Annotated in this window: 58 protein-coding genes (1 of these 58 running past the window's edge); 27 read left to right on the top strand and 31 right to left on the bottom strand. The window is 60.8% G+C overall.

The window, feature by feature from the left end; translation table 11 throughout:
- Window positions 1-7: 7 nt before the first annotated feature.
- The 3 genes from OOZ52_RS10745 (at window position 8) to OOZ52_RS10735 (ending at window position 2713) form a co-directional block, all read left to right on the top strand.
- Window positions 8-748 (top strand): sterol desaturase family protein, encoded by a 741-nt coding sequence (locus OOZ52_RS10745; RefSeq protein ID WP_274698517.1) that lies wholly within the window; start codon window positions 8-10, stop codon window positions 746-748.
- Entirely contained in the window at window positions 721-1176 is a 456-nt protein-coding gene (locus tag OOZ52_RS10740) for a DUF2141 domain-containing protein (RefSeq protein WP_274698516.1), read from the top strand. The genes OOZ52_RS10745 and OOZ52_RS10740 overlap by 28 nt, the downstream gene beginning before the upstream one ends.
- A gap of 112 nt (window positions 1177-1288) precedes the next feature.
- Window positions 1289-2713: a PAS domain-containing protein gene (locus OOZ52_RS10735; RefSeq protein WP_274698515.1), complete on the top strand. Its 1425-nt coding sequence runs from the start codon at window positions 1289-1291 to the stop codon at window positions 2711-2713.
- Here the strand turns inward: OOZ52_RS10735 and OOZ52_RS12850 are convergent.
- The gene (locus OOZ52_RS12850) at window positions 2706-2780 is read right to left on the bottom strand and encodes an SWIM zinc finger family protein (protein WP_446698126.1); all 75 of its coding nucleotides are present in this window, start codon (window positions 2778-2780) and stop codon (window positions 2706-2708) included. The genes OOZ52_RS10735 and OOZ52_RS12850 overlap by 8 nt on opposite strands.
- Here OOZ52_RS12850 and OOZ52_RS10730 point away from each other — a divergent pair.
- The 5 genes from OOZ52_RS10730 (at window position 2779) to OOZ52_RS10710 (ending at window position 8074) form a co-directional block, all read left to right on the top strand.
- A complete protein-coding gene (locus OOZ52_RS10730) occupies window positions 2779-3873 on the top strand; it encodes a phosphatase domain-containing protein (protein ID WP_274698514.1) in 1095 nt (364 codons plus the stop codon). The genes OOZ52_RS12850 and OOZ52_RS10730 overlap by 2 nt on opposite strands.
- 60 nt (window positions 3874-3933) lie before the next feature.
- Entirely contained in the window at window positions 3934-5307 is a 1374-nt protein-coding gene (locus OOZ52_RS10725) for a M48 family metalloprotease (protein ID WP_274698513.1), read from the top strand.
- A gap of 9 nt (window positions 5308-5316) precedes the next feature.
- Entirely contained in the window at window positions 5317-6012 is a 696-nt protein-coding gene (locus OOZ52_RS10720; protein WP_274698512.1) for a DsbA family protein, read from the top strand.
- 77 nt (window positions 6013-6089) lie between these two features.
- On the top strand, window positions 6090-7286 hold the full coding sequence (locus tag OOZ52_RS10715) for a sensor histidine kinase (RefSeq protein ID WP_274698577.1): 1197 nt from the start codon (window positions 6090-6092) through the stop codon (window positions 7284-7286).
- Window positions 7283-8074: a LytR/AlgR family response regulator transcription factor gene (locus OOZ52_RS10710; RefSeq protein WP_274698511.1), complete on the top strand. Its 792-nt coding sequence runs from the start codon at window positions 7283-7285 to the stop codon at window positions 8072-8074. The genes OOZ52_RS10715 and OOZ52_RS10710 overlap by 4 nt, the downstream gene beginning before the upstream one ends.
- A 12-nt stretch (window positions 8075-8086) precedes the next feature.
- Here the strand turns inward: OOZ52_RS10710 and OOZ52_RS10705 are convergent, their stop codons facing one another.
- Window positions 8087-9379 carry a hemolysin family protein gene (locus tag OOZ52_RS10705; RefSeq protein WP_274698510.1) on the bottom strand — a complete coding sequence of 431 codons (1293 nt, stop codon included), beginning with the start codon at window positions 9377-9379 and terminating at the stop codon, window positions 8087-8089.
- A 170-nt stretch (window positions 9380-9549) separates the two neighbouring features.
- Between OOZ52_RS10705 and OOZ52_RS10700 the strand changes: the two genes are divergently transcribed.
- On the top strand, window positions 9550-10227 hold the full coding sequence (locus OOZ52_RS10700) for an OmpA family protein (protein ID WP_274698509.1): 678 nt from the start codon (window positions 9550-9552) through the stop codon (window positions 10225-10227).
- 48 nt (window positions 10228-10275) lie between these two features.
- On the opposite strand, the gene OOZ52_RS10695 is transcribed toward OOZ52_RS10700, so the two are convergent.
- Window positions 10276-11058 (bottom strand): 3'(2'),5'-bisphosphate nucleotidase CysQ, encoded by a 783-nt coding sequence (locus OOZ52_RS10695; protein ID WP_274698508.1) that lies wholly within the window; start codon window positions 11056-11058, stop codon window positions 10276-10278.
- A 104-nt stretch (window positions 11059-11162) separates the two neighbouring features.
- Between OOZ52_RS10695 and sucC the strand changes: the two genes are divergently transcribed.
- Entirely contained in the window at window positions 11163-12362 is a 1200-nt protein-coding gene (sucC, locus tag OOZ52_RS10690) for an ADP-forming succinate--CoA ligase subunit beta (RefSeq protein WP_274698507.1), read from the top strand.
- A gap of 10 nt (window positions 12363-12372) precedes the next feature.
- Here the strand turns inward: sucC and OOZ52_RS10685 are convergent, their stop codons facing one another.
- The gene (locus OOZ52_RS10685; protein WP_274698506.1) at window positions 12373-13269 is read right to left on the bottom strand and encodes a DUF6265 family protein; all 897 of its coding nucleotides are present in this window, start codon (window positions 13267-13269) and stop codon (window positions 12373-12375) included.
- 133 nt (window positions 13270-13402) lie between these two features.
- Here OOZ52_RS10685 and OOZ52_RS10680 point away from each other — a divergent pair, with 133 nt between their 5' ends.
- Genes OOZ52_RS10680 through OOZ52_RS10670 form a run of 3 tightly spaced genes read left to right on the top strand, consistent with a single transcriptional unit; the run spans window position 13403 to window position 16058 of the window.
- Window positions 13403-14149: an electron transfer flavoprotein subunit beta/FixA family protein gene (locus OOZ52_RS10680; RefSeq protein ID WP_274698505.1), complete on the top strand. Its 747-nt coding sequence runs from the start codon at window positions 13403-13405 to the stop codon at window positions 14147-14149.
- A complete protein-coding gene (locus OOZ52_RS10675) occupies window positions 14150-15067 on the top strand; it encodes an electron transfer flavoprotein subunit alpha/FixB family protein (protein WP_274698504.1) in 918 nt (305 codons plus the stop codon). It begins immediately after the preceding gene.
- 58 nt (window positions 15068-15125) lie between these two features.
- Entirely contained in the window at window positions 15126-16058 is a 933-nt protein-coding gene (locus OOZ52_RS10670) for a hypothetical protein (protein ID WP_274698503.1), read from the top strand.
- Window positions 16059-16077: 19 nt separating this feature from the next.
- Here the strand turns inward: OOZ52_RS10670 and OOZ52_RS10665 are convergent, their stop codons facing one another.
- From OOZ52_RS10665 to OOZ52_RS10635, 7 genes are all read right to left on the bottom strand, one after another.
- On the bottom strand, window positions 16078-16620 hold the full coding sequence (locus tag OOZ52_RS10665; protein WP_274698502.1) for a GNAT family N-acetyltransferase: 543 nt from the start codon (window positions 16618-16620) through the stop codon (window positions 16078-16080).
- Window positions 16617-17825 (bottom strand): DUF445 domain-containing protein, encoded by a 1209-nt coding sequence (locus tag OOZ52_RS10660; RefSeq protein WP_274698501.1) that lies wholly within the window; start codon window positions 17823-17825, stop codon window positions 16617-16619. The genes OOZ52_RS10665 and OOZ52_RS10660 overlap by 4 nt, the downstream gene beginning before the upstream one ends.
- A gap of 54 nt (window positions 17826-17879) precedes the next feature.
- Window positions 17880-21359: an efflux RND transporter permease subunit gene (locus OOZ52_RS10655; RefSeq protein WP_274698500.1), complete on the bottom strand. Its 3480-nt coding sequence runs from the start codon at window positions 21357-21359 to the stop codon at window positions 17880-17882.
- 12 nt (window positions 21360-21371) lie between these two features.
- On the bottom strand, window positions 21372-22574 hold the full coding sequence (locus tag OOZ52_RS10650) for an efflux RND transporter periplasmic adaptor subunit (RefSeq protein ID WP_274698499.1): 1203 nt from the start codon (window positions 22572-22574) through the stop codon (window positions 21372-21374).
- Window positions 22575-22804: 230 nt separating this feature from the next.
- Complete coding sequence (locus OOZ52_RS10645; protein ID WP_274698498.1) at window positions 22805-23065, bottom strand: GlsB/YeaQ/YmgE family stress response membrane protein; 261 nt, start codon at window positions 23063-23065, stop codon at window positions 22805-22807.
- Between the two features lie 128 nt (window positions 23066-23193).
- The gene (sciP, locus tag OOZ52_RS10640) at window positions 23194-23493 is read right to left on the bottom strand and encodes a CtrA inhibitor SciP (protein WP_048884638.1); all 300 of its coding nucleotides are present in this window, start codon (window positions 23491-23493) and stop codon (window positions 23194-23196) included.
- Window positions 23490-23825 (bottom strand): hypothetical protein, encoded by a 336-nt coding sequence (locus OOZ52_RS10635; RefSeq protein ID WP_274698497.1) that lies wholly within the window; start codon window positions 23823-23825, stop codon window positions 23490-23492. The genes sciP and OOZ52_RS10635 overlap by 4 nt, the downstream gene beginning before the upstream one ends.
- Before the next feature lie 110 nt (window positions 23826-23935).
- Between OOZ52_RS10635 and mnmA the strand changes: the two genes are divergently transcribed.
- Complete coding sequence (gene mnmA, locus OOZ52_RS10630; RefSeq protein ID WP_274698496.1) at window positions 23936-25111, top strand: tRNA 2-thiouridine(34) synthase MnmA; 1176 nt, start codon at window positions 23936-23938, stop codon at window positions 25109-25111.
- Between the two features lie 3 nt (window positions 25112-25114).
- On the opposite strand, the gene OOZ52_RS10625 is transcribed toward mnmA, so the two are convergent.
- Window positions 25115-25462 carry a hypothetical protein gene (locus OOZ52_RS10625; RefSeq protein WP_274698495.1) on the bottom strand — a complete coding sequence of 116 codons (348 nt, stop codon included), beginning with the start codon at window positions 25460-25462 and terminating at the stop codon, window positions 25115-25117.
- 32 nt (window positions 25463-25494) lie between these two features.
- Between OOZ52_RS10625 and OOZ52_RS10620 the strand changes: the two genes are divergently transcribed.
- The gene (locus OOZ52_RS10620; RefSeq protein WP_274698494.1) at window positions 25495-26652 is read left to right on the top strand and encodes a serine hydrolase domain-containing protein; all 1158 of its coding nucleotides are present in this window, start codon (window positions 25495-25497) and stop codon (window positions 26650-26652) included.
- Here OOZ52_RS10620 and OOZ52_RS10615 read toward each other — a convergent pair.
- Genes OOZ52_RS10615 through pdxH form a run of 3 tightly spaced genes read right to left on the bottom strand, consistent with a single transcriptional unit; the run spans window position 26637 to window position 28974 of the window.
- Entirely contained in the window at window positions 26637-27443 is an 807-nt protein-coding gene (locus OOZ52_RS10615) for a PhzF family phenazine biosynthesis protein (RefSeq protein WP_274698493.1), read from the bottom strand. The genes OOZ52_RS10620 and OOZ52_RS10615 overlap by 16 nt on opposite strands.
- Window positions 27440-28375: a cation diffusion facilitator family transporter gene (locus tag OOZ52_RS10610; RefSeq protein ID WP_274698492.1), complete on the bottom strand. Its 936-nt coding sequence runs from the start codon at window positions 28373-28375 to the stop codon at window positions 27440-27442. Before OOZ52_RS10610 ends, OOZ52_RS10615 begins: the two co-directional genes overlap by 4 nt.
- Window positions 28372-28974: a pyridoxamine 5'-phosphate oxidase gene (gene pdxH / locus OOZ52_RS10605; RefSeq protein ID WP_274698491.1), complete on the bottom strand. Its 603-nt coding sequence runs from the start codon at window positions 28972-28974 to the stop codon at window positions 28372-28374. The genes OOZ52_RS10610 and pdxH overlap by 4 nt, the downstream gene beginning before the upstream one ends.
- Window positions 28975-29185: 211 nt before the next feature.
- On the opposite strand from pdxH, the gene OOZ52_RS10600 reads away from it, so the two are divergent.
- From OOZ52_RS10600 to fabI, 3 genes are read left to right on the top strand one after another with little or no spacing between them, the layout of a single operon-like run.
- On the top strand, window positions 29186-30145 hold the full coding sequence (locus tag OOZ52_RS10600) for a DnaJ C-terminal domain-containing protein (RefSeq protein WP_274698490.1): 960 nt from the start codon (window positions 29186-29188) through the stop codon (window positions 30143-30145).
- A gap of 44 nt (window positions 30146-30189) precedes the next feature.
- Window positions 30190-31203 carry a YihY/virulence factor BrkB family protein gene (locus OOZ52_RS10595; protein WP_274698489.1) on the top strand — a complete coding sequence of 338 codons (1014 nt, stop codon included), beginning with the start codon at window positions 30190-30192 and terminating at the stop codon, window positions 31201-31203.
- A complete protein-coding gene (gene fabI, locus OOZ52_RS10590; protein ID WP_274698488.1) occupies window positions 31200-32003 on the top strand; it encodes an enoyl-ACP reductase FabI in 804 nt (267 codons plus the stop codon). The genes OOZ52_RS10595 and fabI overlap by 4 nt, the downstream gene beginning before the upstream one ends.
- 6 nt (window positions 32004-32009) lie before the next feature.
- Here the strand turns inward: fabI and OOZ52_RS10585 are convergent, their stop codons facing one another.
- The 10 genes from OOZ52_RS10585 to OOZ52_RS10540 form a co-directional block, all read right to left on the bottom strand.
- A complete protein-coding gene (locus OOZ52_RS10585) occupies window positions 32010-32624 on the bottom strand; it encodes a hypothetical protein (RefSeq protein WP_274698487.1) in 615 nt (204 codons plus the stop codon).
- An 85-nt stretch (window positions 32625-32709) separates the two neighbouring features.
- Window positions 32710-33234: a demethoxyubiquinone hydroxylase family protein gene (locus tag OOZ52_RS10580; RefSeq protein WP_274698486.1), complete on the bottom strand. Its 525-nt coding sequence runs from the start codon at window positions 33232-33234 to the stop codon at window positions 32710-32712.
- Complete coding sequence (locus OOZ52_RS10575) at window positions 33231-33689, bottom strand: disulfide bond formation protein B (protein WP_274698485.1); 459 nt, start codon at window positions 33687-33689, stop codon at window positions 33231-33233. Before OOZ52_RS10575 ends, OOZ52_RS10580 begins: the two co-directional genes overlap by 4 nt.
- A 158-nt stretch (window positions 33690-33847) precedes the next feature.
- Window positions 33848-35182 carry a S41 family peptidase gene (locus tag OOZ52_RS10570; RefSeq protein ID WP_274698484.1) on the bottom strand — a complete coding sequence of 445 codons (1335 nt, stop codon included), beginning with the start codon at window positions 35180-35182 and terminating at the stop codon, window positions 33848-33850.
- Window positions 35183-35571: 389 nt separating this feature from the next.
- On the bottom strand, window positions 35572-36792 hold the full coding sequence (locus OOZ52_RS10565) for a murein hydrolase activator EnvC family protein (protein ID WP_274698483.1): 1221 nt from the start codon (window positions 36790-36792) through the stop codon (window positions 35572-35574).
- A gap of 5 nt (window positions 36793-36797) precedes the next feature.
- A complete protein-coding gene (locus tag OOZ52_RS10560; RefSeq protein WP_274698576.1) occupies window positions 36798-37220 on the bottom strand; it encodes a 23S rRNA (pseudouridine(1915)-N(3))-methyltransferase RlmH in 423 nt (140 codons plus the stop codon).
- The gene (locus OOZ52_RS10555; RefSeq protein WP_274698482.1) at window positions 37221-37505 is read right to left on the bottom strand and encodes a hypothetical protein; all 285 of its coding nucleotides are present in this window, start codon (window positions 37503-37505) and stop codon (window positions 37221-37223) included.
- Between the two features lie 160 nt (window positions 37506-37665).
- Window positions 37666-38049 (bottom strand): ribosome silencing factor, encoded by a 384-nt coding sequence (gene rsfS / locus OOZ52_RS10550; protein ID WP_274698481.1) that lies wholly within the window; start codon window positions 38047-38049, stop codon window positions 37666-37668.
- A gap of 138 nt (window positions 38050-38187) precedes the next feature.
- Window positions 38188-38853 carry a nicotinate-nucleotide adenylyltransferase gene (locus OOZ52_RS10545; RefSeq protein ID WP_274698480.1) on the bottom strand — a complete coding sequence of 222 codons (666 nt, stop codon included), beginning with the start codon at window positions 38851-38853 and terminating at the stop codon, window positions 38188-38190.
- A gap of 9 nt (window positions 38854-38862) precedes the next feature.
- A complete protein-coding gene (locus OOZ52_RS10540; protein WP_274698575.1) occupies window positions 38863-40149 on the bottom strand; it encodes a glutamate-5-semialdehyde dehydrogenase in 1287 nt (428 codons plus the stop codon).
- A 258-nt stretch (window positions 40150-40407) separates the two neighbouring features.
- Here OOZ52_RS10540 and OOZ52_RS10535 point away from each other — a divergent pair, with 258 nt between their 5' ends.
- Together OOZ52_RS10535 and OOZ52_RS10530 are read left to right on the top strand one after the other, a co-directional pair.
- Complete coding sequence (locus OOZ52_RS10535) at window positions 40408-41544, top strand: peptidoglycan DD-metalloendopeptidase family protein (RefSeq protein ID WP_274698479.1); 1137 nt, start codon at window positions 40408-40410, stop codon at window positions 41542-41544.
- Window position 41545: 1 nt separating this feature from the next.
- Window positions 41546-41953, top strand: coding sequence for a bactofilin family protein (locus tag OOZ52_RS10530; RefSeq protein ID WP_274698478.1), 408 nt, complete (start codon window positions 41546-41548; stop codon window positions 41951-41953).
- Between the two features lie 100 nt (window positions 41954-42053).
- Here OOZ52_RS10530 and OOZ52_RS10525 read toward each other — a convergent pair whose 3' ends face one another.
- The 4 genes from OOZ52_RS10525 to OOZ52_RS10510 form a co-directional block, all read right to left on the bottom strand.
- Window positions 42054-42773, bottom strand: coding sequence for a DUF1013 domain-containing protein (locus OOZ52_RS10525; protein ID WP_274698574.1), 720 nt, complete (start codon window positions 42771-42773; stop codon window positions 42054-42056).
- A 128-nt stretch (window positions 42774-42901) separates the two neighbouring features.
- Complete coding sequence (locus OOZ52_RS10520) at window positions 42902-43945, bottom strand: glycosyltransferase family 4 protein (RefSeq protein ID WP_274698477.1); 1044 nt, start codon at window positions 43943-43945, stop codon at window positions 42902-42904.
- Complete coding sequence (locus OOZ52_RS10515) at window positions 43942-44844, bottom strand: UDP-2,3-diacylglucosamine diphosphatase (RefSeq protein ID WP_274698476.1); 903 nt, start codon at window positions 44842-44844, stop codon at window positions 43942-43944. Before OOZ52_RS10515 ends, OOZ52_RS10520 begins: the two co-directional genes overlap by 4 nt.
- A gap of 109 nt (window positions 44845-44953) precedes the next feature.
- Window positions 44954-45976, bottom strand: a complete 1023-nt coding sequence (locus OOZ52_RS10510; RefSeq protein WP_274698475.1) for an NAD(P)H-quinone oxidoreductase — start codon at window positions 45974-45976, stop codon at window positions 44954-44956.
- 89 nt (window positions 45977-46065) lie between these two features.
- Between OOZ52_RS10510 and OOZ52_RS10505 the strand changes: the two genes are divergently transcribed.
- Window positions 46066-46269 (top strand): DUF1192 domain-containing protein, encoded by a 204-nt coding sequence (locus OOZ52_RS10505; protein WP_274698474.1) that lies wholly within the window; start codon window positions 46066-46068, stop codon window positions 46267-46269.
- 180 nt (window positions 46270-46449) lie between these two features.
- Window positions 46450-48846: an ATP-dependent Clp protease ATP-binding subunit ClpA gene (clpA, locus tag OOZ52_RS10500; protein ID WP_274698473.1), complete on the top strand. Its 2397-nt coding sequence runs from the start codon at window positions 46450-46452 to the stop codon at window positions 48844-48846.
- A 34-nt stretch (window positions 48847-48880) separates the two neighbouring features.
- Here the strand turns inward: clpA and OOZ52_RS10495 are convergent, their stop codons facing one another.
- Complete coding sequence (locus tag OOZ52_RS10495) at window positions 48881-49528, bottom strand: helix-turn-helix transcriptional regulator (RefSeq protein WP_274698472.1); 648 nt, start codon at window positions 49526-49528, stop codon at window positions 48881-48883.
- A 113-nt stretch (window positions 49529-49641) separates the two neighbouring features.
- Here OOZ52_RS10495 and OOZ52_RS10490 point away from each other — a divergent pair, with 113 nt between their 5' ends.
- The 5 genes from OOZ52_RS10490 to OOZ52_RS10470 all read left to right on the top strand — a co-directional run bounded on the left by OOZ52_RS10490 (window position 49642) and on the right by OOZ52_RS10470 (window position 54838).
- A complete protein-coding gene (locus OOZ52_RS10490) occupies window positions 49642-49995 on the top strand; it encodes a hypothetical protein (RefSeq protein ID WP_274698471.1) in 354 nt (117 codons plus the stop codon).
- Window positions 49996-50001: 6 nt separating this feature from the next.
- A complete protein-coding gene (locus tag OOZ52_RS10485) occupies window positions 50002-50418 on the top strand; it encodes a DUF2231 domain-containing protein (RefSeq protein WP_274698470.1) in 417 nt (138 codons plus the stop codon).
- Window positions 50419-50507: 89 nt separating this feature from the next.
- Window positions 50508-52187 carry a M1 family metallopeptidase gene (locus OOZ52_RS10480; protein ID WP_274698469.1) on the top strand — a complete coding sequence of 560 codons (1680 nt, stop codon included), beginning with the start codon at window positions 50508-50510 and terminating at the stop codon, window positions 52185-52187.
- Between the two features lie 51 nt (window positions 52188-52238).
- Window positions 52239-53243 carry a ligase-associated DNA damage response exonuclease gene (locus tag OOZ52_RS10475; protein ID WP_274698468.1) on the top strand — a complete coding sequence of 335 codons (1005 nt, stop codon included), beginning with the start codon at window positions 52239-52241 and terminating at the stop codon, window positions 53241-53243.
- The gene (locus OOZ52_RS10470; protein WP_274698467.1) at window positions 53243-54838 is read left to right on the top strand and encodes a cisplatin damage response ATP-dependent DNA ligase; all 1596 of its coding nucleotides are present in this window, start codon (window positions 53243-53245) and stop codon (window positions 54836-54838) included. Before OOZ52_RS10475 ends, OOZ52_RS10470 begins: the two co-directional genes overlap by 1 nt.
- Window positions 54839-54946: 108 nt before the next feature.
- Here the strand turns inward: OOZ52_RS10470 and OOZ52_RS10465 are convergent, their stop codons facing one another.
- Window positions 54947-55058 carry the 3' end of a gamma carbonic anhydrase family protein gene (locus tag OOZ52_RS10465; RefSeq protein WP_274698466.1) on the bottom strand. Its footprint extends 458 nt past the window's final position, so the window shows 112 of its 570 coding nt (coding positions 459-570); its start codon lies off the right edge, out of view; the stop codon is at window positions 54947-54949.

Genomic DNA, 55058 nt, shown 5'->3' with positions numbered 1-55058 from the left:
TCGTATCATGCTGACAGCAATTATCCTCTCCGCAATTGCGATGACTCTGATTGTCGCGCTGCGATACCTTCTGGCTAGCGGCATATTTGCCTGGGCTACACAGAAGATGCGGCCGGGGCTCTACAAAGGCATGAGGCCACAGATCCGGCAGGAAATCCGCTGGTCGCTTTTGTCTGCCGCGATTTACGGTGTGCCCGCAGGCGTCATCGCGTGGGGCTGGAACAATCACGGCTGGACGCAGATATACAGCTCGGTCAGCGACTATCCGCTGTGGTACTGGCCGCTTTCCATCTTCCTCTACCTCTTCGCGCATGACACCTGGTTCTATTGGACCCATCGCCTGATGCATCGTCCGAAGTGGTTCCGCATTGCCCACGCCGTGCATCATGCCAGCAGGCCGCCCACCGCATGGGCCGCGATGAGCTTTCACCCGGTAGAGGCGCTGACAGGCGCAATCGTTATTCCGCTGCTGGTGTTCGCCATCCCCATTCACGTCGGCGCACTGGCGTTGGTCCTCACGATAATGACTGTGATGGGCGTGACCAATCATATGGGTTGGGAAGTATTCCCGTGCTGGCTTGTTCATTCCCGCGCAGGGTATTGGCTGATAACAGCCAGCCATCATCAGCGGCATCATGACGAATATCGCTGCAACTTCGGGCTCTACTTCAGATTTTGGGATCACTTGTGCAAAACAGACAAAGGCTTGGCCGACGCATCATGGGATCAACCCGCCTCACAGCATTGAGCATGGCCGCGGGGGCTGCACTGTTCTCCGCTCCGGTCTCGGCCGGGCAAGAGGGTGTGGACGTCACCGTGCAGGTCACCAATCTGCGCAATACGGAAGGCGTTGTACGCGCTTGCATGACGCGTGATGACGAGCGGTTCCCGCGCTGTCAGGGTTCGACACAAGGGTACCGCATAGTCGTTCCGGCCGGAGAAGCAGCGACCCTGCACTTCCGCAATGTCACGCCGGGAACCTACGCCATTGCCCTGCTGCATGACGAGAACGATAACGGCCGTGCCGATCGCGCGCTGGGCATGATGCCGACCGAAGGTTTTGGCTTCTCCCGCGATGCCCGGGTACGCATGGGCCCGCCCCGTTTTGACGAAGCCGCAATCGTTATCGGCACTTCACCAAGCCGGCAAACTATTCGTATGCGGTATATGCTCTAATATTTTCAGTGCGTTAGATCGTTTGCAGTTGTAAAAATCCGGCGCAACTTCACGAAAAGTTTACCATGTCGCGCCAAAAGGGTCTCTGCCAATCAGGGAAAGGCTTTTGGGCATGGACACTTTGCGGGGCAATTTCGGACCGCTTGACGCACTTGATCTGGACGGTTTTGCCGCTCAGGTCGAGGAAGACGACGCTACCGAGGACGCGGTTGATCACACTCCACCGCCTGCCATCGGCACCGATGAGCGGCGCATGCAGGTGCGTGCCTACAACTTCTGGGCAAGCCTGCTGGAAGATCGCAACTTCCCTTCGGTCGAGGATCTCGACCCGACGCTGCTGCCCGATTTCGGCCCGAATTCCGTTCTCCTCGATTTCACCGATGGTATCGAAGACCCCAGCATCAATTTCATTGGTGAAGAGCTGGGCCGCGAATGCATCACGGCGGCCGAAGAGCTGCCGAAGCGCCTTTCCGAAGTGCCGCCGCGTTCTTTGCTGAGCCGCATTACCGACCACTATATGCAGATTCTCGCCAACCAGTCGCCGATTGGTTTTGAAGCGGAATTCGTCAACGCCTCTGGCGCTACCATCCTCTATCGCGGCATTCTGCTGCCGTTCTCCAGCGATGATGAAACCATCGATTTCATCTATGGCGTGATCAACTGGAAGGAAATGGCTGACGCGAAATCGGCTGATGAGCTGCTGCTCGAGATTGACCAGGCGCTCGATATCGCTGCCGATCACGGTGGGGAAGACGAGCTTTCGAACGATCTGACCGACTGGGCCGATGGTCCTGCCGCATCGCTCAGCGCATCTATCACCGGAGCCGGCGCGTCCTATCCTGACGAGCCTGCCGATGTCCGCCCGTCTTTCGATCTTTCAGGCCAAAGCGATCCGGTGGAAACCGTTACGGCTGCGGAAACAACCGAAAGCATGGGGCTGGCTGACTGGCTCGCCGCCGCCCGTGAAATGGCGCTGGAAGCGCGCAGCAGCGAAGAACGCACCCGCGCGGCTTTGTATGAAGCTGTTGGCCGCGCCTGGGACTTTGCTCTCGCCGCAGCTGACGCACCGGAAGATTTTGCCGAACTGTTGGAAGATGCCGGCATCGCGACGCAGGAACGCGCCCCGATGACACCGGTCGTCAAACTGGTTTTCGGCGTCGACTACGACAAGACCCGCCTGACCGAATATGCCGCAGTGCTGTCCTACGCACAACGCAACGGCATCGCCCAAGGTGCGCTTGGCGACTATCTCAAAGGCGCCGACGGCGGCTTGAAAGGCGTTGTCGCCGCAGAACGTGCGTTCCGCAAAGGTCAAGAAGCGCCTGCGGACAAGCCTGCTCGCACCGGTCCACGCAATGCTATCGCCAAGAAGCTGCGCGCGATTGAACCTCGCCAGCTGGACGAGGTCTCCGCGTCGGGCGAGGAATTCGCGCTGGTGATGATCCGTCGTACCGAAAGCGGCGACGTGGTGCTGCTGGGCGAATTGCCGGAAGACGCCTCGCTGATCGAAAAGGCTGCTCGCAAGCTCATCAGCTAAGCGGCTGATCACGCGTCACCCGGTGGCTGCATGGAACACCTTGCAGGCACGAACATTGGGTTGGCATGGTTCTTTCCCGCAGCGTAGCCACCCGTATCCAGCCCTATTTCGGCTATCGCAATACCACCAGGCTTGCCGTGAGTGCACGCGCCCTGCGGTCACCTGCGGCGAAAATGGAAAGCTCGTCGCGCCTGCGCGCCATCCGCACCATGCTGGCCAAATTTTCGAGCCGCGAAGTAGCTGGTGTGACAGTGCGACTGGTCGCCAAATTTGCCGGTGAGACCGTGATCGACACCCGCCGCGAAACCGATGCGGAAGGGTTTGTCCATTTCGATGAGGAATTCCCGTCCAAAATCGAGCGCCCGGAACACACGGCGTGGGAAAGCGTCACGCTTGAGTGGGTCAATACGAAGGGTCCGCAAAGCATTGTCGCCAGCATCCTCGCACCTGCATCTACGGCCCGCCTGGGTGTAATCTCCGATATCGACGATACCATCATCGAAAGCGGGATCACTGGCGGCCTGCGCAATATCGCGCGCAACTGGCGGCGGGTGATGGCAGAAATGCCGACCGAAAGGATCGTCGTACCGGGTGCTGCAGACTTCTACACGAGCCTTGGCGGGCAAGCGCCCAATGTACAATCCGTCGCGCAGCCTGATGCCCTTCCTGCTCCCTCGCGTCCCTTTTTCTATGTTTCCTCAAGCCCGTGGAACCTGTTTTCATACCTGGTCGCCTTCAAAAAAGCCCACGGTCTGCCGCACGGACCGATGATGCTACGCGATTGGGGGCTGAATCGTGCGACTTTCGGTTCGGGCAGCCATGGAGCGCACAAGCGCGCTGCCATCGCATCGATACTCGCGACCTACCCGGACATGCGTTTCGCCATGATCGGAGACGATACGCAGGGCGACCTTCCGGCCTTTGCGGAAGCCGCTCAAGCACATCCCGGACAAATTGCGGGCGTGTTCCTGCGCAAGGCGGCGGTAGAGGATTTTTCGCCTGAAGAACGCGCCGCTCAACTGCAACTGGAGAAGGCCGACATTCCCCTGTGGCTTGGCGAGAGCTTCCAGTCAGCCAGCGAATTTTTTGAAACTCTCGGCATCGAATCCGACCACGAAGCCGCCCAGATAGTCAAGACCATCGAAGACAAAGCGGAATAGAGCATTCTGCAATCTTCATTTCACGTTCAGCGCCCGGCGCGCTAGGCACGCAGCTATACTATGCGAATGATCCGATCCATACTCGCCCGCATTACCGCGATACTTGCTGTCGTGGCCATGACCGCGCAACCCGTGGCAGCGCAGGGCATCAGCGTGTTGCGCGATGCCGAAACCGAAGCTCTGCTGCAGGATATGATGGACCCACTGGCCGATGCGGCAGGTCTTGGCGAAGGAGCAGTCGAAGTCGTCCTGGTGAATGACAATTCAATCAACGCCTTCGTTGCAGGCGGACAGCGCGTGTATGTCCATTCGGGCCTGATAAACGCCGCCGAGTCTGCCGAAGAAGTGCAAGGCGTTCTGGCCCATGAACTGGGCCACATTACCGGCGGCCATATCAATCGTTTTTCCGAAGGCGCAGGCAACGCAACACGCATTACCCTGCTGTCTACGCTGCTTGCCGCTGCAGTCGCATTGGCAGGCGGTGGCGAGGCGGCAATGGGCGTGATAGCGGCGGGCCAGCAAGCCGCGATGGGCAACTTTCTCTCCTTCTCTCGCACGCAGGAAGCATCAGCCGATGCGGCAGGGGCACAATATCTGAGCGATGCGCAGATCAGCGGACGCGGCAGCCTGCGGTTCTTCGAGCGCCTCCAGAATTATGAATTCCGGAGAGGCATCAGCCAAGATCAGGAACGTGAATATGGGCGCACGCACCCGCTTTCCGGTAATCGCATCGCCCGCTTGCGGGAAACCTATCAGGTGGACCCGGCGTGGGAAACTCCCGATGATCCTGTCATTCAGGAGCGGTTCGAGCGTGTGAAGGCCAAACTCTACGGCTTCCTTGCTCCATCCGAGCGCACCCTGGCCCATTTTCCCGACTATCTCACCGGCGTCCCCGCGCGCTATGCAAGAGCCTACGCCCACCACAAGGATGCGCGTGTCGAGGATGCCCTGGCCGAGATCAACGGCCTTCTCGAAATGGAACCGGACAACCCGTACTTCCTTGAGCTTCAGGGTCAGGTCTTGTTAGAATCCGGTCGCGTGCAAGAGGCGCTTCCACCGCTGCGCGAAGCAACACGGATTACCGGGTCGACTCCGCTGATTGCCACCCTGCTTGGCCACGCGCTGATCGCGACAGAGAATCCGGACAATTTTGCCGAAGCCGAATCGGTACTGCGAGCTGCAATCGGGAGAGATCGGGAAAATCCCTTTGCATGGTATCAACTGAGCGTGGTCTACGGCCAGCGAGGTGACACACCCCGCGCGCGCCTTGCCAGCGCCGAACAACAGATTCTGTCAGGCAATTTCCAGGGCGCCTTGGTGAACGCGAACGCCGCCGAACAGTCACTTCCAGTCGGATCGACCGACTGGATCCGCGCGCAGGACGTCCAGCTACAAGCCCGCGCGCTGCTTGAACGGCTGGCAGAACGCAACTAGCTTCCCTCTATGCGAAATACCGCCATCACCGCCGCTATCGCGCTTGTCGCCGGATTTGCCGGAGCTGCCGCGTGGGATTTCTCCGGTCTCGGGCCTGATCGCACGCGCGATTACCTGATGACGAACCCGGAGGTTCTGCCCGAAGCAATGGCAGAGCTGCAAAGGCGCGATATGATGGAGCGGGTCGAGCCGCTGCGCGATGAGCTTGAGCTCGCTTACCCCGGCGCCGTTCTCGGCAATCCCGAAGGTTCGGTCACGCTCGTTGAATTCAGCGACTACGCCTGCGGGTACTGCCGCCAGAGCCTTGCCGATATCAATGCGCTGGTGGCGCTCCATCCTGATCTCAAGGTCGTTATCCGCGAATATCCGGTGCTTTCCGCAGGCAGCGCGGATGCCGCACGCATGGCGCTTGCCGCTGCCGATCAGGGCAAGTTTGAAGAATTCCACAACGCAATGTTCGCGCAGGACGGGCCAAGCGCCGAAGCGATCGAGGCGGCAGCGTTAGAGGCGGGAGTCGATCTGGCTGCAGCGCGAAATGGAATCGAAGCCGGGATTTATGAAACCCAGTTGCAAAACAATGTCTTCCTCGGCCAGACATTGCGCATTCGCGGGACGCCTGCGTTCATCGTGGGCAAGCAGGTGTTTGACGGTGCGGTTGGCATGGATCGCATCGGCGAGGCCATTGCCGATGCTCGCGAATCCTGAGGGGTGGTGCGATGCACGCTAGGCAGAGGATCGAAAGCAATCTGACGCCGCCCGGCGCTGCAACGCGAACGGGCAGTATCGCAATTCTGCCTTTCGAGCCAACGCCGTTCTTCGCCGACAAGAATCGTGCTTTTTGGAATCTCCAATTGCTCGGTTGGAGCGGCGCATTCTTGTTGCGCGCCGTCTCAGGCATCGTGAACGGACAGGACCTGTCCTTTTTCATCGTGATCCTGATCGAGGCAATTACCGGCTTTTCCATCAGCACCATGTTGTCTGTCGTCTACAACAGCCTGATCAAGCGCAGCCCGCTGATCACCTGGGGCGTGACTTCGCTTGTGCTCGCGGTCTCGGTGCTAGGCTTCGCGTTCCTTCAAACCTGGGTAATCCAGTTGACCAGGCCAGAGCCGGCTGGCTTCACCCAATCATTGATCGCCTACCTGATCTACCCGCTGACGCTGCTTGGCGCGTGGTCGGCGCTTTATTACGCCATCAATTACTTCCTTCAGGTGGAAGAGCAGACCGACAGGCTGGAGCGACTGGAAGCACAGGCCACCAGCGCTCAGCTCGCCATGCTGCGATACCAGCTCAACCCGCACTTCTTGTTCAATACGCTGAATTCGATCAGCACACTTGTTCTGCTCAAGCAGTCTGAACCTGCCAATGCGATGCTGACAAAGCTATCCAGCTTTCTGCGGCATACGCTGATCACCCAACCCGGGAGCAAAGTGACGGTGGCGCAAGAAGTCGAAACGCTGCAGCTCTATCTGGAGATCGAGCGCATGCGTTTCGAAGATCGTCTCCGGACTGAGTTCAGGGTCGATGATATGGCCGCCAAGGCGTGCATTCCGTCTTTCCTGCTCCAACCGCTGGTAGAGAACGCGATCAAATATGGCGTGTCTGCACAAGAAGAGGGTGCGCGAATCAGCCTCGCTGCACGGGTGATCGGATCTCGCCTACGCATTACGGTGACCGATACCGGGCCAGGCCTGCAAGGCAACCAGAACGCCGCTGAAGCGGTTGCGCGCGGCCATTCCTCCACCGGCGTCGGTCTTGCGAATATCATGGAGCGCCTGGCGCAAGCCTATGGCGAAGACCACCGCTTCGATATCGAGACACCTGCCGACGGCGGGTTCACCGTTGTTATCGAAATTCCCTATGAGGCAGAGGCAGATAGCGAAGCCTCGCCTGACCCCGCGAAACTCCCACGGCCCTCGGGCGTTGAGGATAACGGGGCGAAACCTTTCGGAACCCCCCAGACCGGAGCCCCCGCATGACTATCCGTACTATTCTTGTCGATGACGAAAAGCTGGCCATTCAGGGCCTGCAGCTCCGTCTCGAACCGCACAGCGACATCGAAGTGATCGAAACCTGCGCCAACGGGCGCGAAGCGATCCGGGCGATCAAGACGCTGAAGCCCGACCTAGTTTTTCTCGATATCCAGATGCCGGGTTTTGACGGTTTCTCCGTTGTCAAAGGCATCATGGATATTGATCCGCCGCTGGTGGTCTTCGTCACCGCCTATCAGGAGCACGCTATTCGAGCGTTTGAGGCCAATGCCGTTAATTATCTAATGAAGCCGGTAGATGAGGACAAGCTGGCCGATACCATCGAGCGTGTGCGCCAGCGCCTGGCAGAGAAGCGCTCGGCCGACGAAGCCGAAAAACTGAAAGACGTGCTTGCCGAAGTAAGCCCCGAAAGCCTCGAAGACATCGGCGATGAAGATGATAGCAGCGCGCGTTACGAGAAGATGATCAATGTGAAGGACAAAGGGCGCATCTTCCGCGTCGATGTCGACACCATCGAACGCATCGAGGCTGCAGGCGATTACATGGTCATTTTCACCGCCGAAAATTCGCTGATCCTGCGCGAAACGATGAAGGATTTGGAGCGCCGCGTCGATCCGCGCAATTTCCAGCGCGTGCATCGCAGCACCATCGTCAACCTCGATCAGGTGCGGCAGGTGAAGCCTCACACCAATGGAGAATGCTTCCTCGTGCTCGATTCAGGTGCGGAAGTGAAAGTATCGCGCAGCTACCGTGACGTGGTCGCGCGCTTTATCTAGCAGCCTGGCGAATTATTCCTGGCTCACCAGGAGCTTGTCGATCTTGCGCCCGTCCATGTCGACGACTTCAAAGCGCCATCCCTGATCGGAGAAATGCTCGCCTTCGGACGGCAAGTGCTTGAGCACGAAAAGCGCATAGCCGGCTGCCGTTGCGAACTCGCGTCCTTCAGGCAGTTCGAGACCGAGCCGATCAGCCAGCGCATCTGCCGAAAGTGCGCCAGACACGAGTAACGAGCCATCCTCCCGCTCGGTAACCATTGGCGTATCGCCTTCATCCTGGTGACTGGCAAAATCGCCTGCGATAGCGGCGAGCAGATCTGCGTTGGTCACGATACCATCGAGATGGCCGTATTCGTCATGCACCATCGCCATGCCGGTTCCCGATAGCTGGAGAACTCGTAGCGCATCCATCGCATCGAGTTGATCGGGCACGACTTCAGTCTTGCGCAGAAGTTCGGTCAACACAACACGCTCCCCCGCCATCAGCAGGGCCAGCACTTCGCGTACTTTTACGACGCCCAGGACTTTGTCGGGCGAGCCTTCGGCGACAGGAAGCAGCGAATGCGGTGATTCGGAAATGATCTGGCGCATCTTGTCTTCATCGGCATCAATATCGAGCCAGTCGATTTCGGTGCGCGGCGTCATCAGTTCACGCACCGGGCGATCCTGCAACCGCATGATGCCGGAAAGAATCGCACGCTCCTGTTCTTCGATCACACCCGTCCGGGTGGCATCGGCGAAGATCATCTGCAGTTCTTCGGCTGTCAGGCGATGATCACCCTTGTGGCGTATCCGTAGCGCCGAAAGCAGCAGGTTGGATGTCGTGTCGAGTAGCCAAACGAATGGCGCTGCCACCCGTGACAGCAGGTCCATCGGTCTCGCCATCACCAACGCGATCGGCACTGCCGCGCGCAGCGCGATCTGCTTCGGCACAAGCTCGCCGATAACGAGGCTGAAGAATGTCGTGAGGCCAATGACAAGGGCAAAGCCGACATTGTAGGCCGTGTCGGTATCGAGGCCGAGCCGGGCAAGGCGTTCGCCTACGGGTTCGCCCAGTGTGGCACCAGAAACGGCGCCTGCGACAATACCGATCAAAGTAATACCGATCTGGACGGTCGAAAGGAACTTGCCCGGATCCGCAGCAAGGCGAAGCGCGACGACCGCGCTCTTGCTGCCTTTGTCTGCCGCCATCTTGAGACGCGCGGTGCGCGCAGAGACGATCGCCAGCTCGGACATGGCGAAAACGCCGTTGAGCACGATCAGGAAGGCGAGGGCGGCGAGATAATGCCAGGGAAACGGTGACATCAGACCTCCGGCGCTAGCAGATTAAGCCAGCAGCGCGAAGTCATTCCTGTGCAAAGCCGTGGATGGTGCTTTACGACAAGTTACGGAACTCTGCGGCTTCCCATCTGTTATTGTCTTCATCCACTCGGGAGTTGAGGTCGCCGTAAAGGCGATAATCGGAGGAAGTGACAATGAAGACGAAGAAAATTCTAACATCGGCGGTAGCAGCTGTGGCGTTAGTGGGCACGACGAGTGCCTGCGTGACCGATCCCAACACCGGCAACCAGGTGCTTTCACGCACCGCCATCGGCGGCATCGGCGGCGCGGGCCTTGGCTACCTGCTGGGCGGAATCGTCGGCGGAAAAACTGCCCGCATCGTTGGCGCGGGCATCGGCGCGGCAGCAGGCGGCTATGTCGGCTATCGCATGGACGAGCAAATCCGCGAGATCGAAGAAGTCACCGAGGGCACCGGCGTTGACGTTGTCGAAGGCGACGATAGCTTTCTTGTCCGCTTCCCGGACGTGACCTTCGCAGTTAACTCTACCGACATCTCGCCGACTATGCGCGACACACTTGATGGCGTGGCGCAGAACCTGGTCAACCGTCCGCAGTCGCTGATCGACGTAATGGGTCACACCGACTCGACAGGTAGCGACCAGTACAATCTCGACCTGTCGCGTCGCCGTGCAGAATCGGTTGCCAACTATCTGGTATCCCGCGGTGTCGCACGCGCACGCGTCGAAACCATCGGCTATGGCGAGCAGTATCCGATTGCCGATAACGGCACCGAAGCTGGCCGCTCGCAAAACCGCCGTGTAGAGATCCGCATTACGCCGATCACGCAGGACGATGTTGAAGCCGCTTACTGATCGGCACTGCATTTGATTGAAGAAGGGCGCTCCACCGGGGCGCCCTTTTTATTTGTGAGCGATGGCCTGCGCCCTGTCCGCCAGCCGCTTGACCGCAGCGCCGTGAATGGCAGGGGCACTTACCAAAAGGCCGAATGCGCGTGGATCGCGCTTGTTATAGACAAGCGGCTCTCCGAAAGCATCGGTGACGGCTGCGCCTGCCTCGCGCGCGATTAGCGCAGCGGCGGCGATATCCCATTCGAAGCCCCAGCGAAGGGTGGCCACCAGATCGGCCTGGTCATCTGCGACCATCGCAACGCGCAAGGCAATCGAGTTGGGTTGTTCCACCTTGCTGAGATCGCGGTCCTCCTTGGGCAGGTCATGCGCGGGCACTCTGGCACCTGCAAATTCCTGACGCTTGCTCGCAACAAGCCGCTCGCCATTACGCCACGCGCCTTTGCCGGCAGTGGCAGACCACACTTCATCACGCGCGGGCGCTACCAGAATGCCCAGCAATGGCTTCCCGTTGCTCACGAGCGCCACGCTGACAGCCCAGCCCGACCGACCGCGAATAAAGTCCCGGGTACCGTCAATCGGGTCGACCAGCCAGGCCAGGCCTTTCTCCAGACGCGCGGCGTTGTCGGCGGTCTCTTCGGACAGCCACCCCGCGGAGGGTAGCAGGAGCGACAATTCGCGCTTGAGAAAGGCATCCACTTCAAGGTCAGCTTCGCACACCAGGCTGCCGGGAGACTTCTCCCAGCTCTTCAGGTCGTGCCCTGCGCCAGGCCAGCGTTGAAGCGCCATTTGCCCCGCTTCGCGGCAAATCTGTTCGAGTTTCATGCTGTCAATCATGCGTACTAATCAAATGAGCGGTGCAGACAGGGTTTGCAAGGAGCCTGCGATGATGCTTTAGCGCGGCGCAATATCTGCAACTTCGAGACTCGAAAGCATCCCACATGAACATCCACGAATATCAGGCCAAGGAACTGCTCGCGAAATTCGGCGTAGGCGTACCGACGGGCTACCCCGCAACTAGCGTTGAGGAAGCCGTGGCAGGCGCGCAGCAACTGCCGGGTCCGCTCTATGTGGTGAAGGCCCAGATTCACGCCGGTGGCCGCGGCAAGGGCAAGTTTGCCGAACTCGGCGCGGATGCCAAGGGTGGCGTTCGTCTGGCCAAGAGCGTGGAAGATGTCGAAGCTGACGCAAAAGAGATGCTCGGCAACACACTGGTGACCATCCAGACGGGTGACGCGGGCAAGCAGGTCAACCGCCTGTATGTGACCGATGGCGTGGACATCGCGAAGGAATACTACCTGTCGATGGTGGTGGACCGCGAAACCAGCCGCATCGCCATGATCGTTTCCACCGAAGGCGGCATGGATATCGAAGACGTGGCGCACAACACGCCAGAGAAGATCGCAACGATCACGATCGATCCAGCCACGCGCTTCATGCCGCACCACGGCCGCGCTGTTGCCAATGCGCTCAAGCTGGAAGGCGCGCTGGCGAAGGCGGCATCGAAGCTCGCCAAGCAGCTTTATGAAGCCTTCACCACGCTCGATTGCGACATGCTGGAAATCAACCCGTTGGTTGAGACCGAAGGTGGTGAACTGCTCGTGCTCGACACCAAGATGAGCTTCGATTCGAACGCGCTCTATCGCCACCCTGACGTGGAAGCGATGCGTGACGAAACCGAAGAAGATCCGATGGAAGTCGAAGCCGGCAAACACGACCTCGCCTACATCAAGCTCGATGGAAATATCGGTTGCATGGTCAACGGCGCAGGCCTTGCCATGGCGACGATGGACATCATCAAGCTGAACGGCGCCTTCCCTGCGAACTTCCTTGACGTTGGCGGCGGCGCGACGACCGAGAAGGTCACCGCCGCGTTCAAGATCATCTTGGCCGACCCTGCCGTAGAGGGCATTCTGGTGAACATTTTCGGCGGCATCATGCGCTGCGACACCATTGCCGAGGGCATTGTGATCGCTGCCAAGGAAGTCGAGCTCGACGTGCCGCTGGTCGTCCGCCTCGAAGGCACGAATGTGCAGCAGGGCAAGGATATCCTCGCCAATTCGGGCCTGCCGATCATTCCGGCAGACGATCTGGGCGACGCCGCCAAGAAGATCGTTGCTCAGGTGAAGGAAGCCGCTTGATTCGCCTGGCTTAAAGCGTGGGCTCCGGTTCCGGCAAAATGGGCGGAGTCGAGTCCATGTAGGTCAGCCAGTGCTGCCAGATGTTGTGCGTGCCGCGATCGTTCAGGCCGATCCGGCAGGTGAGCGACATTACGCCTCGGATAGTGCCTGACCGCCAGTAGTCATAAACCGCACCGCATTCGGCATCGATATAGGCTGAATAGGCGGCATCGGCTGACGCGATCTGTTGCCGCAACCCGTCATCATTCGGATATCTCGCCAGCGCAGCCTCTAGGTACTGCACGCGACGCGTTTCCGATGATTCAAGCAAGCCCACGTAGCATTCGTTCATATCGACAGTCGTCAAAGCATCGGCGCATGAGGTGGAAGGCTGCTCAGTCCGGTCAGGGCGCTCGAAAGCAAATCGAAGCTCGTTGATCTCATCGCCTTCGCTGCGCATGCGCACTGCAATGATCAATCCTTCATCGGGGTTCTCGGGATTGACGCAGCGATAGGTCAGCGCACTGAAGTAGGCAGCGCAAGGTTCTATCGCGACGAGGCGGAAGGTGAGCATCTCATCGCGCTCCTCCCACCCGGTGAGATCCGGATTGAAGTGTTTGAGATTCACCTGCAGCGATCCGTCAACTTCGCGGATGTACATATGTTCGGTGAACATGATGCCGCCTTCGGATGTTTCCTGCACGAACAGACCGACCATCGTGTCACCCGTCGGTGGCACCCATGCCTCGTGCGCCGGCGCGCCTTGGATGCCCGTGCCGGTCCATTCGCCCGCAAGCCAGGCGATTTGCCCGATCTCGGCTGGCGGGGGCACGTGCCCTTCGCCCGCAACGCGGGTCTCCTGCGCCGCAACCGGAGCTGCCAGAGCAAAAATCGCCACCAAAGCGGGCAAAACAATCGCAAATCGCATCAGCATTTTCTCCTCATCCCGAGTTTGCGATGCTATAGCCCTGTTCAAAGCGGGTAAAGACTCCTGCTTGACCTATACGTCAGGCTGTTTACATAAGCGGCAGACTTTCAGTTCTTGAAGTGAGGGAAACCCCATGAAGATTCTGGTCCCGGTAAAGCGGGTGATTGATTACAACGTGAAGCCTCGCGTGAAGGCGGACGGTTCGGGCGTGGACCTGGCCAACGTCAAAATGAGCATGAACCCGTTTGACGAAATCGCAGTTGAAGAGGCGATTCGCCTGAAGGAAGCGGGCAAGGCGGACGAGATCGTGGCTGTCAGCATTGGCCCGGCTAAAGCGCAGGAAACACTGCGCACCGCGCTCGCCATGGGTGCGGATCGCGCGATCCTGGTCGAAACCGACGAGACGGTAGAGCCGCTCGCCGTTGCCAAGATCCTCAAGGCGATTGCCGAGGAAGAAGGCCCGGGCATCGTCATGCTCGGCAAACAGGCGATTGATGATGATTCGAACCAGACGGGCCAGATGCTCGCCGCGCTGATGGGACGCCCGCAGGGCACCTTCGCCAGCAAGGTTGAGATCGACGGTGACAGCGTTAGCGTCACGCGCGAAGTCGACGGTGGCCTTGAAACCGTGAAGCTCTCGCTTCCGGCCATTGTCACGACCGACCTTCGCCTGAACGAGCCACGCTATGCTTCGCTGCCGAACATCATGAAAGCGAAGAAGAAGCCGCTCGATAGCAAGACACCTGCCGATTATGGCGTCGATGTTGCACCACGCCTGACCACCACCAACGTTTCCGAACCGCCTGTTCGCCAGGCTGGCGAGATCGTGGAAGATGTCGACGCGCTGGTCGCGAAGCTCAAAGCTCTGGGAGTTGCCTAAATGACTGTCCTTGTTTTTGCAGAACCGCATGGCGACAGTGTCTCGGACGCGACCCTCGCAACCGTTACCGCAGCTGCTGCACTTGGTGGCCCGGTGCATATCCTGGCGCTCGGCGCTGGTGATGCCCATGCCTCGATTGCCGGTGTCGAGAAGGTTATTGTTGCTGACGATGCCGCCTACGCAAACGGCCTTGCAGAAAATGTCGCGCCGCTGATCTCCGGGCTTATGGATGGCTATGACGCAGTGCTCGCGCCGGCCACCACAACCGGCAAGAATATTATGCCGCGCGTCGCCGCGCAGCTCGATGTGATGCAGGTGTCCGACATTATCAGCGTGGAAGGCCCCAAGACCTTCAAGCGCCCGATCTATGCCGGTAACGCCATTGCAACCGTCGAGAGCTCCGACGCCAAGCTCGTGATCACCGTTCGCACAACCGCGTTTGACAAGGCTGCTGCTGAAGGCGGCTCGGCCGCTGTTGAAGCTGCGGCAGGCCCCGGTGATGCCGGCCTCTCCAGCTTCGTTGGCCTTGATGCGGTTGAAAGCGACCGCCCCGAACTCACCAGCGCTGGCATCATTGTTTCAGGTGGCCGCGCGCTGAAGGACGGTCCGACCTTCGAACAATACATCACGCCGCTGGCAGACAAGCTGGGCGCCGCCATCGGTGCATCACGTGCCGCAGTGGACGCCGGTTATGTGCCCAACGATTACCAGGTCGGCCAGACCGGCAAGATCGTTGCGCCAGACGTTTACATTGCCATCGGCATTTCCGGCGCGATCCAGCACCTTGCGGGCATGAAGGATTCCAAGACGATCGTGGCGATCAACAAGGACCCTGACGCACCGATCTTCCAGGTTGCGGATATCGGTCTTGTTGCAGACCTGTTCAACGCCGTACCGGAGTTGACGGAAAAGCTCTAATTTCAAAGGCCTTGCCTCGTAACGAAGTCTCGCGCAGTCTGGCGTCATGAGACAAGGCATGAAAGCTCTTTCGTACGTCATTCTGGCGGGAGCGCTCGGCGCGCTTCCCGCCAGTTTGCTTGCGCAAGACCGCATTGAACCTAACCCTCAAGCTCTCGCTGCGATAGAGGCCGGGGAAGTCTTCAGGCCCTCCGGCGAATGGCAGGCAGGCGAGGCTGACGTCGGCTGCTGGGTGCGGCGCGAATTTACACACGGTGAGCGTGCAATCGGCCTGGTTCTGCGCAGGCTACAGCCCGGACTGCCTGTGCAGCACGTGATTACAGGTTCAGGCGTGACAATAGCCGGAACAGTCGAAGCGGGCTTCACGCCTGGAACGGGTCTCAGCGAAATTGACCGGTTTCACAGGAATGTGTTCCCGGACCACGATGTATTCGTTCTGGTCCACCCGCCATTCAATCCCGCAGCGGCAGAAGGTCGCAGCGAGGAATCTCTGGCATTGGGAGCCACACACTACGTCGTGCAGGGCAGCAGCGCCGATCCAATTGTCATCGAGACCGGATCGGTCGATCAGGCGATCGGCGTACTGGCCCAATGCGCGATCGCACAACTTCAGAGCTTTGGTGTGTCTCCATTCGAACGGGGGAACTATTCGCGCGCAGCCGCGCTCGCCAATATCGAGGAAGTGGGGGCACGACTGCGCTCCGGCTATGGTCGTGTCTCACGGCGATACGGCTATCAGGGGCCCGTAGGCCTCCGACTGATTGTCGATTCGGATGGCCAGCTGGCAAGATGCGATGTCACGACGCCGTTTATTGCGCAGCCACTGCGCGAGCTGGCCTGTAATACCATGACCGAACATGGCGTATTCACCCCGGCGCTCGCCGCAGATGGCTCACCAGTCACCGATTTCATGATCCAGAACATTCAATTTGAAATTCCACCCCCGGTGCCGCAGCCCAACGCCGATGGAACTGACCCCCGAAGGCTGTAGAGATTGGCTTGCCGGGCGATCACTTCGCCGGCGGCGGCCTGCGGAATAGCCGCACCGTATCGCCATCCGGCATTTCGGCAACCCGGAGCGGCGCGAAGCCGAACTTGTCTGCCAGCCTGAGTGACGGCGCATTGTCAGGGTCGATCATGCACATGATCTCGCCGCCACGTTCCGTATCGAACCAGCGCAGGATAGCTTCCATAACTTCACTCGCGACGCCTTGACCGGCGTGTTCGGCGGCGATGATCCACCCCGCTTCAGGCCTGTCATCGAAGTCTGCGCCAAGATCACGGTGCGTGTGGAATATGCCGCAGTTGCCAATCGGCGCCGGATCACCCCGATGCTTCACGACGAGCAGTCCGTAGCCATAGACCACCCAGCTCCCGACATTGCGTAAAATACGCGACATGTGACTGCCCGGTGTACCCATCGGGCCAAGAAAACGGTGTGTTTCCGGATGGCTGAGGAGCGCGAGCATACCGGGGATATCCTCTGCACCCGGTATCCAGAGGTCGAACCGTTCGGTCGTAATCACAGGCCGAGCAGGATCGGGTAGGGTCATAGCAGTTCAATCGCCGCGTGGATGGTCAGCCCCACCAACCCGCCGACCAGTGTGCCGTTGATGCGGATGAATTGCAGGTCGCGCCCGACCGCACGCTCGATCCGCATGGTGATGGTGCCCGCATCCCAGCCTTTCACTGTGTTCGAAACCAGACTGACGATCTGCTCGCCATAGCGCGTTACAATGCCCACCAGCGTACGCCGGGCGAAACGGTTGACCTGGATCTGTAGCGCCGGATCGCTCTGCAAGGACTGCCCCAACTCGGCAAGGCTTGAGCCCACTTGCCCATCCATCGCCTTGTCCGGATTGCGCACCATGTCGATCAGCGACAAACGCATACGCTCCCACACGCCCGTCCACCAGTCAGACACTGCAGGATTGGCCAGCAGATCATTCTTCATCCGTTCAACCTTCGCGCGCATTTCGGAATCGTGCTGCAAATCACGCGCGAGGTTCTTGAGGCCTTCCTCTACCTTGCCGCGTACCGGATGGTTGGGGTCTACATGCATCTCGGCAAGCAGCTTGTAGAGCCCGTCGAGCACCGAATTGGCGAGGCGATCATCTAGGCCCGTCCAGCGGATTACCGCATTGGCGCGCGCCTGCACCATGTCGCGGACCATGTCTTCATTGTCCTCCAAAGTCAGGCCGGTCCAGCGGATAAAGCCGTCGATCAGGGGGCGATGGCGATCATCGGCAATCGCGGTTTCCAGCATGCGACCAAGCAATGGAGAGACATCAAGCTTCTCGGCCTGGCGCGCCAGCCCTGCCTTCACTTGCAGGCCAAGCCTGTCCGGATCTAGCGATTCGAGCATCTCTACAAAAAGCTGCCCCGCACCTGCCCGAATGCGCCCGGCTTCACCACCGCCGCCTTTGGTGAGGAAATCACCGGCCGCCTTGGCGACATTCATCTCCCGCATCCGCCGCGCGACTACGACGGGTGTCAGGAAGTTTGACCTTAGGAAGGCCGCCATCGTGTCGGCAATGCGATCCTTGTTCTTCGGGATAATCGCGGTGTGCGGGATGGGCACGCCCATCGGGTGGCGGAACAGTGCAGTCACCGCGAACCAGTCTGCCAAACCGCCCACCATTGCCGCTTCGGCGAAGGCATTCACATAGCCCCAGACCGGATGCGTCCCGAGCATCTGGTGTGTCGTGACGAATATCGCCGCCATCGCCACCAGCATCAACGTGGCGGTGATCCGCATGCGCCTCGCTTTGTCGGGCGGAAGGGGTGCTCCGCTGGTTACCAGCGCCATGCGCTACTCGGCAGGCTGGGCTTGGGGAGATCCATCAGCTTGTTCATCACCCGGCTTATAGGTCAGCAAACGCTCACGAAGCCAAGGGCCAAGTTTCTTTTCCATCCCGTCTGCAAGACTGAAGCCGGCTGGAACGATCACAAGAGTGAGGACAGTCGACAGGATCAGGCCACCGATCACGACCACGCCCATAGGCTGACGCCAGGCCGAATCGCCGGTTAGCGAAAGCGCTGTAGGCAGCATGCCTGCCGTCATCGCGACGGTCGTCATCACAATCGGCTGCGCACGTTTGTGGCCGGCTTCCATGATGGCCGCGAATTTTTCCCGCCCGGCCTCCATCTCCTCGATCGCGAAGTCGATAAGCAGGATGGAGTTCTTGGCCACGATGCCGAGCAGCATCAGCATGCCGATGAACACCGGCATGGATATCGGCATCGGACTGAAATCTCCTTCCGAAAACCCCTGGAACCAGCCCGCAATCACCAGTGCGACGAATCCCCCTAGCGGCGCAAGCAGCAGCGAGCTCATGTTCACGAGCGGCGAGACGATTCGGCGGTAGAGCAGCACCAGCACCGCGAAGACCAGGAAGAAACCTGTCACCACGGCGATAATGAAGTTGTTGATCAGATCGAGCTGCCACTCATCCGCGCCGACCGGAGCGTTGGACACACCTGTTGGCAGGTTCTGCATGATCGGCAAGCGGTCGATAGCCGCACGAACATTGCCGCGGGCTGCATCGGGGGCAATGTCAACGCCCACAAAAACGCGGCGGTTCTGGTTGTACCGCTCGATCGATGTCGGTCCCATGCCGAGCGAAATGTCGGCTACGCGGCTGAGCGGAACCGACCCGCCATTAGCGGTCGGGACCGGAAGATTGCGGATGGCCGAAAGGTCTCGCCGTGCAGTTTCGGCAAGCCGTACGCGGATCGGGATCTGCCGGTCAGAGAGCGAGAAGCGCGCCGCATTCTGGTCAATATCGCCCAGCGTTGCGATGCGAATGGCCTGGCTGAGCGCAATGGTTGTCACCCCAAGGCTGGCAGCGAGATCCTCACGCGGTTCAATGATCAGTTCGGGGCGCTGAAGGTCGTACTCGACACGCGGGGCCACGGCCCCATCGATACTTTCCATTTGCTCTGCCAGAACAGCAGCAGTTTCATTGAGCAATTCAGGATTGGAGCCGGATAGCATGATTGAAATCGCGCGACCCGTGCCGCCTCCACCCTGGTTGTTCATGAAGCTAACGCGGGCGTCGGGGATATTTTGCAGAACTGGGGTGAGCGCACGCTCGAACTGCTGGCTCGAACGTTCACGGTCGTCACCCAGAACAAGACTGATACGCCCACGCCCTTCGTTGGCGATGCCCAAGGCGATGGCAACTTCCTGCTCCTCGCTCAGACGCGCGGATACCTGGTCAACAACGGCCTCTGTCTGTTCGAGCGTCGTTCCCGGAACCATAGAGATGCTGACGCGGCTGAAATCGCTGTCGTTCTCGGGGAAGAACTGGGCCGGAATGCTGCTGGCAATCATGACCGTGGCCACCAGTGACACGACACCCAGCAAAACCATCCAGATCCGGTGATCGAGGAAACGCGCCGACATAAACCGGGTGCGGCGAGTGAAGGCGTTTTGTTGCTCGATATCACCCTTGCGCCCGGTGAGTCCGCCGACAATCATCGCGACAAGCGCACCGAGGAGGTAAAGAGCAAATGCACCGATGAGGATCATCCACCATGCAGGACCTGTCTGTTCCGCTCCCGCAGCAGCTTCGGCAGGCACGGCGGCTTCCTGAGCCGCGAACAGGCCGGGGAGAGCGACCAGGCCCTGAATTGCTAGAACGGTCAGCAATCCGATCCCGATATTGATCGGGATAAACCACCAGCGCGTACCTTGAAAACCAAGCCGCTTGCGCATCTCGCGAAACGCCTTGGTATCAAGCGACCAGCGCAGAACCTTGATATAACGGTCCATCCATTTGCCCTCGCCGTGCGTCGCCTGACCCTTGGCTTTGAGGAAATAGGCTGCAGCCATGGGTGTAATCATGCGCGCCACGGCAAGGCTCATCAGCACAGCGACCACCACGGTCAGGCCGAAGTTCTTGAAGAACTGTCCGGAAATGCCGGGCATCAGACCGACAGGCAGGAACACTGCCACAATACAGAACGTGGTCGCGACCACCGGCAGGCCGATTTCGTCCGCAGCATCGATGCTGGCCTGATAGGCGCTTTTGCCCATGCGCATATGGCGCACGATATTCTCGATCTCGACGATGGCATCATCGACAAGGACACCCGCCACCAATCCGAGTGCGAGCAGCGATAGGGTGTTGAGCGAGAAGCCGAACCAGGCTTCCATGAAGTAGAAGGTCGGGATGGCTGACAGCGGAATCGCAAGCGCAGCGATCAGTGTCGCACGCCAGTCACGCAGGAACAGGAACACCACGACCACGGCGAGCAAGGCGCCTTCGACGAGCAGTGCCATGCTGCTTTCGTACTGATCCTTGGTATAATCGACCGAGGTGAACAGGCGTGTGAAAGTAACGCCGGGATTGGCCTCCTCAATCCGTTCGAGAACCTCCACCGCGTCGTCATAAACGCGTACGTCACTTTCGCCGCGTGCACGGGTGAGCGAGAAGGTCACGACCTGGCGGCCGTTCACCTTGGCGACCGTGCGAATCTCGCCGACCGAATCCTGCACGGTTGCAATATCCGCCAGTTTCACCACACGCCCGCCGCCAAGCGGGATCTGCGTTTGCGACAGCGCATAGGCATCTTCGGCATTGCCCAGGACACGCACAGACTGGCGCGAACCGGCGATTTCAGCCTGCCCGCCTGCGGCATTGATATTGAGCTGGCGCAGCGCACCGTTGACCTGGCTCGCCGTGACGCCCAGCGACTGCATGCGTGCCGGATCAAGGATGACGAGGATCTCGCGGTCTACACCGCCGCTGCGACTGACTTCGGCGAGGCCATCCACAGTCAGCAGCTCTTTGGTCACCGTATCATCAATAAACCAGCTGAGCTGCTCAAGCGTCATGTCATCGGCGGCAACACCGAAGGACACGATAGGATTGGAGCTTGTCTGCTCCTTGAAAACGCGCGGTTCGAGAATGCCGTCTGGCAATTCGCCACGGATATTGTCGATCTCGCTTTTGACCTCGTTCACCGCCTCGGCGATGTCGGTGCCGATGGCATACTCGATGACGGTGAAGGAATTGCCTTCTGACGCAGTCGAGCGAATGTTTTCAACGCCATCCAGAGTCTGCACCGCAGCCTCGACGCGCTGGGTTATCTGGTTCTCGACTTCGGTCGGCGCCGCACCAGGCTGCGAAATGCTGACGATCGCAATCGGGAATTCGATATCCGGGTTGTCCTGGATATCCATGTCCTGAAATGACATGATGCCCGCAATCATCAGGCCGATGAATGCGAGGATCGGGACGATCGGGTTGCGGATCGACCATGCGGAGATTTGGCTGAAGTCCATAATTGCCGCGCCCTACTCGGCGCCCTCCACTACGGGTCGAACTTCTTCACCTTCGGTCAGGAAACCACCTGCGCGCAGAACCACGCGTTCGTCGCCGTCAAGGCCCGATGCAATGGCAATACCTTCATCGCTGAGCGAACCAAGCTCGACATCGCGGCGAACCACCTTGTTGTCTGCATCCACGATATAGACATAGCTGCCGCGATCATCCGAAAGCACTGCGCTTTCCGGCAGGCGCGGAGCAACCATCGTTTCTCCGTTCAAAGCGATCGAGGCAAAGCCGCCTGGGCGAAGAGCCGCATCATAGGAAAGCGCACATCGCGCAGTCCCCTGCCGCGTCTGCTCGTCAATTACCGGGGATGTCTGCCAGATCTGGCATGTGAACTGCTGATCGGTGCCCACCGGAGTAACCACGCCGGTCGCGCCGACACGGACAGAGGCGAGCTCGGTCTCGCCAACACGTGCAAGCAGTTCCATTTCACCGCCGCGAGCAATGCTGAATAGCGTTCCGCTGCCTGCGCCGACTGTCTGGCCCGGCTCTACATCGCGTGTAAGAACAAGTCCCGCCGCCGGGGCTACAATGTTGAGCTGGGCATTGCGCGCCTGACGCTCTGCCAACTGCGCCCGTGCAACCCGCACACGCGCCACTGCGGCATCGCGCGTGGCCGTCAGGCGATCGATATCGGCTTGCGAAATGAAGCCACGCTCGACCAGTTGCATGGCGCGATCCAGATTGGCCTGTGCCAAGTTTGCGTCCGCCTGTGCCACATCGACCTGCGCCGCCTGCGCACCTGCCTGCTGGTTCTGTACAGAGCGATCGATCACCGCGAGGGTCTGGCCAGCGCGCACCCAATCACCCGCTTCGACCTGCACCGAAACAACGCGGCCGCCTTCACCGACCACACCCACAGGCATTTCACGGCGCGCGGCGAGCGTGCCGGTGGCGTTGATCATACCCTGGATCGTACCCGAGCCCGGCGCCTGAACCGTCACGGCTGGAAGATTGCCTTCCTCGTTCGGAGCGAACGTCGGCTCTGCCTCTCCGCCCGACAGCATGAATGCTGCAGCAATCGTGAAGAGCAGCACGACAGCAATGGCAATGTAGAGATTGCGACGCTTCTTGGGGCTTTCGGCAGGAGCGCCATCATATCCCGTACCATCAAGATCGACCGCATCGGCGGTGTCTGATGTGTTCACTGTGGTCTCTAAATTCATCGACTTACGCCCCAAATTCGCGCGATCTTACCCGCTTTGGGCGCAAATCACACACTCTGTCTCACCTTCGCACTCCGCCATAGCGGCCTAATACACCGGGCTGCAATGCAGGGTTCTGCCAAACAGCCACAAGGCCCGACGAAGTGCTTGCTGGCGGAATGCATAGAAAAGGGGCGGAACACACGAGATGTTCCGCCCCTCTTGAGCCTTTGTTCGGCAGTGTTGTGCGTTTACCGCACGCGGCCGCGCTGGACCATGTTCACAATGCCCAGCAATACGACTGCACCGATGGTCGCTGTGACCAGGTACATGACCCAGCCGGCGTCATCTGTAAGGAAGCCGGTATAGCTACCTATGAAGCTGCCAATCACGCCGCCGATGACGCCGACAATGATATTCCAGAAAATGCCCATCGAGGCATCGCGGTTCATCACCATGCTCGCGAGCCAGCCGGCGACGCCGCCCAGCACGATAGTTGCGATCCAACCCATAACCTTCTCCTTCTTGTGATCTCCCCAGAGATAGGCCTTTGATAGACAAAGAGGGAGCATCGGCGCAACCGATACTCCCTCTTTATGTGTTTGAATGTGTAAAACGCCGCGCCGGGCGCTTACCCGGATCAGTACTTGAGCTGGCGCTCGTACAAATCGCGGTAGTGCTGGATGCGTGTCACACGCAGGCCTTGCATGCCGGAGCGGTCGACGGCTCGCTGCCAGCCGGCGAATTCTTCCAGCGTCAGGCCATAGCGCTCGAGAACCTCGTCAATCGTGAGTAGGCCGCCATTCACAGCAGCCACGACCTCGGCCTTGCGACGCACAACCCAACGCTTCGTCTTGGGCGAAGGCAGATCGTCGATCGTCAGCGGCTCGCCAAGCGGGCCAATGACCTGTGCCGGTCGGATTTTCTGGTTCTCGATCATGTATTTCCTCGGTACGCCGGATCATCGTTATCAATGGCTGAATCGACAATGCCGCCGTTCCCTTTGCCATTGGCTAAACCATCAAGGTTAACGCTCCGTTTGCCATCAACGGGCGATTTTTCACTGTGCGAGGCGAGATGCGCCGCTCCGTGCGGATCAAAGCTCGCCAGAGAGACGTCCTCTTGCCCGGCCAGTTCGGCACGCAGGTCCCTTGCCGCCGCAAGCTTGGCGACGAGATCGGGCCAGCGCAGCGCGCACAGCTCTCCGGCGGCAGAATCGCCGCGTTCAGAACCGCTTGCAGCGGGTGGCAGAGGTGGTTTTCCCTCGAACATTCCACTGGCTTTAGGGGCCAAGCGTCAAGATCAGGTAAAACTGCGCTTAACCCTATGTTACATTTTTCAGGGGGTTTTGCCGACGCCGAGATGGGTGTAGGCGCGCGGCCATGAACCACGCCGCCGAATCCCTGTCCGCTGACGTATCGGGCCTTCCGGGCACGGTTAACGCTGAAGCGCTATTCGACCTGCCGCGCCCGGCGGCCGAATGCCGCATTGTCGTCGCCATGTCGGGCGGCGTCGATTCTTCGGTGGTTGCCGCACTGGCCGCGCAAACCGGCGCGGAAGTGATCGGCATTACGCTGCAGCTCTACGATTACGGCGCAGCGACCGGCCGCAAGGGCGCGTGCTGCGCGGGCGACGACATTCGTGATGCCCAGCAAGTGGCGAACCGTCTGGGAATTGCGCACTATGTTTTCGATCACGAAAGCGCTTTCCGCGAAGAGGTGGTCGAGACATTCGCCGACGAGTATCTCGCCGGACGCACACCCATTCCCTGCATTCGCTGCAATATGGGGCCCAAGTTCACCGACTTGTTGCGCATGGCGGAAGAGCTAGGCGCTGACTGCCTCGCCACCGGGCACTATGTGCGCCGGGTGGAGGCCGAGCACGGTGTGGAATTGCACCGCGCGCTCGATCCGGCACGTGACCAGTCCTATTTCCTCTATGCGACGACAGAGAAGCAGCTCGACTTCCTGCGCTTCCCGCTGGGAGGACTGCCCAAGGCGCAGGTGCGAGAGATTGCAGAGAGTTTCGGTCTGGTCGTGGCGAACAAGCCCGATAGTCAGGACATCTGCTTTGTGCCCGATGGCGACTATGCCAAGATCGTCAAGAAAATGCGCCCCGAAGGCGGGCGCGCAGGCGATATCGTGCATGCCGAGACAGGTGAGACGTTGGGCCAGCACCCTGGGATCATTCACTATACCGTCGGCCAGCGCCGCGGTCTGGAGATTGGCGGACAGCCCGAACCACTCTATGTGGTTGGCCTTGATGCCGAGAGCGCGGAAGTCCGCGTCGGGCCGAAGCGCCTGCTTGCCGTGGGCGCTGCGCAGGTCGTAGAGACCAATCGCATCGGTCCCGTTCCGAGTGGTGAGCTGACCGCAAAGGTGCGCTCTCTTTCCAAGCCGGTGCCGGTTGTGGTGGAAGGCGCATTGGGGGAAGGCGCGGAGGTCACCGTGCGCTTTGCCAGCCCCGAATTTGGCGTCGCGCCCGGACAGGCGGCGGTGATCTATGCCGGAGACCGCGTGATCGGCGGTGGCTGGATCGAAGCGACCGAGCCCGCTTGAAGCCTATCCGCCGTAAGGTTCCAGCACGCAGCCGTACCCTTCTCGATAGCTCGCCTCGGCGCTGTCAACCAATGGCACACGGGCAGTGATGGTTTGCGCCTCTTCATCCTCGCTCAGCCAGATCGGCCACATACCGGGTGTGAAATCAGCATAGCACGCATCGAGGTCGCGCCCCGCCACATAGCGGCACGAGCATGATGTCTTCGCGGCATATCCCGTGCCTGCGGAACTGTATCCGGCAATCGCTTCTCCGAAGAAGAAGGACACAAGGAAGGCGGCGACCACGACGAAGCCCGTGATCCGCAAGAGGATCGAGAAGAGGCTGGTCTTGCCCTGTTTTGCGGTTGCCATTTGCTCGCACCTGCTGGAAAGGATGCGCCGTGATGACGCGTCGCCCGCTCCCTAGCCGTCCCACGGCCCGCTCGCCAAGAGGCCTTGTGCTGTTGGGCGTGATTACCTGCTTACTGGCCGCCTGTTCGCAGGATGGCCCGCCGCCCGAACCACCCTTGCCCGAAGAGGCAATGAACGCGGTGGTGGTGGAACCGGGCGTTTCGCGCGAAGCACTGGCGCGTGCGGTGGACGATGTCTTCACCGCAGAGGGCGTGGGCGAAACGCGCGCGCTGATCGTCATGTACAACGGTGAAGTCGTGGCCGAGCGTTATGCAGAGGATTTCCCCGCAGAGACGCGCCATGTCGGCTGGTCCATGTCCAAGACCGCAACCGGCCTGCTGATCGGCATGATGGTGGCAGACGGACGCCTGCGACTGGACGATCCCGCACCGGTCGAGGCATGGCAGCGTACCGGCGATCCGCGCAGCGAGATCACTCTGCGCCATCTCTTGCAAATGCGATCAGGCTTGCGGCATCAGGAGATGACTGTTCCGGTCTACAAGTCGCCCGAAGTGCGCATGATGTACATCGAAGGGCGTGACGACATGGCCGGTTGGGCGGAAGCGCAACCGCTCGAGTTCGAGCCCGGATCGACCTTCCGATACTCTACCGCCACCAGCATGATCCTGTCCGACATCGCCACCGACCTGATTGCGCCAGGCGCCGATGCGGATGAGCGGCAACAGACAATGGCCGACTATATCGAGGCGCGGCTCGCTGTGCCGCTCGGCCTCGAGAGCCTGACCGGCGAATACGATGCAGCCGGCACGCTGATCGGCGGGAGCAGCTTCTGGGCGACTGCGCGGGACTGGGCCTCGCTCGGCGAGTTCATGCGTAATGGAGGATCGGTCGACGGCGCGCAGATCGTGCCGCGCGGGTGGGTCAGCTTTATGCGCGAGCCCAGCCCGGCTGCGGCTGACTACGGTGCACATCTCTGGCTCAATCGCACCAGCGAAGCGGAGCGGGATTACCTGTTCGAAGGGCAGGGGCCGGAGACCGCGTTCGCCATGATGGGACACCTTGGCCAGTATGTGATCGTCTCCCCCCAGCAGGGGCTCACCGTGGTGCGGCTGGGCGTAAGCCATGACCAGCAGCGCCCGCTGCTTATGGACGAGATGGCCGATATCTTCGCGCTCTATCCGTTGAGGTAGAACACCCCCTCCACCACCGTTACACAACCGCCCGAGAGCACGGCGCGATCGCCGCTCAGCGTGCAGGTCGCATGGCCGCCGCGCTGCGAGGCCTGAAACGCGGTGAAGCTCTTCCGCCCTAGCCGATCCGCCCAGAATGGCGTGAGCACGGCATGGGCAGAGCCGGTGAAACTGTCCTCGTCCACGCCGCCGCCGGGCACGAACACGCGGCTGATCACATCTGTTTCCGTACCGGGAGCGGTACAGATGAACTGGTCATCGCCAAGTGCCCCGAGTCCACGCAGATCGGGATCGAGCGCCAACACCTGATCGGCGCTATCGAACAGGTAGATGCCGTACCGGTAGGGGTTGAGGTGCACTTCGCGCGGCTCCGCCCCCAGGAGAGCAACCGCTTCAGGTTTCTCTCCTCTGCTTGTCGGAATTGCCGGGAGCGCGAGATCGTAGCCCGCTTCTGAGCGCGAAACCTCAAGAATGCCCGCGTTGCGCGTGCGGAAACGGACGCGATCTCCACCGTCGCGCTCCAGCAGCACATGGCCTGAAGCCAGCGTTGCATGGCCGCACAGCCGGATTTCGCATGTCGGCGTGAACCAGCGCAGTTCCCAGTCTGCCTCGCCAGTGTCGTCACGCACGACGAAGGCGGTTTCAGCAAAGTTGTTCTCTTCCCCGATGGCTTGCAGAACCGCATCCTCGGGCCATTCGTCCAGCACCATCACCGCGGCCTGGTTGCCGCCGAAGGTGGCATTGGCGAAGGCATCAACATGCCAGTACGGGATTGCTTGGGAAGTGCTCATTCGTCGTCCTTCAGCTTCTTGAACTCGTCTGCCTCGACAAGCGTGTTGCCTGGTTCATCAACATGGCCCTCGGGGTCGATATGGATCAGAATCTCGGTGTTGGGGAAGGCCTGCAGCAGGTCCTCTTCCACTCTTTCGATGATGTCATGCGCTTCTTCCACCGTCATCTGCGCCGGCAGGTCCACGTGAAACTGCGCAAAGTCCTGCGTGCCGCTGGTGCGGGTGCGCAGATCGTGCATCTTGGCGAGCTCCGGGTGGCGCGCGGCGCGTTCGACGAAGGCGCGGCGCTGCTCTTCAGGCCATTCACGGTCCATCAGGTGATCGATAGCATCGCTCGATGCCTGCCACGCGTTCCACAGCAGCCAAGCCGCAATGCCGAGCCCGAACAGCGGATCGGCCCGGGTGAAGCCGAGATACTGGTCGAGCACCAAGGCCACGATCACCGCGAGGTTGAGCAGCAGGTCCGACTGGTAGTGCACGCTATCGGTCTGGATCGCGACCGATCCGGTGCGCGAGACCACGTGGCGCTGCCACGCGACCAGCCCCAGCGTGGCGACGATGGCCACCATCGAAACGCCGATTCCTGCTTCGGCCGCCTGCGTCTCTCCGCCCTCCGCCAGCCGCAGCACCGCACGGAAGGCGATGGCGCTGGCCGAAAGCGCGATCAGGATGACCTGGAACAGCGCCGAGAGTGCCTCTGCCTTGCCGTGGCCGAAGCGGTGGTTGTCATCCGCCGGATGTGCCGCGACCCAAACCGCCAGCAGCGTGGCGAGGCTCGCCACAAGGTCGAGCGCGGTATCGGCCAGCGAGCCGAGCATCGCGGTCGAGCTTGTCTGCCAGACCGCCCACAGCTTCAACGCACCGAGCACCAGCGCGACGCTGATCGAGGCCAAGGCGGCACTGCGCGTGAGGGAGGCGCGGGTGTCGCTCACGGGTACAACAGGGTGCTGGTCCACCCGTCTCCTTCAGGTACGAAGCGACGGCGTTCGTGGAGGCGATTGGGGCGGTCATGCCACAGCTCTATGGCGCTCGGCATGCAGCGAAAGCCCGTCCAGTGCGGCGGGCGCGGGACTTCACCTGCCTCGCCATACTGCGCTTCGATCTGCGCCACACGCTCAAGGTAGGTCTCGCGGGTATCGAGCGGGCGCGACTGGTCGCTGGCGGCGGAACCGACCTGGCTCACGAAGGGACGCGAGTGGAAGTAGGCATCCGCCTCTGCGCTCGTCACTTCTTCCAGCGGGCCTTCGATACGGACCTGGCGGCGCAGGCTCTTCCAGTGGAACAGCAGCGCCGCCTGCATGTTGGCGCGGATCTCCCCGCCCTTACGGCTCTGCGCATTGGTGTAGAACACGAAACCGCGGGCGTCGTGCCCCTTCAGCAGCACCATGCGCGCCGACGGCTTGCCATCGGGCGTCGCGGTGGCGAGACACATGGCATTGGCATCGTTCGGCTCGCTCGCCCGCGCCTCGGCAAACCAGGCATCGAAGGTGGCCATGGGATCAGTGGAAGGGATGGACGGGTTCTCGGTCATCGTGACGATCCTGAAGCGTTTGGTATCAACGGGTTAGATGAGAAGGTGTGACAGTGTCCTGGAGAAGAAACCGTCGACCGCACAAACCGGTGCAAGATGCCGGTGGTCAACAGTGCTATCCGAATGCTCATGTCGCCCGACCTAGTCCCGCTTTGGCAAGTAGGAAAGCCTTCCCTTGCCGAATCCCCGCGCTTTACCTACCTAACACACCATGAGTGATCCCTATACCCTTCTCGGCGTCAGCCGTTCAGCGAGCGAGGCGGACATCAAGTCTGCCTATCGCAAGCTTGCGAAAGAGCTGCACCCGGACCGGAACAAGGACAAACCCGGCGCGGCCGAGCGCTTTTCCAAAGTAACGCAGGCCTATGATCTGCTGTCCGACAAGGAAAAGCGCGGCCAGTTCGATCGCGGCGAGATTGATGCTGATGGCAATCCGTCCATGCCGTTCGGAATGGGTGGTGGCTTTGGTGGCTCTCGCCCGGGCGGAGGTTCCGCTGGCTTCTCCGCCAGCGATTTCCAGGGCTTCAACACCGATGATCTCGACATCGGCGATCTGTTTGAAGGGCTGTTTGGTCGGGGAAGCGCATCGCGCGGCTCGCGAAGCAGCAATGGCAAGGGCAGCTACCGTTCTGCACCCCCGCCGCCTCCACAAAAGGGGGCAAACGTGCGCTACACGCTGCCCGTTGCCTTTATCGACGCGGCATCGCGCGCCAAACAGCGCATCACACTGTCCGATGGCAAGAGCATCGACCTGTCGCTGCCCGAGGGCGTCGAAGACGGCACGCAGATGCGCCTCAAGGGCAAGGGCGAGAGCGGCCCCGGCGGCAATGGCGATGCTATCGTCACCATTGATATCCGTCCACACCACTATTTCTGGCGCGACGGCGACGATGTGCGCATCGACCTGCCGATCACGCTGAGCGAAGCCGTGCACGGCGCCAAGATCAAGGTGCCAACCGTGGATGGCGCAGTAATGATGACGATTGCCGCCGGATCGAGCTCTGGCAAGGTCCTGCGTCTCAAGGGCAAAGGCTGGAGCAAGAAAGGCGGCGGCCGCGGCGACCAGCTGGTCTCGCTCGAAATCGTGCTGCCCGACAATCTCGATGCTCTGAAAGAGCAGCTTGGCGACTGGAGCGATGATGATAACCCCCGCTCCGAAATGGGCGGCTAAACGCTCTTGCTCGACACTGCGGCTCACACTGGTAGAACGCCCGCGTGACCGTCTCGTCATCGCATAATCGGGCCAACGTGGAAGGCGACCGTATTGCCACGGGAATTTCGCCCGAGGCGCGCCGTCTTGCTGCGATCGATCATCCCGAATTGCCGGAGCCCGAGCACAATGTGCTCGAAAAGACGTGGATCGTTATCAAACGTGTTGTGATCGGTTGCTTCACCGATGGCACCATCCACGCGGGCAACCTTGCCTACATGTCGCTGCTGGCGATCTTCCCGTTCTTCATTCTGGGCGCTGCCGTTTTCCGGCTGATTGGTGAGGAGGCCGAGCAGATGGCCGCCATCGAGGCGCTGATCCGCACCCTGCCGCCAACTGTCGCCAATACGATCGAGCCTGTGGCGCGAAACGTCGTCGAGATGCGCAGCGGTTGGCTGTTGTGGGTTGGCGGGCTTGTCGGTCTGTGGACCGTGGGCAGCCTTGTCGAAACGATCCGCGATATCCTGCGCCGCGCATACGGCACGCGCGCGACCAAGGCATTCTGGAAATACCGCCTGTTTTCGACCGCGATCATTCTTGGCGCGGTATTCCTGCTTATCGCATCGCTGTTCGCGCAGGTGATGATCGAGACCGCGCAGGAAGTTATCAGCGCCAACTTCCCGCAGTTGACAAACACGCTCGGTCAGCTCGCGTGGTCGCGGATCGCCACTTCGATCGGTCTCTATGTCGCGCTTTGGCTGCTGTTCATTTCGCTGACGCCGCAGCGTTACCGGACACGACGCTATCCCAAATGGCCCGGTGCGCTGCTGGTCATGCTGTGGTGGACCGGTGTGACCATGGCGATGCCGCCCGTCCTGCGGAGCCTGTTTACCTATGATCTCACCTACGGATCGCTCGCCGGTTTCATGATCGCGCTTTTCTTTTTCTGGCTGGTGGGCTTAGGGATGGTTGCAGGGGCTGAATTGAACGCGGCTTTGGCCGAGACGCCCGAAGAAGAACGTATCCGCATGGGCCGTGATGGGACGACCGATGCGCCGAAGGAGGACGCAGAGCAATGAGTGGACTGATGGCCGGCAAGAAGGGCCTGATCATGGGGCTCGCCAACGACAAGTCGCTGGCTTGGGGCATTGCGCAGAAGCTGCACGAACAGGGCGCGGAAATGGCCTTTTCGTATCAGGGTGAAGCCCTGAAGAAGCGCGTTGCACCTCTGGCGGAGCGCGTGGGGAGCGATTTCCTGATCGAGTGCGATGTTTCCGACATGGCGAACATGGATGCCGCCTTTGCCGAGATTGAGGCGAAGTGGGGCAAGCTTGATTTCCTCGTCCACGCCATCGGCTTTTCGGACAAGAGCGAACTGCGCGGCAAATATGTCGACACCAGCCTCGACAACTTCCTGATGACGATGAACATCTCCGCCTATTCACTGGTCGCTGCCGCCAAGCGCGCCGCGCCTTTGATGAGTGAGGGGGGCTCCATCGTCACGCTCACCTATTACGGCGCCGAAAAGGTCGTGCCGCATTACAATGTGATGGGTGTGGCCAAGGCCGCTCTTGAAACAAGCGTGCAGTATCTCGCCAATGATCTGGGGCCGGACAATATCCGCGTGAACGCGATCAGCGCCGGACCGATCAAGACGCTGGCCGCCAGCGGCATCGGCGATTTCCGCTACATCCTGAAGTGGAACGAATTGAACTCGCCGCTACGCCGCAATGTCACGATCGAGGACGTGGGAGGAGCCGGGCTCTATTTTCTCAGCGAATTATCATCGGGCGTGACAGGGGAAACCCACCATGTCGATGCCGGTTATCACGTCGTCGGCATGAAGCAGGAAGACGCGCCCGATATCGCGCTCAGCTGACCTTGCTCAGTAGTCGTCGCGTGTTTGCGGGACAGCGGGTGGATCTTCCGGAATGGCATCGGGATCGACGGTGACTGCGGGCAGCGGTTCTTCGCCCTCAATCGGCTGGCCCTGAGCCAGGCGGCGGCGTTCAAGTTCGGCCTGCTCCAGCTCTTCCACCCGCTCCTGCGTCATCGCCGCATCGACATCGATGGTCGACAGGCGATCTTCGCGCGCAGCGTTCACCAGCTCGCTCATGCGGACATCGCGGCCTGCGGCGCGCTCGGCATAGGCCTGCTCGATCATTTCCATCGTGCAACCGTGCTCCGCGCCTGACCCCACCGGAGTGCACGACAGCGGGCCGAACGCGCCCACGGCCTCAAGGCTCTTGAAGCGCGAATCCCACGTTTCGTTCTCGCGCGAATTGCTGTTCCGCAACGTTGGCGGAATGCGATAACGCTCGCTTTCATCCAGCCGCGCACAGACGGTGATTTCTTCCTCGGTCGAGACCGGGCACGGGTCATCGCCGTAAACGATGATCTGGTTCACGCGGTCGCCGCCCTGATCCTGCGCTGCGGCAGGCATGGCGGGCAGCGCCAGGGCGATGGCGGACGCGGCGGAAAGGGCAAAAAAGCGAGTCATTGTGGTCCTCGGTTCAAATCTGTAGCCTGACAAAGCGCCATTACCCTTGAACGGGCGATGAAGGCTTTGGTGCCGCAAACGCGCTTCAGATCTTTTCCGAAATGCGAATCGCAGCCTTGCAGCCCAGGCGAATGGCAGCGTGGAGCAGCGGATAGCCGGGCGCGTTTTCGGCCCCGTGCGCAATCGCGGCGTCACGATGTTCGCGCTCGTCTTCACGGAAACGATGGATCATTTCCGCAAGTTCCGGATCATCGCCATCCGCCTCAAGCTCATCAAGCTGGCGCGAATAGTGCAGGTCGATCTCTTCCTCGACCGCCGCGGTGCAGGCCATTGCCGCTTCGGGGCCGAGCAGTGCGGTGCCAGCCCCCAGCGCATAACCGGCAAAGTGCCAGAACGGCTGCAAGGCGGTTGGCCGCACGCCGCGCCGCGCCATCAGGGCATCGAATTCCGCTCGGTGCCCCACCTCTTGCTCTGCCATGGCGCGGATTTCCGCCGAATGCGGACCGCGTTCACCCATCACCGCGAGTTGCCCGGCGTAGATACGCGTCGCGCCGAATTCGCCCGCCTGATCGACGCGGATCATTTCCGAACGGTCTTTCTTGGCAGTCATGCGCGCCTCTCTTTCGCCAGCAACAGCACCCATATGGCTATTGCTCCGCCAATGGAAAAGAGCGCGTTCCAGCCGGCAAGCGAAATACCGAACAGCGACCAGGGCGCTTCATCACAGCGAACAACGTCGAAAGAGGTGAGATCGGGCGCGCCGGTGCAACCGGTGATTCCGGGCCACCACTTGTATTCGACGCCCGCGTGGAACGCACCAATCGCGCCGGAGACAAGGATCGCCAGTGCGGCGAGGCCGATCCAGACCTTCTTCGGCGGCGCAACGAAAGAAAGAAGCGCCAGCCCCAGCGCAATGAAATGCGGGTAGCGCTGCCACCAGCACATTTCGCACGGGAACAGGTCAAAGCCGTATTGCGAGATATAGGCACCACCCAGTAACGCCGCAGGAATGGCGAGCGCGAGGCGCTGCGCCAGTTTGTCCGATGAATCCGTCAAAGCAGTCATAAGGCTTCTATCCAGACAGGAGGCGCTTGAGACAAGGAATTATTGTTTGTTTGACCTCAAGCGCCGGCGCTCACGTCCGTTCGCTTGGCTATCCTCGCCTGAATCCCTCCGCTTCGCTCCGGGACGGCTGCGGAGGCAGCTTCGAAAAACAAGAAGACCTACCTACGCGCGACACTCACACCGGTGGTGCGACGCAAAGTCCGCACGGCATAATCGAGCTGGAAGTCGTCGACGCCCATGTCAGCCAGTTCGGCAGCAGTCAGCTGGAAACGCGGATCATCGATGCGGTCACGCTCCAGCGCGGTATCCTCGACACCCACTTCGTTGATCAGGTGGCCGCGCAGGTCGCTTTCGCGCAGCGCGAGGCGCTGGCGACGCTCGGCATCGGGATCGGATAGCTGCGGCACGCGGATATCGGGCTCGATCCCGCCTTCCTGCACACTGCGGCCCGAAGGCGTGAAATAGCGCGCGGTCGTTAGCTTCAAAGCCGAATCGCGCGTGAGCGGAAGCAGCGTCTGCACGCTGCCCTTGCCGAAGCTGCGCTCACCCATGACCAGCGCACGGCGGTGATCTTGCAGGGCACCGGCCACGATTTCCGATGCGGAGGCAGAGCCTTCATCGATCAGCACGATGATCGGCACGCCATCGGCCACATCGCCGCGATAGACGCTCTCGGCCTCGTAGAACACGCTGTCCCGCCGGGTGCGGCCGCGCTGCGACACGATTTGCCCTTCGGTCAGGAACAGGTCCGAAAGCGCCACGGCTTCATCGAGAGAACCGCCCGGATTGCGCCGCAAGTCAAGCACCAGTCCTGCCAATTGTCCGCCCGCATCGCGGGTCAATTCTTCAAAACCCTGACGCACATCCGCACCCACATCGGCGGAGAATTCGTTGACCGAGATATGGCCGATATCATCGCCAATCATCTCCCATGTCACCGGCTCCAGCTCGATAACGCCGCGCGTCACCGTTACTTCAAAGCTGTCTTCGCGGCCCGGTCGGAAGATGGTCACTTCCACATCGGTTCCGGCAGGACCACGCATCTGGGCAACGGCAGAATCCACGTCGAGCCCGAAGATCAGTTGACCGTTGACGTGGGTAATGTAATCGCCTGCCGCGATGCCTGCCTCCTCGGCAGGACTCCCGCGGAACGGCGAAATCACCTTTACCGCGCCGTCTTCCATCTGGATGGAGATACCAAGCCCTTGGTAATTGCCGTCAATCATCGTCGTCAGCCGCTCCATCGCGGCACCATCGATATAGGCGGAATGCGGATCGAGCGCGCCCAGCATCCCGTCAATCGCCCCGCGGATCAGAACCTCGTCCTCCACTGGCTCGACATAGCTCGCCTTAATCCGCTGATAGGTAGCGAAAAGGCGTGCAAACTCGGGTGAGGCACGGCCATCAACCTGCGCGATGGCCGCCGTGGTAACGGGCATCAGGGCAACGGCAGTGCAAAGAGCAGCAGCGCGTATGGCGGGAGCGATTTTCATAACGAGTGATTCCTAAGCGGATTTTGGTCCCTGCGTAGGGTGTATCGCAGGAAACGGCTTAACGCCAGATGAGGATTACAGGCGTGATCGCTGGTTTGTTTTTCGCTCACGCCTCCGCGTGAGCGTCCTCGGTGCTATTCGCATCTTTGTTTGGGCCCCTCAAGCGCCGGGCGGGGGCCGTCCGGCCTCCTTGGCTTCGCCCTACCGGGCGGCCCGCAGTCGCGGGCTGTCGTGCGCTAGTCGCGCCCGAGAGCAGCGCCAGTTCGCTACCGTGTCGCGGAGCACGGCGCGTCGGGCCGCAAGGGCGACTGCCCGCCCGCAGCGGGCACGCAGCGAAGCGAAGTGCGTCTAGCGAGGACGAACCCGCGGAGGCGGGTTCATGAGATTAACTAACCAACAAAGAGCACCGGATTTACCGGTTCACCGTCCTTGCGCAGCTCGAGCGTTACCGTGGGCCGGTCCGGCCCTGCGACACCGAGCGGCGCGCCGCCCACCACTTCGACGCCAACGCGAACGTCGCTGCGCGCGAGGCCGGTGATCAGGCTGGTGAAGCCGCCGGCATGCTCGATAATCACGATCTGGCCATATCCGCGATAGGGGCCCGCGAAAGCCACGCGTCCATCGGCAGGAGCAACCACCTGCGCGCCGTCCAGCGGAGCCAGTGTCAGGCCCTGGCTTAGGCCCGAACCACTGGGCGCACCGAACCCGGTGACTGTGCGGCCCGAGACGGGGAGTATGTAAGACGACAATCCGGCATCGCTGACCGAAAGCGACGGCGCAGCGCCTGATCCGTCTGCTACCTGCGCAGCCTCGGGCGCGGCGGGGCGCAGTTGCGGGCCGGGCAAGGCTGCGAGACGCTGGCGAAGCGCGCCCGCACGGTCGAGCTCTTCGACAAGGCCATCCAAATCGCGCACCTGTTCGGACAGCGCCAGCGCACGCTCTGCCTCACGATTGGCATCAACCCCTGCGGCGCGCGCGGCGAGGCGACTTTCGCTTTCCACTTCAGCCAGCTGCGCACGCCGTTCTTCCAGGGCGACTTCTTCTGCTGATAGCGCTTCGGTCGCAGCCTCTGCCTCGCGGCGCAATTCGGCTGCGCGGGCGATCTGCATGCGCAGGCCAGCCGTGCTTTCTTGCACTTGCGGCACAGCGTTGTGTAGCATGGCGCGCAAGTAGACGACGTCCTGCACCTCTCCCGGTCGCAAAACCGAAAAAGCCACCGGGCGGCGGGAGAATTGCTGGAGCGCAGCGGTCAGGCGGACCAGCGGGCGCTGCTCGCGACCAAGCTCTTCGCGCAGTTCGGCGCGCTCGCCATCGACCATCTGCATGCGCGCACGTGCCGCGGCGATCCCGGCCTCGGCTTGCTGGATGCGTGCCGCAAGCGCGGCGGCTTCGCGCGATGCACGATCTGCGGCGTCTTCGGCAGCTGCAGCCTCAGCCTCCAGGCGCTCGCTCCGCGCTTCCGCGGCACGGCGTTCTTCGAGCGCCTCGGCCAGTGCGGTGCGGGTATCATCGGCACTGTCAAAAGTAGTGGCGCGCTGGCCGCTGGCTGCGACTGCGCAGAGTAGCGCCGATGCGCCTAGAAGCACTGTGCGATGATTGAGCCACGCCATGCCTGCTATCCTGCCCGATGATAGGGGTGGCCCGCAAGAATAGACGTCGCGCGGAAGAGCTGTTCCATCAGCATGGCACGGGCGAGTAGGTGCGGCCAGGTCGCCTTGCCATAGGAAAGGAGCAGATCGGCTTCCGCGCGCTCCTCCGCCGAGTGCCCGTCCGCCGCACCGATGACAAAGCGGCATTCGCGCATGCCATCATCGCGCCACCGCTCGAGAATGGCAGCAAATTCCTCGGAACCGAGATTCTTGCCTTTCTCGTCGAGCAGAACAGTCTTCAAGGGCGCTTGAGGTTCGGGGATCCGTCCACCGGATTCAGGCAGTTCGGTCAGCTTGAGCGGCCACTGGATACGCTTGGCATAGCGATCCACCAGCTCACCTTCAGGCGAACGGGCAATCTTGCCGCGAGCGATAACGTGGAGGAGAATCTAGCCCTCCTCTTGGTACAGGAAGGCATGGTCGAGCGAAGCATCGCACTTGGAACAGCCGTGCTTGGTCGGGAAAATCACGAACATGCGATCAAAGAAGCGATGCTTGCACTTGCCGCAATGTACGCTCTTGTAGGCCCGCCGCGCGAGCCAGAACTGCAGCACGATGGCCGCCAGCATGACGACAAATCCGTAGCTGAAAAGCGGTTCACGATGCAGCCGGAATGGGCCGAAGGCGACGCTGTAGGCAATCAATGCAAAGAACAGCCCCCAAGAGAGCCACATTGCCCGATTGGCCGCTTTATATCGCCCAACTGCGCTCACGGTTAAGCTCCATATCGGTCGCGGAAAGCGGCCGACCTAGGCCGACCGGCCGCCCGCAGCGGGCGCAGCTTGCTGCGCGCCTAGCGAGGACGAAGCGGCGGAGGCCGCTTCGCAAAGAAGGTTACGCGCTTCCCATCTGGCGCGTCTTGCCGTCTTCGCCAAAGCCCCACATGCGTTCCAGATTGTAGAAACTGCGCACTTCGGGGCGGAACAGGTGGACGACAACGTCACCCGCGTCGATCAGCACCCAGTCGGCGGCTGGCAGGCCTTCAACGCGCGGCATGGCCTTGCCGCTCTGCTTGATCTTTTCAGCGAGCTTGTTCGCCATCGCCGCGACTTGCCGCGTAGAGCGGCCCGAAGCGATGATCATGTGATCGGCGATCGAGCTTTTGCCCGCCAGAGGAATCGAGACCATTTCCTGCGCCTGATCATCATCAAGCTGGGTCAGGATCAATTCGTGGAGAGAGCCGGGCTCTGCATCTTGTGGGGTGGCTTGTTCAGTCATGGAGATAAGTGTTGCTGTTGCGGCGGGACTGCCATCTGCGGTGGAGCGCGTTTGCGCTGCATTGCCGGGCTGGGTCATCGCGTAGGGTCATGCTCCTGAATTGGGAATGGACAAAAGTCTTTCCAAGAGCTGACCGCATTAAGCGCCACCTCCTGAAGGACTTTCATGGATGAGGGAATGCGTCACTTCATCCCGTGGAGCAGGTCCGGAAAATCCGTCTGCCCAATTGGGATCCGCCCGGCGTATCGCAGTGGCCGAACGCGGATCGGGATCGAAACGCAGTTCTATCAGCGCTGGTGCGCTCCATTCGCCCCGGTTCTTCAAACCAGCTGCAGATAACCGGAAATTCCGCAGCCAGGCCATTGCGGGGCTCGCAATAGCATCATCGTCATAACCCGGGCGGGCGATTACGGCAATGGGCATTTCCCGCGCTATGTCGCGCCAATCCTTCCAGCGATGGAATTGCGCCAGATTGTCAGCCCCCATCAGCCACACGAAACGCCGCTTGGGGTAACGCCTTTTTAGCGCACGGAGCGTGTCGATGGTGTACCGCGTGCCGAGCGCCTGTTCAATCGCGGTGACGCGGATTGGGGCATTACGACTGACCTTTTTGGCAGCTTTCACGCGGGCGGGGAGCGGCGCCATGCCCTTTTTGGGCTTCAGCGGATTGCCGGGGGATACCATCCACCATAGCTCGTCGAGCCCCAGCGCATCGCGCGCGAAGAGTGAAATGCGGCGATGGCCGCCGTGCGCGGGGTTGAAGCTCCCGCCAAGCAATCCGGTGATGGGGCCAGAATGGCGCAAGAAAAGACCTCAGCTGCGCGCCTGGCCTTGTCCAAGCACTTGCCACTTATAGGTCGTGAGGCCTTCAAGCGCCACCGGTCCGCGCGCATGCAGCCTTCCGGTGGCAATGCCGATCTCTGCCCCGAGCCCGAATTCGCCGCCATCGGCGAACTGGCTGGAGGCATTGTGCATCACGATGGCGCTGTCGACTTCGGCCAGAAACCGCTCTGCGGCGGCGTCATCTGACGTCACGATGGCATCGGTGTGGCCGGAGGAGTGCTGCGAGATATGTTCCATCGCCTCGCCGATACCGGCAACAATGGCGACAGAGAGAATGGCATCAAGATACTCGGTATCCCAATCATCGCCTTCGGCAGGCTTGATCCGGTCATCGATTTCCTGCGCGCGCGCGTCACCGCGCAATTCGCATCCGGCATCGAGCAATGCAGCCAGAACGTCGGGCGCGCTCTTGAAGCCCTGATCGATCAGCAGCGTTTCCATCGCACCGCAAATGCCCGTGCGCCGCATCTTCGCGTTGAGCGCGATGTCTTTCGCCATGCCCGGATCGGCCTCTTCGTCGATATAGGTGTGGCAAATGCCATCAAGGTGCGCGAGCACGGGAACGCGCGCATCTTCCTGCACGCGCGCCACCAGCCCCTTGCCGCCCCGAGGAACAATCATGTCGATCAGACCTGCGGCCTTGAGCATCGCGCCAACAGCTTCACGGTCCTGCGTGGGCATAAGCTGGATCGCCCCTGCGGGTACGCCTTCCTGCGAAGCGCCCTCGACAAAAGCGGCATGCAGTGCGCGGTTCGAATGCACCGCTTCGCTTCCCCCGCGCAGTAAGGCCGCATTGCCCGACCGCAGGCACAGCGAGGCGGCATCGGCGGTTACATTGGGGCGACTTTCATAGATGATGCCAATCAAGCCGATGGGAATTCGGCGGCGCACCAGAGTCATGCCAGCCGGCGCTTGTGACCGGCTGATCTCCTCACCCACCGGATCGGGCAGGGCGGCAACATTTTCGATGGCGCCGGCAATGCCTTCAAGCCGCTCTGAATCAAGCTTCAAGCGATCGAGCATCGCGCTGGAAAGGCCGCGCGCCTCGCCTGCGGCAATGTCCTTTGCATTGGCCTCCAGGATGGTCGCTTCCGCCTGTCGGATAGCTGCAGCGGCGGCGCGCAAGGCTTCGGCCTTCTGGCTATCGCCCATTCGCGCCAGTTTACGCTGCGCTGCCCGGCCATTCTTCGCCAATTTGGCAACCATTTCATCAGGGGCAAGATCGGTCAGTTCGGCAGCGTTCGACATGTCATTCATCGAGAATTCTCGAAGGTCCTTTTCCGTGGGCATATTTGAGGAAGTACAGGCAGGCGCGAATCGTTCCGAGATCATTTGGTTCCCGCAAAAAGCACGAAAATTTTACACGACGAAACGATTCATCGCACCACTTCTTCGATTCGCCCCGGAGTCAGAGCGCCGTGACTCGACCTCTCACTCGAATCGTTTACACCGCCCAGCAACAAATTAACTCGGGATTACGGGGTCGTTTTGCAGAAAGAAGCCACAGGCGGGACAATGGAACGCCTGCGGAGCTGGTTCCCGGAGCGCGAATTTTTCATGCGCTCCCAGGGTCAGGTCCGTTTTATCACTATCACAACGCGGATGCAGATGATCGCTGCCGGCTTGGTGCTAGCGGCCGTTCTCGGCTGGGCGATTTCGATGAGCGTGATGGCATTCAACCAGTACCGCGCTAGTGCAGAACGCGCTTCGCTGCTGGAGCGTGAAGCGCATGTCGAGCAGAGCGAAGAACGCTACGCCGCCTATTCGGAAGATCTCGATGCGACGGTTGCCGAACTGCAGGCACGTCAGGACATGCTCGATGACATCGTCGAAATGCTGCCCGAGGATCTAGTCGCTGAAGCGGAAGATACCGTGTCCGATTCATCCGAGGAATCGGAAGAACTCATCAGCATGATGCGCGAAGTCTTCCCAGAAGCCGTCGGCCTCGCCGAAGTCGAAGCGCGCCAGCTCGCGGTTGTCGAAGCGCTGACGCTCTATGCCGATCGCCGCGCGGCCCGCACCGAAGCAGCCATTCGCTCGCTCGGTCTTGATCCGCGCGCGGTTGCCGACAGTAACGTGGCGGTTGGTGGTCCTTTCGAGGGCCTTTTTTCTGGCCGCGACAGCGCGATTGACCCGCGCTTCGAGCGTCTGGGCCTGAGCCTTGCGCGCATGAGTGCTCTCGAACGTGGTCTCGAAACCATCCCGCAGTATATGCCCGCAGACATCAATTCGATCTCTTCGGGCTACGGCTATCGCCGCGATCCGTTCAACGGTCGTGCGACCATGCATTCCGGCCTCGATTTCCGCGCCGCGCATGGTTCACCCATCCACGCTGCCGCTGCTGGTGAAGTCAGCTTCGTCGGTTGGAAGTCGGGCTACGGCAAGGTTGTAGAAATCACCCACAATGGCGGCATGGTCACACGCTATGCCCACATGTCGCGCTTCCGCACCGAAGTGGGTGCGGACGTTGCTGCCGGTGATGTAATTGGCGCCATCGGCAGTACGGGTCGCTCCACCGGGCCACACCTGCACTTTGAAGTGCGCATCAATGGTCGCGCGGTAAACCCGCGCCCATTCCTGGAGACAGCCCCCCATGTTCTCGAAGAAGCAAGAGCAGAATTTGCCCCCCACGCGCACGAGGCAGCCCAGTAGAATGGCAAATTCAGGCAGCACATTTTCCGTAATCGGACCGGACGTAACGATCCGCGGCAATATCGAAGCAACCGTTGATCTGCATGTCGATGGCAAGGTTCACGGCGATATCGCCTGCGCCTCGCTGGTGCAGGGCGAAGGCAGCCATGTCGAAGGCGAGATCAAAGCCGAAACCGCGCGCCTATCAGGTGAAGTCAAAGGCCGGATCGAGGCCAAGAACCTCGTCGTGCTGAAAGGCGCGAAGATCGAAGGCGATGTTAGCTACGAAACGCTGACCATCGAGCAGGGCGCAAAGGTCAATGGCCGCTTTGCACCGCTCGGCGCCAATGCGCCCAAGCCGGCATCGAAGCCAGCAATGGCGGCGCCTTTGGGCGAAGAAAGTGATCGCGGCGTGGCTGTCGCCCGCTGATCCGGTTCAACAGGGATAACAGCCCCCGTTTTGGGAGAGGGCAAACAAAAGGGGCGGCCCACGCGGGACCGCCCCTTTTTTGTTTCTCGCGCCTGCTCGCTTAGAGCGAATCCGGCCCGGGCTCGGGCTCCGGATTGGCCTCGGCTTCGCGCTTGGCTTCCAGCCATGCTTCGGCCTCGGCTTCCTGCGCGGCCTCAGTCGCGGCCTTGGCTGCTTCCTCACGCTCCTTGCGCAGTTCCTCGATCAGCTTTTCCTTGTCGTCACGCGGATCGACCGGTGTTGCCGGCGCTTCTTCGCCTTCGACAGGCTCGGTCGTTCCAGCACGCTTTGCAGCCTTGGCCACAGCGGCATCGAGCTCGCGCTGAGAGCACAGACCCAGGGTCACCGGGTCCTTCGGCTGAATGTTGGCGATGTTCCAGTGGCTACGCTCACGGATCGCGTTGATCGTGTTGCGCGTAGTACCGATCAGACGGCCGATCTGCGCATCGGAGATTTCCGGGTGGTTGCGCAGCAGCCAGGCGATGCCATCGGGCTTGTCCTGACGCTTCGACACCGGCGTGTAACGCGGGCCCTTGGTGCGGCTGACATCGACGGGCGCCTTCTGCATGACGAGCGAATATTCGGGGTCGGCCTGACCACGCTCGATCTCTTCATGCGTCAGCTCGCCCGAGTGCACAGGATCGCGGCCGGTGTACTTGGAGCTGGCAAGGTCATCCGCCATCGCCTGCACTTCAAGGATGTGCAGACCGCAGAATTCTGCAATCTGGGTGAAGCTCAGCGCGGTATTGTCCACCAGCCAGCTGGCGGTGGCGTGCGGCATGAGGGGTTTGGGCTGATCAGCCACGATGTTTCTCCGAAATAAAAGGGCCGCCCCTCACGGGACGGCCAGCCTTACCCCATGATGTAGAGCCTTTCGCCGCATCCCGCAAGCATTTGCGCTCTAGCGCACTATGCAGGCAGCGGAATGACGCTTCCGATTGGCAATGCGTTGCCCCCGGACTCAAGTCCGTCGAGGAATTGGGAGGTACTTGCTTCCCAGCTGAAGTTGCGGCCGTGCGCAAGGCAGATTTCGCGGGAGAAATGCAGGGCCCGCCCTATTGCCCGCTCGATCCGTTCGTCCATCGCACCGCTATCGTTTTGCAGAACATCGCGCGGTCCGGCAACAGGATAGGCGGCAACCGGGGTCCCGCATGCCAGCGCTTCGATCATCACAAGGCCGAAGGTGTCGGTTCGGCTCGGGAAGACGAACACGTCCGCTCCGGCATAGCAGGCCGCCAGGTCAGGCCCCGTTCGCTTGCCGATAAAGTGTGCGTCAGGGAACTGTGCCTTCAGCCGGGTAAGCGCAGGCCCATCGCCCACAACCACTTTGGAGCCGGGATGATCGTTGCCCAGAAACGCCTCGATATTCTTCTCCACCGCCACGCGGCCAACGTAAAGCTGGATCGGGCGGGGCAGGTTGAAGAAGAAGTCGGGCGGTGCATGATCTGGGTGAAAGGTCGCCAGATCGACCCCGCGCGACCAGTGGTGAAGCTTTGTCAGCCCCTGCTTACGCAGCTCTTTCCGAATGCTTGGTGTCGCCACCATGATCCGCTCTGCTGGCCCGTGAAAGCGCCGGATGAAAGGCCAGAACAGCTTGGCAGGCAGCCTTGTACGCCGCGCCAGATAGTCGGGGAATTGTGTGTGGTAGGCGGTGGTGAAAGGAAAGCGGTTGCGCAGACACCAGCGACGCGCCGCCCAGCCGAGCGGACCTTCGGTCGCGATATGGATCGAGTCCGGCGCAAAGGCAGACAGCCGCTTTCCCACCCCTCGCGCGCCTGTCAGCGCCAGCCGGATCTCGGGATAGGACGGTGCAGGTATCGACCGAAACTCACCCGGCGAGATGATCTGCACAGCGTGCCCGCGGCGCAACAGTTCGCCGGTCACACTGGTAAGCGTCCGGACCACGCCATTGACCTGCGGGTGCCAGGCATCGGTTATGATCGCGATCTTCATGCTGCCTCCGCCGTGCTCGTTACAGGCACCTGACGTTTGGCGACTTCCTCCGGCCAATTGAGTATTTCCATGCGGCCATCGGCATGCTCGGCCAGAGCATTGCAGCCTTCCACCCAGTCGCCATCGTTCCAGTATTCCGTGTCGCCGAACATGCGGTGCTCGGCGGTGTGGATGTGGCCGCAGACAACCCCGTCGACCCCGCGTTCAGCAGCAGCACGGGCAACGACTTCTTCATACTTGCCGATGAATTCGACCGCATTCTTGACCTTGTGCTTGGCCATTTTGCTGAGCGACCAGTAGGGCAGGCCCAGCCGCCGCCGGACCACATTGACCACATGGCTCAGTGTCATCGACAGGTGGTATGCCGCGTCCCCCACAAAAGCGAGCCAGCGATGTGAGAGCATGATCGCATCGAACTCGTCCCCGTGCAGCACCATCAGACGACGGCCATCCGCGGTCTCATGAAAAGCGGCGCGCTGGATCTCGATGCCGCCGAAGCTCATGCCGGAGAACGGGCGCAGCATCTCGTCATGATTGCCGGGGATATAGACGATCCGCGTGCCGCGCCTGGCCCGCTTCAGGATGCGCCAGACGATATCGTTATGCTCGGGCGGCCAGTAGAACTTCTTCTTCAGTCGCCAGCCATCGATGATGTCGCCAACCAGATACATGGTCTCGCTATCGACACTGTCGAGGAAATCGATCAGCAACTGCGCGTTGCAACCCTTGGTGCCGAGGTGAACATCGCTGATCCATACCGTGCGGTACTTGCGACGCCCCTCCGGTGAACGTTCCGGCACGGTGGGTGGGGGAGGCTCGGCGTGCGAGGAAACGTATTCAGCCAGACTGGCGATACCATCACCATTGCCGATATCACCATCAAGATAGTCACCAAACATGCCGCGATTGTCCCCTGCAGCCTGTATCTGGCTTCGGGTCTATGGCGCGCAATTGTGACGTGCGAACCGCAGTTTAGCGGCAGTTTAACGACACTATGAAGCTTTCGAGTCAGTCACCGGCGACGCGCAGCACGATTTTTCCCACATGCACGCCCGCTTCCATACGCAAATGGGCGTCAGACGCTTCTGCCAACGGGAAAACCCGATCCATCACCGGCCGTAGCTCGCCCGCTTCGACGGCAGGCCAGACTTCGCGGAACAGCTCGTCCGCGATCATGCCTTTGAACACATCGGTGCGCGGGCGCAGTGTGGACCCGGTGACCATTTGCCGCTTCATCATCAGCTTGATCATGTTGAGTTCCGACTTGGCACCGCCCAGCGTCGCGATCAGGACCAGGCGGCCATCCTCTGCCAGGCAATCGAGATTGCGCTGCGTGTAGTTGCCCGCAACCATATCGAGGATCAGGTCACATCCGCGGCCCTGGGTGATTGCCCGCACGCGTTCGGAGAAATCCTCGCTCTTGTAATTAATCGCGTGATTCGCGCCGATCTTGCGCGCCGCTTCACATTTCTCGTCCGATCCGCAGGTCGCGATAACGGTCAGCTCGAACAACTTGCCGAGCAGGATCGCCGTCGTGCCGATGCCGCTTGTTCCACCGTGCACCAGCAGCACTTCACCATCACGCGCGAAGCCGCGCTGGAAAACGTTGTGCCACACGGTGAAGAATGTCTCGGGGATCGCGGCGGCCTGCTCCATCGGCAGGCCGTCGGGCACAGGCAGGCAATGCTCGGGTCGGGCGATGCAATACTGGGCATAACCGCCGCCCGCCACCAGCGCGCACACACGCTTGCCGAGTTCGCCCGGATCGACACCTTCGCCAATCGCGACCACTTCGCCCGAGACTTCCAGCCCCAAAATATCGGAAGCTCCAGGAGGAGGCGGATAGACGCCCATGCGCTGCAGGCAATCGGGGCGATTGACCCCGGCATGACTCACCGCGATCAGTACTTCGCCCGCGCCGGGCTGCGGCACATCGCGCTCGGCCAGCTGGAGCACGTCCGGCCCACCTGGGCCTGAAATTTCGATCACCTGCATGGTGTCCGGCACATTTTTTGCCGTCTCGCTGCCCATATTGCCCCGCTTTTCCCCTGCGTTTCTCCCCCATCCCTAGGGCGAGCCACCATTGACAGCAAGCGCGGCGGGAGGGATGTTCCGCAGCTATGGAAGACGATCTTCCCCGCAGGCGGACAGACGCCGCAGCCGAGCTGGCTGGCGAAGCGCTCGATACCTATTCCCAGGATGAGCTGATGGAGCGGGTTGGGCTGCTCGAGACGGAAATTGCCCGGGTGAAGGCGCATCACGCCAAGGCGGCGGATCATCGCAAGCTGGCAGACAGCCTGTTCAAGTCGAAGAGTAGCGAGTGATGGGCCGGTTTGGGCCCTTTGCACCCCTCGCAATCGCGCCACGGCGCACCATATCCTTATCAACACCCACCGCGGCCTTGGTGAAGGGGCCGTTCACACGCCGCGTTAGAGCTTTGTTAACCATGTGATGCGCAGCATCCCCCCACCTCCCACTGCGGCCAACCTCAATCAAGGACTGTAATGCCAAGTTTCGCGCAAAACCTCGAAAAGACGCTCCACACCGCAATCCAGCACGCGATCGACCGCGCGCACGAATATGCGACGCTGGAGCACCTGCTGCTGGCACTTGTCGAAGACAGTGACGCTGCCGAGGTCATGACCGCATGCGGTGTCGATCTGGGCGAGATCGCGGGTGTTGTCCGCCAATACCTTGATCAAGAATATCAATCGCTTAAGACAGAAGAGGATGCCGATCCACAGCCCACGGCAGGCTTCCAGCGGGTGATCCAGCGCGCTATCCTGCACGTCCAGTCTTCGGGCAAGGACGTAGTGACGGGGGCCAACGTTCTGGTTGCACTGTTCTCCGAGCGAGACAGCTATGCGGTCTATTTCCTGCAAGATCAGGATATGAGCCGCCTTGATGCGGTGAGCTTCATTAGCCACGGTATTGGCAAGAACGGCAAGCAGATCGAAGATCGCTCGGCCGAAGGCGCCGCCGAAGGTGAAGTGGCTGGCGATGGCAAGGAAAAGCCGGAGAAGAAAAAGGACTCCGCGCTCGACCAGTTCTGCGTGAACCTCAACCAGAAGGCGCTGGACGGACGGATCGATCCACTGATCGGTCGCGGCCCCGAAGTCGACCGCACCGTGCAAATCCTGTGCCGCCGTTCGAAGAACAACCCGCTTTACGTGGGCGACCCGGGCGTGGGGAAAACCGCTATCGCAGAAGGCCTGGCGCGCAAGATCGTTGAAGGTGACGTGCCCGAAGTGCTCGAACCGGCAGTGATCTACGCACTCGACATGGGTGCGCTGCTTGCCGGCACTCGCTATCGCGGCGATTTCGAGGAACGGCTGAAGCAGGTCGTGAACGAGCTCGAAAAGCTGCCTGACGCGATCCTCTTTATTGACGAGATTCACACAGTGATCGGTGCTGGTGCCACCAGCGGCGGTGCGATGGACGCGAGCAACCTCCTGAAGCCTGCGCTTTCAAGCGGTGCGATCCGTTGCGTCGGTTCGACGACCTACAAGGAGTTCCGCAACCACTTCGAAAAGGATCGCGCGCTGCTGCGTCGCTTCCAGAAGATCGACGTGAACGAGCCGAGTATCGCCGACACGATCAAGATCCTGAAGGGCCTGCGCAGTGCCTTTGAAGAGCATCACAAAGTGAAATATACGCCCGATGCCATCAAGACTGCTGTCGAAATGAGCGCGCGCTACATCAACGATCGCAAATTGCCCGACAAGGCGATCGACGTGATCGACGAGGTGGGCGCGATGCAGATGCTCGTACCGCCCAGCCGCCGCCGCAAGACTATTACTGCCAAGGAAATCGAGAAAGTGGTCGCGACGATGGCGCGCATCCCACCGAAATCGGTCTCCAAGGATGACAAAAAGGCGCTCGGCACGCTGGAGAAGGATCTCAAGCGCGTTGTCTTCGGCCAGGATGAGGCGATCGATCGCCTGTCCACAGCGATGAAGCTCAGCCGCGCAGGTCTGCGCGACCCGGACAAGCCCATCGGCTCATTCCTGTTCAGTGGCCCGACCGGTGTGGGTAAAACCGAAGTCGCGCGCCAACTCGCCAGCATCATGGGTATCGAGCTCAAGCGCTTCGACATGTCCGAATATATGGAGCGCCACTCGGTCAGCCGCTTGATCGGCGCACCTCCGGGCTATGTTGGCTATGATCAGGGCGGCCTGCTCACCGATGCCATCGACCAACACCCGCATTGCGTGCTGCTGCTCGACGAAATCGAGAAAGCACATCCCGACCTCTTCAATATCCTGCTGCAGGTGATGGATAACGGTCGTCTGACCGACCATCACGGCAAGACAGTGGACTTCCGCAATGTCGTGCTGATCATGACTACCAACGCGGGCGCATCGGATGCCGCCAAGCAGTCGATCGGTTTCGGCGCGGGCACCAAGACGGAAGCTTCGGAAGAGGCGGTGAAGAAGATGTTCACCCCCGAATTCCGCAACCGCTTGGATGCCATCGTGCCGTTCGGCTACCTCGGCAAGGAAACCGTCAGCCGCGTGGTCGACAAGTTCATCATCCAGCTCGAGCTGCAGCTGGCCGACCAGAACGTGCACATCCAGTTCGATGGCGATGCGCGCGACTGGCTGGGCAAGCGCGGTTACGACAAGCTGATGGGGGCCCGCCCGATGGCACGTCTGCTGCAGGAGAAGGTCAAACAACCGCTCGCTGAAGAGCTGCTGTTCGGCAAACTCGCCAGCGGCGGCGAAGTGCATGTCAGCGTAAAGGACGACAAGCTCGCTTTCGAGCTCACTCCGGCTCCGCCCAAGAGCAAGCCGAAGCGCAAGAAAGCCGCCGCAAAGAAGAAACCTGCTGCGAAGAAGCCGGGTTCACCAGGCGCCTCTGAAGCGGATACAAGCGGCGACAAGAAATCCGACAAGGATTGAGCTGCCACTTAGGCGGGCATCATTATTGCCTGTGTTAATCTGTTCCCGGCCCTTTTTCTGCAAATGAAAAACGGCAGGAGCAATCGCCCTTGGCCATGCATGCACTATGCCGGACCGAGCGGCGGGTTAGTGTTTCAAGCAATGTGATATCCATCTCGCAGACCGCCGGGTTAGCCTGCGCAGCCTCGTGATAAACGCAGTTGTGGGCCTCTATTTCCTCACCGCCTCCTTCTCCCTTCCTGGCTTCATAGCCAAGCTGCTGCATAAGCCTGACTACTTCGCGAATGGGAATGCCAGCTGGAGGGATGCCATCGGCTGCAAGTTCATGTGCCAACTCGCGACCAATCCCCTTCAGCATAGAGGCGAGTGTGGTTTCATCCAGCCTCCCCGCTATTGCTGAAACCAGTCTGGTGGTAAGCAACGCATACTGCCTGGGAAAGCTGGATCTACCGTATTCGCTTAGTCGATAGCGTTGCGAAGGCCGCCCTCGCGTCCGGATATCTTCACCCTTCTCGATCAGTCCGTCGCGTTCGAGCGAAACAATATGTTGATGAGCGGCATTGCGTGAGATTCCAAGCCTGCCGGCAAGTTCTGTCACAGAACAGGGTTCCTCTGCCTCAAGCAGAAACCGCATCAGCTCCGCGCGGGTGCTCCCCGATTCCCCGAATGCCTGATTTTCCATGCACGCATCTTTGCAGACATCCCCCACTTAAACAACTTTGTAATCTTTCTTATTGACAAAGTATATTTATTCACTGAGGGAGGACGCCGAATTCGTAATTGAGGGAGTTGAACATGTTGGAATATGCCGTCTTGGCCTTTGCTATTGCCGCCATCGGGGGTCTGGTTCTCGCCCGCTCTGTTCTGAGCGGACGCCTCGCCTCTTGGGCGGTGTCACTTCTCCACGCCGCCTTGGGGGCGACAGGCCTGGTGCTGGCAGGCCTTGCAATAATCCAGATGCAGACAGATGATCGCGGGATATTGCCAATCGGGTTGCTCCTGTTGCTCATCGCAGCGCTGGGAGGATTTGCCCTCGCGTCATTCCATATTCGCAAGATCATAGCGCCCAAGGCTCTGGTTCTGGTACATGCAGGTGCTGCAGTTCTGGGCTTCCTGATGCTGGCCGGAAGCCTGATCGGTGTCGCCTGAAGTAATATGGTCAACCACCCCATCCATCCGATGCTGGTGCACTTTCCTATCGCCTTCCTGATCACCGCCAGTGCCGGAGATATGGCACAGCTTGTTGGAGCGTGGAGCGACAGCCAATCTGTCGCCTGGGCAATGGCGGCTGGAGTTGTCACTGCACTGATCGCGATGGTGGCGGGGATGGTAGACTTGGCAAAGCTGAATGGAGCGGCCCAGCGCATCGCTGGCTTTCACATCGCCGCGATAGGGCTTTCCTGGATCGCCTACTGCATTGCTCTCTATCTCCGGCTCGAAGTATTCACGGCAAGCGGCCATCCCCCGCTCGCGAGTATCATCTCCAGCTTTTTCGGAGCTGCATTCTTGATGGCCGGGGGATGGTTCGGCGGGGTGATGGTCTATCGCTATGGGGCCGGATCGTCTGTCTGATTGCTTGAGCGCGTACGGAAGGTCGAGATAATGCGAAGCCCGAACGGTAACGACTGGTGCAATTCGTCAATCGGCGTTATTCCGATAGAATGAAAGCACATCTCCTGTTGCTGCCTTTGACAGCTCTCGTTCTCACGCCTGCTTCTGCCGATGCCCAGTCCCTCAGCCAGCGTACCGCGCAGACCGATCTACCGCTGACCGGCCCGCGCGCCGCGATGCAGATCGAGCATGTGGATCTGGCTATCGCTGTCCTGCCGGACCGGCGGCGCATAGAAGGCGACAGCTCCTATCGCCTGACTGCAAGCGAAGCGCTGGACGAGCTCGCGCTGGATCTGGACCCGCGCTACAATGTCACCGCCGTCAGCATAGACGGAGTCGAGCTGGCTGCAGACGCCTATGCCAATCCGCGCGGCATTCTCACGATGCGGCTACCCAGCGCCGCCACTGCCGGCGATACGATCAATCTGCGCATCCAGTACGAAGGATCCCCGCACGTTGCCCGCAACGCGCCGTGGGATGGCGGCATTGTCTGGTCGCAATCGAACGGTCAGCCGTGGATTGCAACCGCGTTTCAGGGCGAGGGCTGCGATATGCTGTGGCCGTGCATCGACAATTCGGCACACCGACTTGGTTCGATCGACACCATGTGGACGGTGCCCACCGGACTGACCGCCACCGGTAATGGCAGGCTGGTGAGCGAGGTCGACAACGGTGACGGCACAACGACCTTCCACTGGACCGCGCGCGATCCGAGCAATTACGGCATTGTTCTGCAAATCGGGCCGTACGAGCTTTCCGAACAGATGTACGAAAGCCGTTTCGGCAACACTATCCCGATCCAGTTCTGGCACTTACCCGAAAGCCGGAAAGAGGCGCGCGCGCTCGTGCGCGAGATGGCAACCTATCTCGATTTCTTCGAAAGCACGATTGGCCCCTATCCCTTTGGTGATGAGAAGGCGGGGATCGTCGAAACGCCGCACCTCGGCATGGAGCACCAGACGATCAATGCCTACGGCAACCGTTTCCGCCCCGATCCGCTGGGCTATGACTGGCTGCTGCAGCACGAATTCGCGCACGAATGGTTCGCCAACCAGCTGACCCATGCCAGCATCAACCACATGTGGCTGCACGAAGGGATCGGCACGTGGATGCAACCGCTCTACCTCGGCTGGATGCATGGCGAGATGTATTACACATCCGAAATGTGGCGTCAGCGGCGCGGCATTCGCAGCCAGGTACCTCTGGTTTCGCCCGAAGGAGAGCTTCCCGATTACAATGACGAGGCGGCTGGCTGGGGCAGCGATATCTACGCGAAGGGTGCGTGGGTAATGCACACCATGCGCTACCTCGTAGGAGAAGAGGCGCTGTTCCCTGCACTCACGCAGCTGACCTACGGGACGACAAGCCCGGTGCCCGGAGAAATCCGCCCGGTCTCACGCACGACAGACGATTTCCGCGTTATTCTGGGGGAAATGACCGGCGAAGACCTCAACTGGTTCTTCGATGCCTATTTCTATCAGGCAGATCTACCTCGGCTGAACGTGGAGCAGAGCGGGCGCACAGTCGCCTTCGAATGGGTCACGCCATCCGAATATGCCTTTGAGATGCCTCTGGAAGTGCGTGTGAACGGTTCCAACCGCACGCTGATGATGACTGGCGGACGCGGCGAGATCGAGCTGCCCGACGAAAACGCGCATTTCCTCCCCGATCCGGACAACCAGATCCTGATGTATGACGAGGCGATTGCACGCTGGCAGGAAAGTCGCTGAACGGAACACACGTAAACGGAACACACAGGGGCGCGGTGAATTCCTTTAGGGATGGCCGCGCCCTTTTCCTGGATCAAGCCCGAACCGCACGGGATCTACATTCCCCCTGCCGATTGCTGGGTCGATCCCTCGCGCGCGGTTAGCAAGGCACTGGTAACGCACGGCCACGCCGATCATGCACGCGGCGGACATGGCAAGACTGTAGCCACTCCGGAAACGCTGGCGATCATGGAGCTACGCTACAACACGCGCGATGGTGTACGGTCGGTCGCCTACGGCGAGACCGTGCGGCTCGATGGCGGAGTCGATGCGACCTTTGTACCTGCAGGACACGTGCTGGGAAGCGCGCAGATCCTGCTCGAACATGCCGGCGAGCGAGTGGTGATCACGGGTGACTACAAGCGCCGCCCCGATCCGACCTGCCCGCCGTTCGAAGTGATCCCCTGCGACATTTTCATCACCGAAGCGACCTTTGGCCTGCCGCTGTTCACCCATCCTCCTATCGCAGACGAAATGGCGAAGCTGCTCGCGCGGCTCGAAGCGCACCCCAACCGCTGCGTGCTCGTAGGTGCCTATGCGCTGGGCAAGGCGCAGCGCGTGATCGCAGAGCTGCGCGCCGCAGGGCACACACAGCCGATCTATCTGCACGGCGCGATGGAGAAGATGTGTCGCCTCTATCAGGAACACGGCGTCGACCTGGGCGAGCTCCGCATGGTGATGGACCACGAAAAGGACGATATTCGCGGGCATATCGTCGTTTGCCCGCCAAGCGCGCTCAATGATCGCTGGAGCCGACGCTTACCCGATCCCATCACCGCGATGGCAAGTGGATGGATGCGCGTGCGCCAGCGCGCTCGCCAGCGCAATGTCGAGTTGCCACTCGTGATTTCAGACCACGCAGACTGGCACGAACTCACGCGCACGATCGAGGAAGTCGATCCGCACGAAACCTGGATCACCCACGGCCGCGAGGAAGCGCTGCTCCGCTGGCACCAACTCCACCAACGCCGCGCCCGTGCGCTAGCGATGATCGGGCGCGAGGATGAGGACGAGTAGTGGAGGACTTCGCCTGCCTCCTCGAAGCGCTCGTCTATACGCGGTCTCGCAATGAGAAGCTCCGGTTGATTGCCGAGTATCTGCGCGGCACGCCCGATCCCGACCGCGGATGGGCGCTCGGCGCGCTGACCAACGGGCTCAATTTCAAGGCGGTGAAAAGTTCGACCGTACGCAACCTGATGCAGGACCGCGTTGATCCGGTGCTGTGGAAGCTCAGCCGCGACTTCGTCGGCGATACGGCAGAAACTGTAAGCCTGCTGTGGCCCGAGCCAATCGGTGACGTCGCGCCGCCACCATCGGTAAGCGAAGCCGTTGAAACGCTTGCGAAAATGACTCGCGCCACCGCACCTGTGGACTTGCCCAAGCTGCTCGACCGGCTCGACCCATCAGGTCGCTATGCGCTGATCAAGCTGGCGACGGGCGGGATGCGCATTGGTGTCTCCAGTCGCCTTGCCAAGGTGGCTTTTGCGCAGGCCTTCGATGTCAGCGTCGATGACGTGGAGGAGTACTGGCACGCGCTTGAGCCGCCCTATGCCGAACTGTTCGCCTGGGCGGCTGACGGGGCCGATCCGCCCGATACCAAGAACGTGCCGCTTTTCCGGCCGTTTATGCTCGCCCATCCGCTGGAGGAGCTGCGTGTCGATCTGAAAGACTATGCGGCCGAGTGGAAGTGGGACGGCATTCGCGTGCAACTGGTCCACGTGGCGGGCGAGACACGGGTCTATTCGCGCTCGGGCGACGATATCAGCGCAACTTTCCCCGAACTGGTGGGTGCGCTTGATCGCCCGGCGGTGCTCGATGGCGAATTGCTTGTGCGCGGCGATGCGCAGGGCGGTGCAGAAGGCGGTGCGGCCAGCTTCAACGCCTTGCAGCAGCGCCTTGGTCGCAAGACAGTAAGCAAGAAGATGCTCGCCGAAAGCCCCGCCTTTGTCCGGCTCTACGATGTGCTGTCGTGGGATGGCGAGGATCAGCGCGCGCTCGAATGGCAGCGGCGGCGAGGCCAGCTTGAAAGCGCCGTGCCCAAGCTGCCGGGCAACCATTTCGATCTCAGCCAGCTCGTCGAAGCGCGTGACTTTGAGCATCTCGCTGAAATTCGCGAGGGCACCCGCGATGCCGCGATCGAAGGGCTGATGCTCAAGCGCCGCGACTCCCTTTACGTCCCGGGGCGCAAGACGGGGTTGTGGTACAAGTGGAAACGCGATCCGCTGCTGATCGATTGTGTGCTGATGTATGCCCAGCGCGGGAGCGGCAAGCGCTCGAGCTTCTATTCGGATTACACCTTTGGTTGCTGGGATGGCGACCCCGACGCAGGGGCAGAGTTGTTACCCGTTGGCAAGGCCTATTCAGGCTTCACCGATGCCGAACTGAAGAAGCTCGACAGGCTGGTGCGGCAAACAACGCTCAACCGCTTCGGTCCGGTGCGCGAGGTCGAGCGAACGCTCGTCTTCGAAGTGGCCTTTGACAGCGTCCACACGAGCAAGCGTCACAAGTCAGGCCTCGCGATGCGCTTCCCGCGCATCCACCGCATCCGCTGGGACAAGCCAGTACACGAAGCCGACCGTATTGGTACTCTACGGAAGATGATCAGGGATTAGAGAGAGTAAACGGCCCGTCAGGGCCGCAAAGGCGACCGCCCGCCCGCAGCGGGCGCAGCTTGCCTGCACGTCTAGCGAGGACGAAGCCGCCTCCGCGGCTTCGAAAAACTAAGAAGTTGCGCCGCGCAACTGCGCCAGGTGCCTTTGCGCCAGCTTGGAGTACCGTTCGGTCTGGAATTTGATCTTGGCGATCTGTGCTTCATCCTGCGTGCGGTAGTAT

It is taken from the genome of Aurantiacibacter sp. D1-12 (genome assembly GCF_028858515.1).
Classification (GTDB): Bacteria; Pseudomonadota; Alphaproteobacteria; order Sphingomonadales; family Sphingomonadaceae; genus Alteraurantiacibacter.
The sequence above is the reverse complement of the archived record's forward strand: the minus strand, read 5'-3'. Positions and strand labels throughout refer to the sequence as shown.

What these genes read in the sequence shown, in the direction of transcription:
- OOZ52_RS10745 (WP_274698517.1), top strand. Translation starts at nt 8, where the DNA reads ATGCTGACAGCAATTATCCTCTCCGCAATTGCGATGACTCTGATTGTC.
- OOZ52_RS10740 (WP_274698516.1), top strand. Translation starts at nt 721, where the DNA reads ATGGGATCAACCCGCCTCACAGCATTGAGCATGGCCGCGGGGGCTGCA.
- OOZ52_RS10735 (WP_274698515.1), top strand. Translation starts at nt 1,289, where the DNA reads ATGGACACTTTGCGGGGCAATTTCGGACCGCTTGACGCACTTGATCTG.
- OOZ52_RS10730 (WP_274698514.1), top strand. Translation starts at nt 2,779, where the DNA reads ATGGTTCTTTCCCGCAGCGTAGCCACCCGTATCCAGCCCTATTTCGGC.
- OOZ52_RS10725 (WP_274698513.1), top strand. Translation starts at nt 3,934, where the DNA reads ATGCGAATGATCCGATCCATACTCGCCCGCATTACCGCGATACTTGCT.
- OOZ52_RS10720 (WP_274698512.1), top strand. Translation starts at nt 5,317, where the DNA reads ATGCGAAATACCGCCATCACCGCCGCTATCGCGCTTGTCGCCGGATTT.
- OOZ52_RS10710 (WP_274698511.1), top strand. Translation starts at nt 7,283, where the DNA reads ATGACTATCCGTACTATTCTTGTCGATGACGAAAAGCTGGCCATTCAG.
- OOZ52_RS10705 (WP_274698510.1), bottom strand. Translation starts at nt 9,379, where the DNA reads ATGTCACCGTTTCCCTGGCATTATCTCGCCGCCCTCGCCTTCCTGATC.
- OOZ52_RS10700 (WP_274698509.1), top strand. Translation starts at nt 9,550, where the DNA reads ATGAAGACGAAGAAAATTCTAACATCGGCGGTAGCAGCTGTGGCGTTA.
- OOZ52_RS10695 (WP_274698508.1), bottom strand. Translation starts at nt 11,058, where the DNA reads ATGATTGACAGCATGAAACTCGAACAGATTTGCCGCGAAGCGGGGCAA.
- sucC (WP_274698507.1), top strand. Translation starts at nt 11,163, where the DNA reads ATGAACATCCACGAATATCAGGCCAAGGAACTGCTCGCGAAATTCGGC.
- OOZ52_RS10685 (WP_274698506.1), bottom strand. Translation starts at nt 13,269, where the DNA reads ATGCGATTTGCGATTGTTTTGCCCGCTTTGGTGGCGATTTTTGCTCTG.
- OOZ52_RS10680 (WP_274698505.1), top strand. Translation starts at nt 13,403, where the DNA reads ATGAAGATTCTGGTCCCGGTAAAGCGGGTGATTGATTACAACGTGAAG.
- OOZ52_RS10675 (WP_274698504.1), top strand. Translation starts at nt 14,150, where the DNA reads ATGACTGTCCTTGTTTTTGCAGAACCGCATGGCGACAGTGTCTCGGAC.
- OOZ52_RS10670 (WP_274698503.1), top strand. Translation starts at nt 15,126, where the DNA reads ATGAAAGCTCTTTCGTACGTCATTCTGGCGGGAGCGCTCGGCGCGCTT.
- OOZ52_RS10665 (WP_274698502.1), bottom strand. Translation starts at nt 16,620, where the DNA reads ATGACCCTACCCGATCCTGCTCGGCCTGTGATTACGACCGAACGGTTC.
- OOZ52_RS10660 (WP_274698501.1), bottom strand. Translation starts at nt 17,825, where the DNA reads ATGCGGATCACCGCCACGTTGATGCTGGTGGCGATGGCGGCGATATTC.
- OOZ52_RS10655 (WP_274698500.1), bottom strand. Translation starts at nt 21,359, where the DNA reads ATGGACTTCAGCCAAATCTCCGCATGGTCGATCCGCAACCCGATCGTC.
- OOZ52_RS10650 (WP_274698499.1), bottom strand. Translation starts at nt 22,574, where the DNA reads ATGAATTTAGAGACCACAGTGAACACATCAGACACCGCCGATGCGGTC.
- OOZ52_RS10645 (WP_274698498.1), bottom strand. Translation starts at nt 23,065, where the DNA reads ATGGGTTGGATCGCAACTATCGTGCTGGGCGGCGTCGCCGGCTGGCTC.
- sciP (WP_048884638.1), bottom strand. Translation starts at nt 23,493, where the DNA reads ATGATCGAGAACCAGAAAATCCGACCGGCACAGGTCATTGGCCCGCTT.
- OOZ52_RS10635 (WP_274698497.1), bottom strand. Translation starts at nt 23,825, where the DNA reads ATGTTCGAGGGAAAACCACCTCTGCCACCCGCTGCAAGCGGTTCTGAA.
- mnmA (WP_274698496.1), top strand. Translation starts at nt 23,936, where the DNA reads ATGAACCACGCCGCCGAATCCCTGTCCGCTGACGTATCGGGCCTTCCG.
- OOZ52_RS10625 (WP_274698495.1), bottom strand. Translation starts at nt 25,462, where the DNA reads ATGGCAACCGCAAAACAGGGCAAGACCAGCCTCTTCTCGATCCTCTTG.
- OOZ52_RS10620 (WP_274698494.1), top strand. Translation starts at nt 25,495, where the DNA reads ATGACGCGTCGCCCGCTCCCTAGCCGTCCCACGGCCCGCTCGCCAAGA.
- OOZ52_RS10615 (WP_274698493.1), bottom strand. Translation starts at nt 27,443, where the DNA reads ATGAGCACTTCCCAAGCAATCCCGTACTGGCATGTTGATGCCTTCGCC.
- pdxH (WP_274698491.1), bottom strand. Translation starts at nt 28,974, where the DNA reads ATGACCGAGAACCCGTCCATCCCTTCCACTGATCCCATGGCCACCTTC.
- OOZ52_RS10600 (WP_274698490.1), top strand. Translation starts at nt 29,186, where the DNA reads ATGAGTGATCCCTATACCCTTCTCGGCGTCAGCCGTTCAGCGAGCGAG.
- fabI (WP_274698488.1), top strand. Translation starts at nt 31,200, where the DNA reads ATGAGTGGACTGATGGCCGGCAAGAAGGGCCTGATCATGGGGCTCGCC.
- OOZ52_RS10585 (WP_274698487.1), bottom strand. Translation starts at nt 32,624, where the DNA reads ATGACTCGCTTTTTTGCCCTTTCCGCCGCGTCCGCCATCGCCCTGGCG.
- OOZ52_RS10580 (WP_274698486.1), bottom strand. Translation starts at nt 33,234, where the DNA reads ATGACTGCCAAGAAAGACCGTTCGGAAATGATCCGCGTCGATCAGGCG.
- OOZ52_RS10575 (WP_274698485.1), bottom strand. Translation starts at nt 33,689, where the DNA reads ATGACTGCTTTGACGGATTCATCGGACAAACTGGCGCAGCGCCTCGCG.
- OOZ52_RS10570 (WP_274698484.1), bottom strand. Translation starts at nt 35,182, where the DNA reads ATGAAAATCGCTCCCGCCATACGCGCTGCTGCTCTTTGCACTGCCGTT.
- OOZ52_RS10565 (WP_274698483.1), bottom strand. Translation starts at nt 36,792, where the DNA reads ATGGCGTGGCTCAATCATCGCACAGTGCTTCTAGGCGCATCGGCGCTA.
- OOZ52_RS10555 (WP_274698482.1), bottom strand. Translation starts at nt 37,505, where the DNA reads ATGTGGCTCTCTTGGGGGCTGTTCTTTGCATTGATTGCCTACAGCGTC.
- rsfS (WP_274698481.1), bottom strand. Translation starts at nt 38,049, where the DNA reads ATGACTGAACAAGCCACCCCACAAGATGCAGAGCCCGGCTCTCTCCAC.
- OOZ52_RS10540 (WP_274698575.1), bottom strand. Translation starts at nt 40,149, where the DNA reads ATGAATGACATGTCGAACGCTGCCGAACTGACCGATCTTGCCCCTGAT.
- OOZ52_RS10535 (WP_274698479.1), top strand. Translation starts at nt 40,408, where the DNA reads ATGGAACGCCTGCGGAGCTGGTTCCCGGAGCGCGAATTTTTCATGCGC.
- OOZ52_RS10530 (WP_274698478.1), top strand. Translation starts at nt 41,546, where the DNA reads ATGGCAAATTCAGGCAGCACATTTTCCGTAATCGGACCGGACGTAACG.
- OOZ52_RS10525 (WP_274698574.1), bottom strand. Translation starts at nt 42,773, where the DNA reads ATGCCGCACGCCACCGCCAGCTGGCTGGTGGACAATACCGCGCTGAGC.
- OOZ52_RS10520 (WP_274698477.1), bottom strand. Translation starts at nt 43,945, where the DNA reads ATGAAGATCGCGATCATAACCGATGCCTGGCACCCGCAGGTCAATGGC.
- OOZ52_RS10515 (WP_274698476.1), bottom strand. Translation starts at nt 44,844, where the DNA reads ATGTTTGGTGACTATCTTGATGGTGATATCGGCAATGGTGATGGTATC.
- OOZ52_RS10510 (WP_274698475.1), bottom strand. Translation starts at nt 45,976, where the DNA reads ATGGGCAGCGAGACGGCAAAAAATGTGCCGGACACCATGCAGGTGATC.
- OOZ52_RS10505 (WP_274698474.1), top strand. Translation starts at nt 46,066, where the DNA reads ATGGAAGACGATCTTCCCCGCAGGCGGACAGACGCCGCAGCCGAGCTG.
- clpA (WP_274698473.1), top strand. Translation starts at nt 46,450, where the DNA reads ATGCCAAGTTTCGCGCAAAACCTCGAAAAGACGCTCCACACCGCAATC.
- OOZ52_RS10495 (WP_274698472.1), bottom strand. Translation starts at nt 49,528, where the DNA reads ATGGAAAATCAGGCATTCGGGGAATCGGGGAGCACCCGCGCGGAGCTG.
- OOZ52_RS10490 (WP_274698471.1), top strand. Translation starts at nt 49,642, where the DNA reads ATGTTGGAATATGCCGTCTTGGCCTTTGCTATTGCCGCCATCGGGGGT.
- OOZ52_RS10485 (WP_274698470.1), top strand. Translation starts at nt 50,002, where the DNA reads ATGGTCAACCACCCCATCCATCCGATGCTGGTGCACTTTCCTATCGCC.
- OOZ52_RS10480 (WP_274698469.1), top strand. Translation starts at nt 50,508, where the DNA reads ATGAAAGCACATCTCCTGTTGCTGCCTTTGACAGCTCTCGTTCTCACG.
- OOZ52_RS10475 (WP_274698468.1), top strand. Translation starts at nt 52,239, where the DNA reads ATGGCCGCGCCCTTTTCCTGGATCAAGCCCGAACCGCACGGGATCTAC.